Raw genomic sequence first — 57,063 nt, forward strand, 5'->3', positions numbered from 1 at the left:
CGCTGACCGCCACGCTTGGCTGCAGGGGCCCGTCACGACGGTTGGTCACGACACCGTTGTTCGCGAGTGATCGGAGAGACCTGACAGGTTCCAGCTCTGGATGGTCCGCGTTCGATTCTGAGGGCGGGTCACGAGAGCCACCCGTTGACCCGGGCCTACAGGATCGGGCACTGGTCCCTGGCCGTCGTCGGTGGCAGCCGAGGCGCCCGCCTCGATCGGCCAGTCCGACACCTCTGTGTGGATGTTGTCAGCGCCGGTGGCGGCCGCCCGCTCCCGGCGACTCTCGCCCAGCGCCAGCAGGTGCTCGGTTCACCCGTCCCGCGCCCGGCCACGCCCGCTGCCGCCACAGCGCCTCCGCCCAGGCCTGCGGCTGCTGGTGGACACTCTCACCGACGTCCGGGTCCTGGTCCTGGGGCGGTGCCTGGACGCGCTGGCCGGCAACCACCTTGCCCGGGCTCTCTCCACCGACTTCTTTGCACCACCCGCGCACCGCGCAACAGGGCCCGTCTCATTTTCGTCGACGAGCAGGTACGCACACTTCACGCGGCATCGGGGTGCACAGCGTAGCTCGAACGGCTCAGGCGGGGTGCGTGTGGCTTCCTTCAGGGGTTTCGTGGTGATCAGCTACGCGACCCTGGTGTCCCTCAGCGGAGGCGTCATGCGATCCCCTTCCAGGCTGCCTTGCATCACCATGGCGCTGCTCGTTGCCTTCGCCGCCCTGATGAGCGGCTGCACCAGCGCGTCGTCGGAGTCCGCGACGCCGTCGTCGCCGCCGCCCACACCCTCGTTCGCCGCAGGGGCTCCTCTCAGGGAGCCGGCGCAATTGGTCAGTCACAACGGGGTGTTGAGGGCGGACATTGTCGTGGAGAGACGGCGGGTGAACCTCGGCGGCCACGCGTTGTGGGGTCTGACCTACAACGGCAGCTACATGCCGCCGACGCTGCGGATCCGGCCGGGGGACAAGATGGAGCTGGCCCTGAAGAACACGCTCGACGAGGAGACCAACCTGCATGTGCACGGTCTCCATGTGTCACCGAGCGGAGCCGCCGACAACATCTTCCTCCACATCCGTCCGGGCCAGACGTTCCACTACTCCTTCCAGTTCCCCCGTACTCTGCGTGCCGGCACCTACTGGTACCACCCACACACCGACCACACCTCTGCGGCGCAGGTCGCCGGGGGCATGTCGGGCCTCCTCGTCGTCGACGGCCTGCAGCAGTACCTTCCGGCGAACCTGCGCCACATCACCGAGCACGTCATCGCGCTCAAGGACTTCCAGCTCCAGGGCGACGCGATCAAGACCCAGGGTCTGCACATCGGTGCGCCCACCCATCGCACCGTCAACGGCCAGCTGAACCCGGTCATCCACATCCGGCCGGGCGAGACCCAGTTGTGGCGGCTGGCCAACATCAGCGCCAACATCTACTACAGGGTCCACCTGCAGGGACAGAAGTTCCGTGTCATCGCCCACGACGGCACACCCGTCGACCGCATCTGGACAGCCGACTCGCTGCTCCTTGCGGCCGGGGCCCGCTTCGACGTGCTCGTACAGGGCGGTCCGGCCGGCAGTACCGAGTTGCAGACGCTCCCGTACCAGACCGGCCCCGGCGGCAACCTCTTCCCGCAGGCGACCTTGGCCACCCTGGTCTCGGCAGGGCCTTCCACGTCACCGGCGCCGCTGCCCACCTCGTCCTTCGCGCCGGCAGTGGATCTGAGCCACGCCACGATCGCCGCGCGGCGCACCGTCGTGTTCTCCGAGAACGCAGCCGGCACCAAGTTCTACATCAACGGCAAGCAGTTCGATCCGAACCGGGTGGACATCCGGGCCAAGCTGAACACGGTCGAGGAGTGGACCGTGGTCAACGAAAGCAACGAGGAACACTCTTTCCATGTGCACACCAATCACTTCCAGCTGATGAGCATCAACGGCCGCCCGCACCAGAGTCACGGCCTGCAGGACGTCGCGAGCGTTCCCGCCAAGGGCCGGTTCGTCATCCGGATGCGCTTCAAGGACTACACGGGCAAGACCGTCCTGCACTGCCACATCCTCAATCACGAGGACCGGGGCATGATGGCGGTGCTGGACATCGAGAAGTGACGCCCATGGCTCTGAGCCGGGTCAGCCGGCGGCGCCGAGCGCAGCGCTGACGCCGGCGATGACCGCCCCGCCGATCGCGATGGAGACGAACGAGCGCAGGAAGCCCGTGCCGAAGAAGCGCCAGCGGATCCAGGCCAGGGTCAGCAGTTCGAAGGTGATCGTGGCCAGCGCCACGACCAGCGCGACGCGGTACTGCGGGATCAGGAAGGGCAGGGTGTGCAGCACCCCACCGAGGAACGTGCCCAGCCCGGTGATCGCTCCGCGCTGGTAGGGGTTGCCGCGGCCGGTCAGGTCTCCCGTGTCGGACAGGCCCTCTGAGAAGGCCATGCTCACACCGGCGCCGATGGCCGTGGCCAGTCCGGCGAAGAACGCGTAGTGCGGCTGGTGCGTGGCGAACGCGACCGCGAAGATCGGTGCCAGCGTGGACAGCGAGCCGTCGATCAGGCCGTTCATGGCGGGTTGTGCCCGCTTCAGGAGAAAGGATCGCTCTATTTCGTGTTCGGGCGGACTCAGCAGCGTGGGGGCGCTCATGATGTGTCTCCTGGTGGTCGTCGCCCATCGGGCCCAACGCGGACTCCGAAAAGACGCGGAGTCCGAAAAGAGGGTGGTGGCACCGTGCGGTGCGGGGGTAAGACCTGCCGGACTCCCGGCCACGCCCTCCGTCGGGTGGCCGGACGGCCTCCCCGGTGGTGTCTTCGAAACTCGCAGAGGCCGCCCCGCTCCGGTAGCGGCCGTAGGCTTGAGGGGATACAACCCCGGCTTGCAGCTGGGAGGGCGGCTCATGGCTCTCAGTACGCACGTTCCTGACCTGGCCGCGCTGGAATTGCTGCTGGGCGTGGCGCAGGAGGGCAGCCTGAACAGCGTCGCCCGGGCGGCGGGGGTGAGCCAGCAGGCGGTGTCCGCGCGGATCAGAGCGATGGAGGCCCAGACCGGCGTCACGCTGGTGCACCGAAGTCCGCGCGGGTCCAGCCTGACCGCCGAAGGCGTCGTGATCGCGGAGTGGGCCGCCCGGCTGCTGGGTGTCGCGGCCGAGATGGATGCCGGGATCGCCGCCCTGCGCGCCGACCGGCGTGACCGACTGCGGGTCAGTGCCAGCCTGACCATCGCGGAGCAGCTCCTGCCGGGCTGGTTGTCGTCGTTCCGTGCGGCACAACGACCGGGAACCAGCGCCCCGGAGATCCTGCTGACCGCCGTCAACACCACCACAGTGATCGCCCACGTCGCCGACGGCACGGCGGACATCGGATTCACGGAGGGCCCACAGCGGCCGACCGGGCTCCACGGCCGGATCGTCGGCCACGACAGGCTCGCCGTGGTCGTCACTCCGGGCCACCCCTGGGCTCGGCGGCGCCGACCGGTCAGCGCCGCCGAGCTGGCTGCCGCGCCGTTGGTGAGCCGGGAGCGCGGTTCCGGCACCCTCGACACCCTCACCGCCGCGCTGGCCGCGGTGCTCGGTCCCGGTACTACCCAGTCCGTCCCGGCGCTGTCGCTGCCCACCACGGCAGCGGTTCGTGCCGCCGCACTGGCCGGCACCGCACCAGCCGTCATCAGCGAACTGGCCGTCAGGGACGATCTGGCCACAGGCCGGCTCGTGATGGTGCAGACACCGGAACTCGACCTCCGCAGGACTCTGCGCGTCATCTGGGACGGAGCGTCCACTCCGCCGAGCGGAGTGGCACGGGATCTGATCGCTCACATCACCCGCCGCGATCAAACCGGGCGGACGGGCGGGCCCACATCCGGCGCGGGGCCGGAAACCGGCACCCACATCCGTCGCCGTTCCGCCGCGTGACGGCGCCGGGCCCACGCAACGCGTTCTCTGCATGCACGGTCGCGTCGGCACGCCCCTCTGCTTCCGACACCACACCCTGTCGCCCGGGTGCCGTCCGGGGCGCTGCTGAGTGCTGCCGACTCCGGCATCGGCCGCCGATCGCGTTATGCCTGCCCGGTACAAGGAGGGCTTGTATCCCGGCAAGCGAAGGGCCACTACCGGCGGCTTCCCGCGGGTGTGAGCGTCGAGACAGGAGGTTCCACCCACCCGAGGAGGACGACATGCAGACGGTGACACTGGGCGCATCCGGCCTGGAGGTGACCCCCGTCGCGTACGGCAGGTGGCAGTTCGGCGGGGACTGGGGACCTGTGGGTGAGCGGGCCGCGATCGAGGCGATCGGCTACGCGAGGTCGACGGGCATCAACTTCTTCGACACCGCCCAGGCCTACGGTTTCGGCCGCTCCGAGCGGCTGCTCGGAGCGGCGCTGGCCGACGAGCTGCGCTCGGACCGCGAGTCGGTCGTGATCGCCACCAAGGGCGGGCTGCGCATGGATGGGGACCGGCTGGTCCGCGACGCCGGCCCGGCATGGCTGCGCAAGGGTGTCGAAGCCAGCCTCGAAGCGCTGGGCACCGACCACATCGACCTTTATCAGGTGCACTGGCCCGACCCGCGGACTCCCCTCCAGGACACCGCCGCCGCGCTCGCCGAACTGCGGGCGCAGGGCCTGATCCATCACGTGGGCGTCTCCAACTACACCCCCGCCCAGATGGCTGAGTTCGACACCGTGCTGCCGGTGGAAACCATCCAGCCGCCGTACCACCTCTTCCGCCGCGACGTCGAAGCCGACCTGCTGCCCTACGCCGCCGAGCACCACGTCGGCGTGCTGGCCTACGGGCCCCTGGCGCACGGGCTGCTCGGCGGGGCCCTCACCCCTGATGCCACATTCGGTCCCGACGACTGGCGTGGCCGCAGCCCGTCCTTCACCGGTCCAGGGCTCGCATGCAATCTCGAGGTGGTGGCGGCGCTGCGTGCCTTCGCAGCCCACCACGGCGCATCGGTCGCCGAACTGGCGGTGGCCTGGGTGCTGGCCCACCCTGCCGTCCAGGTCGCCATCGTCGGCGCCCGCACCCCGGCCCATCTGGCCGAGAGCCTCGGCGCCCTCGACCTCGCCCTCAGCCGGTCCGATCTGGCCGAGATCGACCACATCATGACCGCCGCGGTCCCTGTCGGCGGTCCTACCCCGGAAGGAATGTCATGACCACCACCCAGCCACCCTCGCACGACACGCCGGTCGCCCTCGGCGACCACACCGCTAAGACACCGGTGATCGCCTTCCTGGGCACCGGGCGGATGGGCAGCCCCATGGCGGAGAACCTGGCCCGCAGCGGCTTCCGGCTTCGGGTATGGAACCGAACCAGTAGCCGCGCCACCGCCCTGGCCGAGCACGGAGCGTTCGTCGCACACACCCCTGCGGAGGCGGTCCAGGGCGCCGGAATCCTCATCACCATGCTCGCCGACGGGCCCGCCACCGAGCGGGCGGCGATTGGACCGGACGGCTTTCTGTCCTGTTGCCCCGGACTGATCTGGGTGCAGATGGCCACCGTCGGAGCCCGCTGGTCGGCCCGGCTCGCCGTGACAGCTGCCCGGCACGGGGTGACGTTCGTGGACGCTCCGGTCTCGGGCAGTCAGGGACCGGCCCGAACCGGGCAGCTGATCATCCTGGCCAGCGGTCCCGACCGGGTGCACGACATGCTCACCCCGGTGTTCGGCGCGCTGGGCCGGGCCACGGTCTGGCTGGGGCCGGCCGGCGCCGGCACCAAGGCGAAGCTGGTGCTGAACACCTGGCTGGTCGACCTCGTGGAAACCACCGCGGAGGCCCTGTCCTTCGCCGGCCGGCTCGGCCTGGACCCCGCTTCGATCGTGGCACTGCTGCAGTCCACCCCGCTCGGCTCGCCGTATGCGGTGCAGAAGGCCACCACCATGCTGGCCGGCGACTTCACACCGGCCTTCGCGCTCAAACACGCCGTCAAGGACGCCGAGTTGGCGGTGCAGGCCGCGTACGGCATCGGCACCCACCTGCCGCTCACCGAAGCGCTGCTGCCTCGCTGGCGGCACACCGCCGTCGAGCACGCCGACGAGGACCTGTCCGCGGTCTACATCACGGCGTGATCAGACCGGCGCAATGAAAGGACACCCGGAAATGAGGATATTCCCCGGTCCCGCCGGTCCATCCACGCCGCACGCAGCCACGACAAAGCCCCCCGACGACACCATCACAGGAGACCACCACAACCACCAAGGCCTCGCCGGCGAGACGGGCGAGCACGGACGGCTTGAGCTCCGGCGGCTGTCGCAGAACTCTCACAGATGGTCGTTGGTGAGAGCCCGAACCGGAACTGACGCTACCGCTAACCATGGTTCCGGTGTTCCCCGAGGCCGGAACAGACCGGCGGCCGCGGAGACTCAGGCGTGTACCGCTACTCGCAAGATCTCGACGCGCGCTCATCCTGTGGTTGGTCGCCGGACCGTAGACGACCAGCCCGACGAAACCCACGAGCCCGCCACCAAGTGGCGGGCTCGTGGGTGTTCGACGTCTTATGGTCCGTTCGACCAACTGAGGGAACGGCGGCGATCGGCTGGGAACGCCCTTCGGTCGGCAGTGGTTGGAGACGTGATGATCACGGCACAGCTCACCACCCGGAGGAACACCCGATGAGCGACACCACAGTCCCCCTGAAGCGGCGAGTCGGCCGGTACGGCGCCTGGAGCGTCGAACTGCGCTCGGAGGACCCGGCCCGGCGCGGCGAACTGGACGAGGCCGCGGCCGAACTGGAGGAACTCGGGTACGGAGCCATCTGGCTCGGCAACAACAGCACCGCCGACCACGCCGCCCCGCTGATCGGGGCGACGCGCCGCATCGTCGTCGGCACCAGCGTCCTGAACATCTGGCAGCAGGAGGCCGCCACGACCGCGGTCGGTTTCGCCGAGGTGGAATCGGCGCACCCCGGCCGCTACCTGGTGGGTCTCGGCGTGAGCCACGGCCCGCTGGTGAAGGACTACAGCCGCCCGTACGCGGCGATGACCGGCTACCTCGACGAGCTGGACGAGGCCGGCGTCGCCGCCGACAGCAGGGTGCTGGCCGCGCTGGGCCCGAAGATGCTGAAGCTGTCCGGCGAGCGGGCGGCCGGCGCCATCCCCTACCTGGTCACGCCCGAACACACCGCCCAGGCCCGCGAGATCCTCGGCGAGGGCCCACTGCTCGCCCCGGAGCTGAAGGTGGTCCTGGAGACCGACCCGGCCCGGGCCCGCGCGCTGGCCCGCGACGCCCTCGCCATGTACCTCACCCTGCCGAACTACACCAACAACTTCCTGCGGCACGGCTTCACCGAGGCCGACCTGGCCGAGGGCGGCAGCGACCGCCTGATCGATGCGGTCTTCGCCTGGGGCGACGAGGACCGCATCCGCGACCGCATCGACACCTTCCACCAGGCGGGCGGGGACCACGTGGCCCTCCAGGTGCTCACCGGCACCCACGGGGACAAGCTCCCGAGGGAGGAATGGCGCAGGCTCGCTTCTCTATTGGGATAACGGCCTCGGGGAACACCGCAACCGTGGTCATCCTCGCCGAGGGCGAAAGGGTCGAGCTCCCGACCTGGCTCACTTCGGGGCCTACGCGCCTTGCTCTGCGAGTGTGACCTTCCGGCCCGCGCGCGCCGCCTCTCGGATCCGCTCCAGCATGCGGTGTCGCCGGACGGCGTGCCGGAAGTCGGGAACGCCGTCCTCATCTGGCGCAAGGTTCCCGGTGATCTGGTCGCGCAGAAGCGCGTACGCGTGTGCGACGTTGCAGGCAGGCTCAGTGGATCGCTCGGTCCATTGCGTCAGCGATCGTTGATAGCGGGCGGGAACCGGTAGCTCGGCCAACGTGCCGTCCTCTCCCCGGGCTCCGATGAGCCGCAGCCCCCCGTACCACCACTGTGCCTGGTCGGCTTTGACGACGAGATCGCCGTCTGTGCCGTTGATCTCCCAGTGAAACGCGGTGGCGCGTGAGGTCCCACCGCGGATGTGCACCGCGGCCACGGCCCCCGACTCCAGCACCCCGGTGACGGCGATCTGGTCCTCTGCAGTCTTGGCCGCGACCGCCCCGCTCGTGACGTGGGTGACCTCCGGGCGCAGGTTCTCGATGAGCGCCGACACCTCGCGGAACTCCCCGAGCACCATGGCCAGCGCGTCGACCGAGTGCCCGAAGGGGATCGACAGCAGCGTGGCGCCGCTCGTGCCGTCCAGCACGTACGCATAGTTGTCGTCGTAGGTGGCGCCGCCGATCCAGCCGGACCCGAGCATGCTGGTCGACAGCACCCGCCCCACGTAGCCGTCGGCGACCAGGTCCCGCAGGTACCGGAGCGGTGGAGCCGACCGGGCCTGCAGGCCGACGGCCGTGAGCACGCCCCTGTGGTGCGCGAGGTCGGCCAGCTCCTCGGCCTGCGCGAGGTCGGCACCGAGCGGCCACTCGCTGAACACCATCTTTCCCGCTTCCAGCGCGGGTCGGATGAGCTCCAGGTGATGAGGAACCTTCACCGTCACCACCACGAGATCGACTTCCTCGCTGTGGGCCAGCTCTTCCGCGCTGCCGAAGGCCAGCGGCACCGCGTACTTCTCGCCGGCCGCACGCGCTGACACGGCGCTACTGGCGCTCAACGCCCGCAACTCGTATCCGTCGAGTCCTGCCAGCGCCGGCACATGGGCGGTGGCCGCCCACCCGCCGCTCGCGCTCAGTCCTACGACACCGACGTGGATCGGCTCCTGATGGGGGGAAGTGGACGTCATGTGCACCCCAGCGTTCACGGTCACCTGCTCTCTCACCTCGAAACGGCCCATAGCCATGGAGGACACGGTCTGAGCAACCCGGTCAGCCACATGCCGATCGGCTTGCCGTTCGTTTGAGCGGCATCTCACTCGGCGAGTTCGCTCCGCCGCGCCCTGCCCTGCGGTTCGTCGGCGCTCCGAGCCGGCCGAGGAACAACCGAACGAACGACCGGTGCTGCTCTACTTTGCTTCCTGGGGCGTGGACAGGAGACCGGGGCCCACATGCTCCGGCACGCGATCGCCTGCTTCGCCACCGTCAGCGGGATCTGGCTACCGTCTACCGGCGCGCCCGCGACTGAGTAGCTCCGTTCCGCGTGCCGCCTCGGTTCCATCGCCACGGCGAGGCGGTTCATTGCGTCTACGGCGACGGGGTCAGCTCGATGGGAAGGTGCCGGGGGCCGCGCAGCACGGCGCTGTGCCGGTAGGGGGGAGGGTCTTCGACCAGGGTTGCGGTGGTGAGATGGGGAAGGAGTGCTCCCAGGGCGATCTGGGCTTCGACCCGGGCGAGGGGTGCGCCGTAGCAGATGTGGATGCCGCTGCCGAAGCCGAGGTGCTGGTTGTCCCGGCGGGTGGGGTCGAACCGCTCGGGGTCGCGAAACCGCTTCGGGTCACGGTTGCCGGAGGCCAGCGCGAGCACCACGGGTACGCCCTTGGGGATGGTCGTACCCGCGACGTCGATGTGGGTGAGGGGCGTGCGCTCCAGCAAATGGACCGGGGGTTCGTAGCGCAGCAGCTCCTCCACCGCGCCGGGAAGCAGGTCGGGTTCGCGGCGCAGGCGCTCCAGCTGGTCGGGGTGGCGCAGCAGGGTCAGCACGCCGTTGGTGATCAGATTGACCGTGGTCTCGTGTCCGGCGACGAGCAGCAGTACCGCGGTGGCCGCCAGTTCCTCGCGGGTGAGCCCTCCGGTCGGGTCGGGGTCGTTGACGAACGCGGACAGCATGTCGTCACCCGGGTGGCCGCGGCGCTGTTCGGCGAGGTCCACCAGGTAGCGGCCCATCTGCGCCCGGGCCTGGTTGCCGGCCTGTTCGCGCATGGTGAGGTCTTCGCCGGGCCGGATGTCGACGGAGTCGGTGATGGCGTTGGACCACTCGTGGAAGGTGGGCTCGTCTTCGCGCGGTACACCGAGGAGTCGGCAGATGACGATGACGGGCAGGGGGTAGGCGAAGTCGTCGACGATGTCGACTCGCGTACGGCCCTGGAGGGACTCGATCAGTTCGTCGGTGATCCGGCTGATTTCGTCTCGCATCGCGTCGATCCGGCCCGGACTGTGCGGGGGACCGAACGGCCGCGTGGCCAGGCTGCGCAGCCTGTGGTGTTCGGGGTCGTCGAGCCGGATGAAAGGGTGGGGCTCTTCCTCCTCCGCCAGCAGGCCGCTGTAGGTGCCGGCGAGGTTGCGGCGGTCGGAGCTGAGCCGTGGATTGTGGAAGAGGGCGACGATGTCGTAGTACCCGCCGACCAGGTAGCTGCCGTCCGTCTGCCGCGCCACGCCCGCCTCGCGGAGTTCCGCGTACAGCGGGTAGGGGTCGGGGCGGTTGGCGTAGTCGGTGATCCGCTCCAGCAGGGTGTCGACAGCCATCGACGGGCTCCTCGTGACAGGGAAGGACGGAAGGGTCAGCCAGTGGGCCGGACCACGGTCAGTCGGCGGTCCGGCAGGTGCCCGGTGAGTGCGACGGTGGGGCCGTGGGACAGTCCCTTCGGATCCGGTACGTCGGAGGGGAGTGCGAATTCGGTGATCAGGGGGTGGCCGTCGGCCGCGCCGGGCGCGGGCGGGAACGGGGCGGCGGTCTCGATCAGGGTCTGGTAGTACTCCAGCCACTTGGCCATGTTGACGGTGACGGCGGCGGTGATGCGGCCCCGGTAGCCGTAGACCGCCACCAGACGGCGTTCACTGAGTGAGCCCTGGGCAATGACCACCTGGTCGGAGTAGGTGGGGACGCCCACGGACTTGATGTTGACCCCGAACTGACTAGACCAGAAGACCGGAACCGCGAGGTGGGGGCGCCGCGGCGGCCCGGGACTGATCATGTTGTGGGCCGCCACCTCGGCCTGCGTGACCGCGTTGCCCCAGTGCTCCAAGGAGAGCATCTGGTAGTCGAAGAGCGGGTGGGGGAAGCGGGAGACGTCGCCGGCCACGAAGACGTCGTCGGTGACGATCCCGTACATGTCGAAGGCGCGGCACCCCGCATCACAGGCGACCCCGTGCGGGCCCGCCGCCAGCCCGGAATCCGCCAGCCACTCGACGTTGCGGACCGCGCCCATGGCGATGACGCACACGTCCGCGTCGATGTGGCTGCCGTCGGAGAGGTCGGCTCCGGTGAACCGCCCGCTGTCGTTCCCGCACAGCGCGGTGACCGTCACCCCGCAGCGCAGGTCCACGCCGTGGGCCCGCTGCAGGCCGGCTGCGAGCTTCGCCAGTGTGCCGCCGAGGGCGCCCACCAGCGGTGCGGTGCCGCGTTCGGCGACCGTGACCTCGATGCCCCGCTCCCGGCAGGCCGAGGCGATCTCCGAGCCGGTGAAGCCCCCGCCGATGACCAGCACCCGGCGCGGCCCGGCGGCCAGCCGCTCGGCCAGGCACCCGGCGTCGTCAAGAGTGTGCAGGGAGAAGACTCCGTCCAGGGCAGCCTGCTCCCGTTGGGGCCAGGGGCGCGCCCGGGTTCCGGTGGCGATCAGCAGCCGGTCGTAGGGCAGGGACTCGCCGTCGGCCAGCAGGACCTGACGGCCGACCGGGTCGAGCCCCGTGGCGCGCACTCCGAGCCGCCAGTCGGCGTCCGGGTCGCGGCGCATCGGCAGCCCGGTGGTGTCCGCCGCCGACATGCCGAGCAAAACCTGCTTGGACAGCGGCGGCCTGTCGTAGGGCGGGTGGGGCTCGTCCCCGACCACGGTCAGCGAGCCGGTGAAACCCTCTTCGCGCAGCGTCTCGGCAGCCCGCAACCCGGCCAGCGACGCGCCGACGATGACGATGGGGCCCTCCCGAAGGTCACCGGGCACCGGCGCTCACCGCCTCACCCACGAGGATCGCCTGGACCGGGCACGCCGCGGCGGCCTGGCGCACGCGCTCCAACTGCTCGTCCGGGACTTCCTGGCGGTACAGCAGCGCTTCCTCGCCATGCAGCTCGAACATCTCCGGTGCGAGAAACACGCACTGCGCGTAGGCCTGACAGCGGGTGAGGTCCACGACGAGCCGCATCCCAAGCCTCTCCCTTCGTCGCCTTGAGCTCCCTGTCTCTTTCTAGGCTCGGAATGCGTCAGGCGCTCGCCCGGCTACTCCATCGGGATCAGATCCAGCGGGCAAGGGGCGTTCGAGAACGCGCAGGTGGGCCGGAATGAGGCTGCGATCGGGCACACAGGAACGGAGGCGCCGTGAAAGAGATCGGTGTGGGGATACATCAACGCCAGCCCGACAGCGGGTACACGATCAGACAGAGCTCTACCATCACGTCCGCCCCGCCCGGACCGGCCCTGACCGCATGCCGAAGAGTGCAGACCGACAGTGACCGGCATGGCCACCAGATGCTTGGGCAGCGATCATCGTCCCGCCTGCTGCTGACGTAACTACACCGCGTCAACTGCTCACGTCAGGATCAGAAACACTTCTTACGGGTCGAGGCAGCCGTCGCCGAACCGAGCGCCCGGGGACCTCCGCCTCCTGCCCGAACGGGCCGCTCTCGGGCATCGAGCCGCTGCTCGTGGTGTGGGCCTCTCCCGTCAGGCATGCCGACCAGTCCATGGACATCATGGGCATGGGTGTCAGGTTTGGCATGCCCATCGCGGCCCAGCCCGGAGTCAGCCGATCGCGAGCTGTCCGCCGCGTGCCTCGAGCACCGCGCCGGTGATGTAGCTGGCGCGGGAGGAGGCAAGGAACACAACCGCTTCCGCGATTTCTTCAGGGTCTGCGACCCGCCCCAGTACGGTGGTTCGCCCGATCACCTGGAGGGTTTCACCTCCCATTTCCTCCGTCCCGGGGGTATGGACAGGGCCCGGGGCCACGGCGTTCACACGGACGCCCTGGCCGCCGAACTCGTCAGCCCATACTCGTGTGAGCAGTTCGAGTGCCGCTTTGGAGGCCCCGTAAGCGCCCGTTCCCCGCACCGGCGTGGTAGCCGCCGCTGTGCTCACACTCACGATGGCGCCACGCCCCCGTGCAGCCATTCCCGGGGCGAGGGCACCGACCAGGAGCATCGGCGCGCGTGAGTTGACGGCCATCTGCGTATCGAACATCTCGGCGGTGGTGTCCGGCGTACTGGCGAACCGGTAGATACCGGCGTTGTTGATCAGAATGTCCACCTCGCCTGCTTCGGCGGCAAGACGCAGCACATCTTCAGAGCGGCTCAGATCCGCAGCAACGAACCGGGCCTTCCCGCCTGCGGCAGCGATCTCCTTGACGGTCTCAGTACCTCGCTGCTCGTCCCGCCCGTGGACGATGACCGAGGCCCCCAACGCTGCCAGGCGAAGGGCAACGGCCCGGCCGATGCCAGCCGTGGCGCCGGTGACAAGAGCGGTGGATCCGTCCAGTTCTGCAGTCATGGAAAGCTCCTCCAAGCCGAGAGGAACGACATGCTGTCGGTTGTTCCTCGTGTAACTGATGATCCTGATGGTTCATTCCATGGCGAGGACGGACCCACGCCGGGCCGATCGTTGATCACGGTCCGGCCCGGGGCCCGTGGCCACGTGGTCTTGGGAGGCCGGTGAGCTCGCCTTCGCTGACCACGTCCGCGGGCGACCGGAGCGCGCCCCACGCTCGTGGAGAGCGACAGGTGCGCCGAGCCCAGACCGGTGACGACGGATGACAGGTCGAGCACATCGGTGAGGCCACTGTGGCGCCGTTCAGCAACCGGCTGAACCGCGGCGTCCGTCTCACCCTGTTCCCGGCTCAGCCATAGGGTGCGTCAGTCCTGGGGGCGCATCCGAGTTGGCGAGGCGGCATCTGGTGCCTGGGCTGGTGTGGACGCCGCGCACTATGTCGGCACCAACTGCGACGGAGACGCGGGTATTGCCCAATGTCAGGCCGCGTTACGGCTGAGTTTGTGGAGACCCGATAACCCGGGGGTTGCGGTCAGCATGGTTCCGAAGAGGATGTGCTTCCGCGCTCGCCGAGGAAGCGCGATCCGCCGGCGACTCACGACACGGGGCTCGAGACGAGGCGGTGGGAAGGGCAAGGGAAGTGCGAGCGGAGCTCCCAAGGAGACCTGACTACCTGTCACTGGAGTCAGCATTGGGTCAGCATCAGTCTGATTAAAGCTGACAACGCCTGGCGAAACTTGCACTTCGAGGGCGAGTCGAATGCTGACGTGAGGAGTGTTTGCTGACGCAGGTCGAGTTAACCGGACGGGGTGCGCTGATCGTCACCAGGCGGTACTCGCTCCATGAGTGGAAAGTGCCAGCTCAGCGCACTCGACCCCGCGCCTTCAGTGGCACCGGCGGCAGCTCCGGTGCCGCCAAGCGATCCCCGTCGTACCCCTTCACTTCCCCGAATCTCGACCCGCTCATCCACTCCTCCCGGGCCTGTTTGATATCGTCCTGCGTGCGTCCGACGAAGTTCCACCACATGATCAGCTCTTCCGCGAACGGCTCGCCGCCCAGCAGCATGATTCCGGCGTCCGACTCGGCGCGCAGCGGGAGTTCGGAGCGTCCGCAGCCGAGGTAGAGCAGCGAACCGGGGAGCACCGGTACGCCGTCCACGTGGACCTCGCCGGACATGGCCAGCACGCCGTACTCGAAGTCGGGCTCCAGGGGCAGCCGTACGCCGGCGCCCCGGGTGAGGGCGAGGTCGGCGCCGATGATGGGGGTGTACGTCGTACCGGGCGAGGCGGAGCCGTCGAGGTCGCCGAGGATCACCGTGGCGGTCAGGCCGGGCGCGGTGACCGTGGGCAGGTCCGGGTGGTGCTCGAACCGCGGGTCGGTGTGGCGGTGTTCGTCGGGCAGCGCGACCCACAGCTGGGCGCCGTGCAGGAAGCGGGCGTGTGGGCGCGGGCTCTCCTCGGAGTGGCTGATCCCGCGGCCCGAGGTCATCAGGCCCAGCTGTCCGGGCCGGATCGTCTGCAGGCTGCCCGTCGAGTCGCGGTGCAGCACCTCGCCCTCGTGCAGCCAGCTGACCGTCTGCAGCCCGATGTGCGGATGCGGCGGGACCTGCATGCCGGGCTCGTCGGCGATGTCGTCCGGGCCGTAATGGTCGACGAAGGCCCACGCGCCGATCATGCGACGGCCGAGGTTAGGCAGCAGCCGGCGCACCTCGGTCGACTCGCCCAGCCTCACCTGACGGGGGCTCAGCAGCTCGCGGACGGGCTCGGCCACGACGAATCCGCGGCCGCCGCAGACGCTGGGCACGGGCGCGCGGTCAAGGTTGCTCATGGCGGACAACTTAGCGGTGCGGGCGGCGTACCGGTGAGCGTGGACCCGCATTCGCCCTGGTTAAGTCGATCGACTGACGTGCATTCGGCCACGACATCGAACTGCGCATCCAAGGCGTGGTTCGGACCTGTGCGGACCTGCCGGGGACCTGTCGGGGCGGGGGTGCGTGGGATCGGTGAGGGCCTGGCGTGCCGTGGACGAGGTGGCGGGGGGCGGGGCTGGGGACGGCGCCGGACTCATGGTTGCCGCGCGCTCGGTGACGGCCCGGCCGTGGACGGAGTGGCCGTGGACGGGCTGGCCGGGCTGGGGACCGGGGACGGCGTGCCGGTTGCCGGGTGCGGTGGGCGGGCCGGTTCGGTCGGGCGGGACTGGCCGCCGCGCACCGCGAAGAACACCAGCACGGCCAGGGCGGCCAGTGCCATCGTGCCCAGCGCCGTACGGCGCGGCAGCGCCCGGCGGGGCCGCCTCGCTGCCGTCGGCACGCGCAGTGGCCGCAGGTCGGCGGGACCCACGGAATGCGCCCGCGCGGCCAGTGCGGCCCGCAGCCGCTCCTCGACCGGCGTGTACGCGGTTCCGGTACCGGACTCGTTCATCGCAGACCCTCCAGACGTCGGCCGAGGGCGTCCAGGGCCCGGCTGGCCGTGGACTTGACGGCACCTCGCGACAGGCCGAGCGTCGCCGCGATCTGGGCCTCGCTCAGATGCGACCAGTAGCGCAGCACCAGCACCTCCCGCTGCCGCCGGGTCAGCGTGCGCAGCGCCGCCAGCACCTCCCGATGGTCCTCGTGCAGCAGCACGTCCTCCTCCGGGGCAGTGAGCGTGCTGCTCGAGGGCGGGGGTGTGCGCCCGTACGGTCCTGCACCGGCGCAGCACCGAGCGGGCCGCGTTGACGACGCTGGTCCGCAGATAGGCCTCCGGGTCGTCGAGCGAGGCGAGCCCTTCGTCCTCCCGGGGACCGCGCGTGCCGACGCCCCTGCGGGACTGCACCCACTATGGCTTCGAGGGAACGCGCCCCTCCTCGCGCCCGCGGGACATCGGCAGGACCGCGCCCCGCGTGACCGCTCCTCGCTGGTGTCCGTCGAGGTCCGAGCCCGCGACCGGCCTGGGACCTCCCCCTCCTCGTAGCCCCCGCGGACCCGCGCCCTGCCGCCCTTGCGGAATCCTGACTGCCGTGGCCCTTGGGGGCGGCGCCCGCTGGTGCCCTGAAATGCAATGGCCCTGGCGCCGTTTCGAGGGGCGCCCGCTCTCGCCGCTGCAAGGGACCGCCGCTGGTGACGGGGCGGCCCGTCACACGCCGTCAGTCCGCGCAATCACCGTCCAGTCCGGCGCCAGCACCGACCAGATCTCCTCGTCGTGTCGCTCGCCCCGGTACGGGTAACTCTCCCGCAGGACCGCCTCCTTGCGCATACCCAGTCGCCGGGCGACCGCGATGCTGGGCGCGTTCCCCGCCGATACCCACCACTCCACGCGGTGGATGCCCCGCTCCCGGATCGCCCAGTCGATGAGCAGACGTGCGGCCCGGGTCACCAACCCCCGGCCCACCGCGGCCGGTTCCAGCCAGCAGCCCGCCTCCGCCGTGCCCCGAGGGACGTCCATCCGGCGCAGGATCACCGCTCCGACCAGCGTGCCGTCGAGCCGGATCCCCCGGATGAGGCCCGCGTCGGCCGCCTCCTTCCCGGCGTACGCCGTCAGGAACTCCCGGGCGGCCACCAGATCCGTGACCACGTCCGGGAGAGCGTTGAACCGTCCGATGAACTCCCGGCCCCGGTCCACATGTGCGAGGAACTCCTCGGCCTGCCAGGGCTGGAGGGGACACAGCTCGGCACCGTCGGCACCGAGGGAGGTCGCGTACATGGTCACCTTCGGATGATCGGGTGGGACATCTGTAGGCCAGCCTACGGTCGGCCCCCTCGCCGCGGGCCGTCCGGCCTCCTTGCGAGGCTCGCGCATGTCGAGGGCGGTACGGTCCGCCGGAGTCACCCGTCGAACGCCGCCACCTCCCCCTCCGCGAACGCGACCGCGTCCGCGTGCCCGAACAGGCCGGGCAGGCCGCCGGTGTGTACGAACACCGTCTTCTCGCCCGGCCGCACGTCACCGTCCCGGACGGCCGCCCGGAGCCCTGCCAGAGCCCGGCCCGTGTAGACGGGGTCGAGGACCAGGCCCTCGGTGCGGGCTGCGATCCGGAGCGCCTCTTTCACCGGCCCGGTCAGCGTCGCGTAACCGCCGCCCACCTGGTCCCGGCGCACCCGCAGCCCCTCCGGCGTGATCTCCTCGGTCGAGAGCGGTGCCGCGAACTCGGCGACGGCGGCGGCCGGGTCGGCCAGCGCGCAGGACCGAGCCGGCGCCCAGGGCCGCGACCAGGCCGGCCATGGTGCCGCCCGAGCCGAGCGCGACCACCACCGTGCGCAGCTGGGGCACCTGCTCGTCCAGTTCCTCGCCGCAGCGCACATAGCCCCGGGCGCCCGGCACCCCCGACCCGCCGAACGGGATCAGGGCGGGCCGGGCACCGCTCGCCCGCAGCCGTGCGCACACCTCGGCCGCCGCCGCGTCCAGCCCGGCCTGGTCCACCTCGCCCGCCCAGGCGATCCGCGCCCCGAACAGCCCGTCCAGCGCGAGGTTCCCGGACCGGGAGACGCCCGGCGCGCCGCGCAGCACGAGGACGGCGGACAGGCCCAGCCGGGCGGCCGCGGCGGCGGTCAGCCGGGCGTGGTTGCTCTGCGGGGCGCCCGTGGTCACGAGCGTGTCCGCGCCCTCGGCGAGCGCCGCGCCCACGGTCCACTCCAGTTTGCGGATCTTGTTTCCGCCGCCGCCCAGACCGGTCAGGTCGTCCCGTTTGATCCACAGGTCCTCGGGCCCGAGCCCCAGCGCCGCGGCGAGCCGGGGCGCCGGTTCGACGGGGGTGGGGAAGGTGCCGAGCGGAACGGGGGAGTGGCCCATGGCGTACGTCCTTCGATGCCGGTCGCGGTCGTTCGGCACCAGTCGATCACACCGGCAGCAGCCGGGCGATCAGCGCGCTGAGCTGACGGGCCGTACGGCACTCGTGCATCTCGACCAGCTCGGCGTACGCGGGCGCGGCCGAGTCGCCGGTGCCCCACCGGTCCCGCGGCTCGGGGTTCAGCCAGTACACGCGGCGGGCCCGCCCGGCGACCTCGCGTACGGCGGCCAGGTTCGGGTCGCTCATGTTCGTCCGGGCGTCCCCGAGGACGAACACGGTGGTGCGCGGGCCCACCGCGTCGCCGTATCGCGCGGCGAACTCGCCCAGTGCCACGCCGTAGTCGCTGCTGCCGTGCCAGCCGGTGAGCGTGGCCTCGGCGTGGATGCGGGCGCCGAGCCCCTCCGGGTCGGCGCGGCCGTGGTCGAGCAGACCGGTCACCTCGTCGAGCCGGTTGACGAAGGCGAACACGCGGACCTTGCTGAACTGGTCGTGCAGCGCCTGCACCAGCAGCATCGTGAAGTCGGAGAAGCCGGACACCGAGCCGGACACGTCGCACAGCAGCACCAGTTCGGGGCGCACGGGGCGGCGCCTGCGCAGCACCGGCCGCATCGGCACCCCGCCCGTGGACAGCGAGGAGCGCAGGGTGCGGCGCAGGTCGACGGTGCCGCGCGCGGCCCGGCGGCGGCGTGCGGCGAGCCGGGTGGCCAGCTTGCGCGCGAGCGGCTGAACCGCCCTGCGCAGTTCGGCCAGTTGGTTTCGGTTCGCGTACAGGAAGTCCACCCGGTCCGCGGTCGGTACGACGCCGCGCCGGGCGATCTCGTCCCGCCCACGCCGCTCGGCGACCCTGCGCCGCGCCTCCGCCCCGACCATCCGCCGGAACTCCTCGATGCGGCCCCGGATCTCGTCGTCCAGCAGCCGGTCCGCGAAACCGGAACCGCTGCCGTCCCGGCCCCGGACGTCCGCTCGCACCCGGGCCAGCAGGGTCTGCGGGCGCAGCCGGTCCAGCGTCTGGTACGCCGACCAGCCGTCCGAGCCGGGTGAACTGCCGTAGCCGCCGAGGGCGTCGACCGCGTCCACCGCCAACCGGGCCATCAGGGCACGGTCGTCCGCCGCCAGGGCTTCCGCCAGCCGGTCGCGCAGCGCCTCGCGGTCCCTGGATTCTCCGTCCGGGCCGCCCACCCCGCGCGGGAAGTACAGGTCGAAGACCGGGTCGAACACCGCGCGCTGACCGGGGCCGTGCAGCAGCGTCGCGGCCAGCCCCTCGCGCAGCCGCTCCCGGTCGGCGAGCCCCAGCGCCTCCGCGGCACGGGCCGCGTCCACGGTCTCGCCGGTGCCGGTCCGCACGCCGTGTGCGCGCAGCGCCCCGACCAGCCCGGTGATCCGCTCGGCGACCGCGGTCACAGCGCGTCCAGGTCGAGCTTCGCCGCCGCCTTCTGGATGTCGTCCTGATGCTTGAGGATCACCCCGAGGCTGTCCCGTACGAACGTCTCGTCCAGGGCGTCGGCGCCCAGGGCGAGCAGGGTGCGCGCCCAGTCGATGGTCTCCGCGACGGACGGCGCCTTGCGCAGGTCCATCGCGCGCAGCGCGCCGACCACCCGGACCACCGACTCGGCCAGCGCCGCGTCGAGGCCCGGCACCTTCAGCCGTACGATCCGCCGCTCCAGCTCCTCCTCGGGGAAGCCGATGTGCAGGAACAGACAGCGGCGGCGCAGCGCCTCGGACAGCTCCCGGCCGGCGTTGGAGGTGAGGACGACGAACGGGCGCCGGGTCGCGGTGACCGTGCCCAGCTCCGGGACCGTGATCTGGAAGTCGCTGAGCACCTCCAGCAGCAGCCCCTCCATCTCGATGTCGGCCTTGTCGGTCTCGTCGATCAGCAGCACCGTCGGCTCGTCACCGCGGATCGCGGTCAGCAGCGGGCGGGGGAGCAGGAATTCCTCGCTGAAGATGTCGGTGCGGGTCTCGTCCCAGCTCTCGTCGCGGCCCGCGCTGATCCGCAGCAGCTGCTTGGCGTGGTTCCACTCGTAGAGCGCGCGGGACTCGTCCACGCCCTCGTAGCACTGCAGCCGGACCAGCCGGGCCCCGGCCACCTGGGCGACGGCCTTGGCCAGCTCGGTCTTGCCGACCCCGGCCGGGCCCTCCACCAGCAGCGGCTTGCCGAGCCGGTCGGCGAGGAACACGGTCGTGGCGACGGCGGGCGAGGCCAGGTAGCCGGTCTCGGCGAGGCGGGCGGAGACGTCGTCGACGGACGTGAACAACGGGGCCTCCGGCGGGTCGGGAGCGGTTCGCGGACTCCTATCTAAGCGCTTGTTCAGCACCGCTGTCACGTGGATTCTGCGGAGCGGGCCGGCGCGCATGCTGTTGTCCGCTGTCCCGCGCAGCACCCCGTACGGGCCAGCCCAGCGCGCCGACCGGCTCGCCCGCCCGGTCCAATGAAACCGTGACCGCGCCCCCGGACGACTGCCTCGCGCGCAACGAATGGATCTGCGGCGCCTATCTGAGCACCCGCCGCCGGATCCTCCTCGACGCGGGCGTGCAGCACCTCCAGCTGACCGTGCTGTCGGTCCTCATCGGCCTGGCCGTCGCGCTGCCGCTCGCCGTGCTGGCGCGCCGCCGGGCCTGGACGGCCGGGCCGGTGCTCGCCGTGACCACGATCCTCTACACGATCCCGTCGCTCGCCATGTTCTCCCTGCTCCTGCCGCTGTACGGCCTCTCGGCCACGCTCGTCGTCGCCGGACTCGTGCTGTACTCGCTGACCCTGCTCGTCCGGAACATCCTCGCGGGCCTGCGCGCCGTCCCCGAGGAGATCCGGCAGGCCGCGCGCGGCCTCGGCTACGGCCCGATCCGGCTGCTGCTCACCGTTGAACTGCCCCTCGCCCTGCCCGCCGCGATGGCCGGCCTGCGCATCGCCACCGTCTCGGCGGTCTCCCTGGTCACGGTCGGCGCGATCGTCGGCTTCGGCGGGCTCGGCAACCTGATCTATGCGGGCATGAACACCTACTTCAAGGCCCAGGTGCTCACCGCCTCCGTGCTCTGCGTGCTGATCGCCGTCGCTGCCGACCTGCTTCTGCTGGGTGTGCAGTGGCTGATCACGCCGTGGACCAGGGCGGCCCGCGCAGGGGTGCCCGCTGGACGAGGCGGGCCGCGCACGAGGGTCCTCGGGGTGAAGGCGGGCCGCGCATGAGCACACTCACCGCGACCTGGCAGTGGCTCACCGACCCCGCGCACTGGTCGGGCGACGACGGCGTCCGGCACCGGCTGCTCCAGCATCTGGTGCTCACCGCCGTCTGCCTTTTCCTCAGCTGTCTGCTCGCGCTGCCCGTCGCCCTGGTCCTCGGCCATCTCGGCAAGGGCGGCGCGCTCGCCGTGAACATCTCCAACGTCGGCCGGGCCGTGCCCACGTTCGCCGTCCTGGTCCTGCTGCTTCTCACCCCGGTCGGCCAGTGGGGCGAGGGTCCCACGGTGGTGGCCCTGGTGCTGTTCGCCGTACCGCCGCTGCTCACCAACGCCTACGTCGGCATGCGCGAGATCGACCGCGGCGTCGTACAGGCGGCCCGTGGCATGGGGATGACCGGAGGGCAGATGCTGCTGCGGGTGGAGCTGCCCCTCGCGCTGCCGATGGTCCTGAACGGGGTGCGGATCGCCGCGGTCCAGCTCGTCGCCACCGCCACCATCGCCGCGCTCGCCGGCGGCGGCGGGCTCGGCCGGATCATCACCGCCGGCTTCAACCTCGCCAGTACGCCCCAGGTGGTCGCGGGCGCCCTGCTCGTCGCCGGGTTCGCGCTCGTCGTCGAGGGTGTCTTCGAGATCGCCGAGCGACTGGCACCGGGGTGGGCGAGGAGCGGCCGATGAGAAGAAGAGCGCTCACAGCCGTCACGCTCCTCACGCTCACGGCCTGCACCACCGGCCCCTCCCTGGAGAACCGCGGCCAGGTCACCGCATCGCCCGGCGACAGCCACCACCTCACCATCGGCTCGGCCGGCTTCACCGAGAGCGATCTGCTCGCCCAGCTGTACGCCCAGTTGCTGGACCGGGCCGGCTACAAGACCTCCCTGCTCACCGTCAACAACCGGGAGCTGTACGAACCGGCCCTGGAATCCGGCCAGATCGACGTCGTCCCCGAGTACGCGGCCACCTTCGCCGACTGGCTGAACGCCAAGACACACGGCGCCGACGCCGAGCCCGTCGGCTCACCCGGCCTCGGCAGGACGATGACCGCCCTGCGCCGGCTCGCCGCGCCTCGCGGCCTCACCGTCCTCCCGCCCGGCCGCGCGGTCGACCAGAACGCCTTCGCCGTGCACGCGGACTACGCCCGCCGGCATGGCCTCAAGTCCCTCAGCGACCTCGGCGCGGCGAAGCTGAGGGTGCGCCTCGCGGCTGGCGACGAGTGCGTCCAACGGCCTTACTGCGCACCCGGGTTGAGGAAGGTGTACGGCATCGACGTCACCGGCGTCGACCCCAAGGGCGTCGGCACCACGCAGGCCAAGCGGGCCGTGCAGGAGGACCGGGACCAGATGGTGCTGACCACCACCACGGACGCCACCCTCGACTCCTTCGGCCTGGTCCTGCTGGCCGACGACAGACATCTGCAGAACGCCGACTACGTGGTCCCGGTGGTCAACCGCTCCCGGGCGGGCAGCGCGGGCGTGGCCAAGGCGCTGGGCAGGCTCAACGACGTCCTCACCACACAGGACCTGGCCGACATGAACCAGCAGGTGGACAGCTGGCGCCGGCTGCCCGCCGACGTCGCCCGCGCCTACCTGGAAAACAAGGGCCTGCTGAAGTGACCGGGTTCAGGCATCCGCCACCGAGTCGAACGGCACCTGCCCCCGCGCCACGCCCCGCGCGTCCGCGTCCACCGAGCGGCGCAGGGCCTCGTGCAGCTTCGCAGGGGTGAGCACGCCGAGGAAGCGCGCGCCGTCCAGCACCGCGACCCACCCGGCGTCGTACTGGAGCATCATCCCGAACGCCTGCTTGAGCGGTGCGCCGACCGGCACCCACGCGGTCATCCGGCGGGTGTGGTCCCCGACCGTGCCGCCCCGCACCAGCTCGTCGATGCCGGCCCAGCCGTGCAGATCGCCGTGCGCGTCGAGGACGACGGCCCACCGGGCACCCCCGGCCCGTAGCCGCTCGACGGCACGTTCGGCCGGCTCGTCCACGCGGGCCACGGGCAGCTGCTGAAGATCGTCCGGCTCGATCGCGGTGACCGACAGCCGCTTCAGCCCCCGGTCGGCGCCCACGAAGGAGGCGACGTACGGGGTCGCGGGCGCCCCCAGCACCGCGCCGGGCGTGTCGAACTGCTCGATCCGGCCCTGCCCGTACACGGCGATCCGGTCACCGAGCCGCACCGCCTCCTCGATGTCGTGCGTGACCAGCAGCACGGTCTTGCGCACCGCGGCCTGCATCCGCAGGAACTCGTCCTGCAACTGCTCGCGCACCACCGGGTCGACCGCGCCGAACGGCTCGTCCATCAGCAGCACCGGGGGATCCGCCGCGAGCGCCCGCGCCACACCGACGCGCTGCCGCTGTCCGCCGGACAGCTGCTCCGGATAGCGCGGCCCGTACGTCTTCGGGTCGAGCCCCACCAGGTCCAGCAGCTCGGCGGCCCGCGCCCGCGCCTTCGCCCGCTTCCAGCCGAGCAGCGCGGGCACGGCCGCGGTGTTGTCCAGGACGGTGCGATGCGGAAAGAGGCCCACCTGCTGGATGACGTACCCGATGCGGCGGCGCAGCCGCACCGGGTCGACCGAGGCGATGTCCTCGCCGTCGACGAAGATCCGGCCGGAGGTCGGCTCGATGAGCCGGTTGACCATCATCATGGTCGTCGTCTTGCCGCAGCCGGAAGGCCCGACGAGCGTGACGAGTTCGCCCTCGGGCACCTCGAAGGAGAGGTCGTCCACCGCCGTCGTGCCGTCCGGATACCGCTTGGTGACCTGCTCGAACCGGATCATGTCCGCACGCTAGCGGGGCCGGGCGCGCGGCGCGCGGCGGTGGGGTCCACCAGGTGGCGCAGGCCGGACCCGTTCGGGGGCTGCGGCTCCCCGATCGGACCACACCGGCGCGCCGCCCGCCGAAGCAGGTGATCAGCTGAATCGCGGCACACCTGTCATCGGCACCGGGGGACGGGCGACGGACAGCCCGATCGCCCCCGCCCCCGGCGTGGGGTGCGGCGGCGGCATCGGCAACCAGGACACGCTGGCGAACGCCGATGACCAGCCGAAGTGACGCCCCGTCAGCTCAGCAGGATCACTTCCAGTGTGCGCGGACCGTGCACGCCTTCCACCCGGTCCAGTTCGATGTCGCTGGTGGCCGAGGGGCCGGAGATCCAGGTCAACGGGCGGGCCGGATCGAGGCGTTCGAGGGCCTGCGGGACCGAGGAAACCACCTGTTCCGGGACTCGGACGACACAGACGTGGTGGTCGGGGACGAGCGAGATACGGCGCCGGCCCTGGTCGGGGGAGCCGTCCAGGACGATCGTGCCGGTCTCGGCGATCGCCACCGCACACCCCGTCACCACACTGCCCACCCGGTCCAGCCGCTGCGGCGTGCTCACCGCCCGGTCGTGGATCCGCACCGGGTCCGCGGCGGACAGCCACGCCGGTGGCAGCCCCGGCGGTACCAGCACCTCCTGCGAGCCGCGCCGGGCCAGCAGCCGCATCACGAGATGCGGCATCTCCTCGTCGGTGGCCCGGTGGACGACCGCCCGGTAGTCCGCCAGGTTCTCGGCCAGCAGTTCCACCGTCCGCTCGGTCGTGCGCGTCCCGTGCTCCCGCAGATAGTCCCGGCTCACGGCCTGCTCGTACGGCCTCTCGTCCGGTGTCACATCGGCGAGCGCCCGCCGCACCCGGCCCAGGATCCTGTCCCTGCTGCTCACTTGGCCCCGTCCTTTCTGCCCTGCGTGCGCTGCCACCAGTCCCGGAAGGGTTCCGCCGGTACGGCGGGCAGGTCCCGGGTGCCGCTCCACGCCCTGCCCGGGCCCGGCAGGGTACGGGGGTGCAGCCGGCGGGTGCGGCAGGCGAGGCGCTGGCCGGAGCGCAGGGCCCCGGGGTGGGTGAACGCCCAGCGAGCCGCCCGCATGGCCGCCCGCTCGGCCGCATGCCCCTTGGCCGGCTTCAGCACCACCTTGTTGCCCTGCCGTACCGCCGGACCGCCCTCCACGACCCGCTCCCGCAGATGCACCAGCACCTCGGGGATGTCGATGGCGACCGGGCACACCTCGTAGCAGGCCCCGCACAGACTCGACGCGTACGGCAGTGAGGCGTCGATCTCGCTCGCCGTGCCGCGGAGTTGGGGACTGAGGATCGCGCCGATGGGGCCCGGATACACCGAGCCGTACGCGTGGCCGCCCGCCCGCTCGTACACCGGGCACACATTCAGGCAGGCCGAGCAGCGGATGCAGCGCAGGGCCTGGCGGCCGACCTGGTCGGCGAGGGTGTCGGTGCGGCCGTTGTCGAGCAGGACGAGGTGGAAGGTGCGCGGGCCGTCGCTGTCCGTGGTGCCGGTCCACATCGACGTGTACGGGTTCATGCGCTCGGCGGTGGAGGAGCGGGGGAGGGTCTGCAGGAAGACCTCCAGGTCCCGCCAGGTCGGCACGATCTTCTCGATGCCGACGACCGAGATCAGCGTCTCCGGCAGGGTCAGGCACATCCGGCCGTTGCCCTCGGACTCGACGACGACCAGGGTGCCGGTCTCGGCGACCATGAAGTTGGCGCCGGAGATGCCGACCTTCGCGCGCAGGAACTTCTCCCGCAGGTGCAGCCGGGCGGCCTCGGCGAGTTCGGCCGGGGTGTCGGTCAGACCCTCGGGAGCGGGCCGGCCCCACTCGCCCATCTCCGAGCGGAAGATGTCCCTGATCTCCCCCCGGTTGCGGTGGATGGCGGGCACGAGGATGTGCGAGGGCCGGTCCTTGCCCAACTGCACGATGAGTTCGGCGAGATCGGTCTCATAGGCGTGGATACCCTCTTCGAGGAGCGCCTCGTTGAGTCCGATCTCCTGCGTGGCCATCGACTTGACCTTGACGACCTCCGATTCGCCGGTCTCCTTGACGAGTTCGGCGACGATCCGGTTGGCCTCGTCCGCGTCGGCGGCCCAGTGGACCGTACCGCCCGCCGCCGTGACCGACTCCTCCAACTGCACCAGATAGCGGTCGAGATGACGCAGCGTGTGGTCCTTGATCCGGCGGCCCGCCTCTCGCAGCGCCGCCCAGTCCTCCAACTCGGCCACCGCACGGGCCCGTTTGGCGCGGATGGTGTGGGTCGCGTGCCGCAGATTGCCGCGCAGAGTGGGGTTGTGCACGGCATCGTGCGCGGCCTTCGGAAAGGCCGGCATGCCGACGAACGTTCCGCTCATACCGCCGGTTCCTCCTCCGTGCTCGCCAGGATCTCCGCGATGTGGACGGGCCGCATGCCGACCCGCAGTCGGCTCATGGTGCCGCCGATGTGCATCAGACAGGAGTTGTCGGCCGCGCACAGCACCTCCGCGCCCGTCGACTCGGCGTTGCGGACCTTGTCCGTGCCCATGGCCGCCGAGACCTCGGCGTTCTTCAGCGCGAACGTGCCGCCGAACCCGCAGCACTCGTCGGCACCCGGCAGCTCGACCAGCTCGAGGCCCTTGACCGCCCGGAGCAGCCGGAGCGGCCGGTCACCGAGCCCGAGGGAGCGCAGGCCATGACAGGTGGGGTGGTAGGTGACCGTGTGCGGGTAGTAGGCGCCGACGTCCGTCACCCCGAGCACGTCCACCAGGAACTCGGTCAGCTCGTACGTCTTCGGCACCACCGGCGTCAGCGTCCGCGCCAGCGAGTCCCCCCGCCCCTCGGCACGCGCCCGCTCGCCCATCCGCGGATACAGCTCCCGCACCATCGCCCCGCAGGAACCGGAGGGAGTGACGACCGCCTCGTACTCGCGGAAGACATCGGAGAAGTGCCGGGCCAGCGGCTCGGCCTCGTGCCGGTAACCGGTGTTGTAGTGCGCCTGCCCGCAGCAGCCCTGACTCATCGGGAAGTCCACGTCGACACCCAGCCTGGTCAGCAGTTTCACCACGGCACGGCCGGTGTCCGGATAGAGCGTGTCGTTGACACAGGTCAGGAACAGGGCGACACGCATCGCGGCTCCTCGGGATCGGTCATCGGACGAGTGCAGGGTAGTAGGCGAACAACGCCGAAGGGAGACCGCCGCTCACCGTGCGGCGAGCCGCGCCTCGGCCTCCCGCCAGCGCACGCCGTCGCCACGCGGCGCGTACCGGGTCAGCGGCTGGGTACGGCTGAGCAGCCGGCGCATCGCGGCCAGGTCGCCGACCAGCCCCTGGGCACGGGCCTGGACCAGGACGTTGCCGAGGGCCGCCGCCTCCGTCGCACCGGCGACCACGGGCAGCCCGCAGGCGTCGGCGGTCAGCTGGCACAGCAGCGCGTTGCGGGTGCCGCCGCCGACGAGGTACACCACGTCCACCGGATGGTCGGCCAGCCGCTGCGCGTCCGCGACGGCCCGCCGGTGGGCGAGGGCCAGTGAGTCAAGGATGCACCGGGTGACCTCGGCCCGGGTGACCGGCACCGGCTGCCCCGACGCCCGGCAGCCCTCGGCGATCCGCTCCGGCATCCGCCCCGGCGCCAGGAACGTCTCGTCGCCGGCGTCCACCACCGAGCGCAGCGCCGGCACGACGCCGGCCTCGCGCAACAACACACCCAAGTCGGGCTCGCCCCAAGTGCGTTGGCATTCCTGGAGCAGCCACAGTCCCATGATGTTGCGCAGATACCGGACCGTGCCGTCGAGCCCCAGCTCGTTGGTGAAGTTCGCGGCCCGGCTCTCCTCGGTGAGTACCGGAGCGGTCAGCTCCAGTCCGGCCAGGGACCAGGTGCCGGTGCAGATGTAGGCGAAGGGCTCGCCGGTGGCGGGGACGGCGGCCACCGCGGAGGCGGTGTCGTGCGAGCCGACGGCCGTCACCGGCACGGGACCGGTCAGCCTCGTGTCCTCCAGCACCTCCGGCCGCAGCAGCCCGGCCGGATCGCTGGGTTGCCGCAGCGGTGCGAACAGGCCGAGGTCGATTCCGAGCCGCTCGGCGATGCCGTACGACCACGTCCGCGTCCGGGGATCGACGAGCTGGGTGGTGGAGGCGTTGGTCAGCTCGGTGCCCTGCTCGCCGGTCAGCCAGTACGACACCAGGTCCGGGATGAGCAACAGCCGCTGGGCATACGTGAGTTGACGTTTCTCGCGGGCGGCCGTCAGCTGGTACAGGGTGTTGAAGGGGGCGTACTGGATGCCCGTCGCGGCGTACAGCTCCCCGGCCGGCACGGTCGCCCACACCTTCTCCGCGACGCCCTCGGTGCGGGCGTCGCGATAGTGCACCGGGTTGCCCAGCAGGGCTCCGTCGGCGTCCAGCAGGCCGTAGTCCACGGCCCAGCTGTCGATGCCGACCGAGTCCACCGGGCCGGCCGCCCGCAGCCCGTCCAGGACACCGCCGTACAGCGCGAGGATGTCCCAGCGCAGGCCCTCGGGGGTGCGCACCGGGCGGTTGGGAAACCGGTGTGCCTCGCTCAGCTCCAGCGAGTCCGCGCTCACCCGGCCGACCATCACCCGCCCGCTGGAGGCGCCCAGGTCGACCGCGGCGTACGACTTCACGAGCCCGCTCATCGCAGGAACGCGGCCGCCACACCCGCGTCGACCGGGACATGCAGCCCGGTGGTGTGGGTCAGCTCGCCGCCGGTCAGCGCGAAGACGGCGTTGGCGACGTGCTCCGGCAGCACCTCCCGCTTGAGGATGGTCCGCCCCGCGTAGAACTCGCCCAGCTTCTCCTCCGGCACCCCGTACATCGCGGCCCGCTGCGCACCCCAGCCGCCCGCGAAGATCCCGGAGCCGCGCACCACACCGTCCGGATTGACCCCGTTGACCCGGATGCCGTGCTCACCCAACTCGGCGGCCAGGAGCCGCACCTGGTGGGCCTGGTCGGCCTTGGTGGCGGAGTAGGCGATGTTGTTCGGCCCGGCGAAGACCGCGTTCTTCGAGGCGATGTAGACGATGTCACCGCCCATCCCCTGCGCGATCATCACCCGCGCCGCCTCCCGTGAGACGAGAAAGGAACCGCGGGCCATGATGTTGTGCTGCAGGTCCCAGTCGCGTGCCGAAGTCTCCAGCAGCGGCTTGGAGATGGAGATCCCGGCATTGTTGACGACCAGGTCGACTCCGCCGAAGGCGAGCACCGCCGCCTTGAAGGCGTCCGCGATCTGCTCCTCGGACGTGACGTCGACGGTGGCGGCGACCGCCTTGTCCGGCCCGCCCAGCTCCTCCGCCACGGCCTGGGCGCTCTCGTCGTTCAGATCGGCGACGACGACACACGCGCCCTCGGCCACCAGCCGGTGCGCGATGGCCCTGCCGATCCCGCTGCCCGCGCCGGTCACCAGCGCCACCCGGGTCGCCAGCGGCTTCGGCCGCGGCATCCGCTGGAGCTTGGCCTCCTCCAGCGCCCAGTACTCGATGCGGAACTTCTCCGACTCCTCGATCGGCGCGTACGTCGACACCGCTTCCGCGCCGCGCATCACGTTGATGGCGTTGACGTAGAACTCGCCGGTCACGCGAGCGGTCTGCTTGTCCTTGCCGAAGCTGAACATGCCGACGCCGGGCACGAGCACGATCGCCGGGTCGGCGCCGCGCATCGCGGGGGAGTCGGGCATGGCGTGCCGCTCGTAGTAGGCGGCGTACTCCTCCCGGTACGCGGAGTGCAGCTCCTTGAGCCGGGCCACGGCCTCCTCCAGCGGCGCGGACGGCGGCACGTCCAGAACCAGGGGGCGCACCTTGGTCCGCAGGAAGTGGTCCGGGCACGACGTGCCCAGGGCCGCGAGCCGTGGATGCTCGGCGCGGGCGAGGAACTCCAGCACGACGCCGGAGTCGTCGAAGTGCACGACCTGCGCCTTGTCCCGCGAGGCGACGGTCCGGACGTACGGCGCCAGCGCCGCCGCCCGCTCCCGCCGCGCGGCCTCGGGGAGGGCCTCGTACCCCTCGATCACCGGCCCGAAAGGCTCCGGCTTCCCGCGCTCGGCGAGAAACGCCTCCGCGGTGCGGATGATGTGCAGCGAGTTGCGCTCGCACTCCTCGGACGTCTCACCCCACGCCGTGATCCCGTGCCCGCCCAGAATGCAGCCGATCGCCTGCGGGTTGGCCTCCTTGACCGCCGCGATGTCCAGCCCGAGCTGGAACCCGGGCCGTCGCCACGGCACCCACACCACCATGTCCCCGAAGCACTCGGTGGTCAGCTTCTCCCCGTCGGCGGCGCAGGCGAGCGCGATCCCCGAGTCCGGATGCAGATGATCGACGTGCGCGGCTTCGACGAGCCCGTGCATGGCGGTGTCGATGGAGGGAGCCGCCCCGCCCTTGCCGTGCAGACAGAAGTCGAAGGCGCCGACCATCTCGTCCTCGCGCTCGACGCCCGGGTACACCCCCTTCAGTGCCCGCAGCCGGTCGATCCGCAGCACGGCGAGCCCGGCCTCGGTGAGCGTCCCGAGGTCACCACCGGACCCCTTGACCCACATCAGCTCGACATCACCGCCGGTCACGGGATCGGTGGCGGTGCCCTTGGCGGACGCGTTTCCGCCGGCGTAGTTGGTGGTGCGGGGATCGGAGCCGAGCCGATGGGAGCGTGCCAGAAGGGCGGCGGCTTCGGGGTGGGGTGCCATGATCGGTTCTCTTTCCTGCGTCGTCGGAGCGGGGCGGCGCTGCGGTCGCGTGTTGTTTGAATCGTTTCAGGAAATTAGTCACATGGGTGCGCGGCGTCAAGATGTCGGCGCAGTCGGCCCCGGCGGGTGCACGGGGCGCGGGAATTCATTCTGCTCCTTGGCATCGCGGGTATGTGAAACGTTTCATGACATTTCAAGGTCGACGGCACGTATGGGCGCGGTGGCGTTCGCCTGCGAGTTGGTCACGCGGGGCGCGAGGTGGGTTGGCGGAGCGAGGACGGGACGCTCGTGGTCGACGTCCTCGTCCCGCCGCACCTTCCGGCGGCCGTACCGCGCGCCCGCCCGGCCGTCGGCCGCGATCCGGCATCCGTTCGCCGGCCTCGAATGCGCGCGGGGGTTGCTCAGGCCAGGAAGGCGGGCCTGAGCACCTCCTCGCACCACTGGCGGAAGCCGGTGGGGCCGGGCGATGTGGTGCGGTGCTCCTCGTCGTAGGCGCCGTTGTTCTGGGCCACGGCCATGTCGGCCAGACCCTGCGCCCAGGCCTCGCTCGCCCCGTGCTCCAGCATCGTCGCGCGGTAGGCCTCGACCGGCACCTGCTGGAAGCGGACGGGCCGCTCCAGCACCTCGGAGACGATCCGGGCCACGCCGGCGGGGGACAGGGAGTCGGGGCTGACCACGGGCACGGCGCCCTGACCGGTCCACGAGTCGTCGAGCAGGAGCGCGGCGGCCTTCGCGGCGATGTCGCGGGTGGCGACGAGAGCGAAGGTGTGATCCGCGGGGTGGGGCCAGAAGAAGGCGCCCTGGTTCCTGATCGTGTCGAGCTGCCAGAGCAGGTTCTCCATGAAGCCCGGGGGACGCAGCGCCCGGAACTTCACGCCCGTGCCCGCGAGCAGTTCCTCGCCGGCCCGGGCCGCCGAGAGGTGGCCGGCGTTCCGCTCGATCCCGGTGCCCATGGTCGAGACGGCGACGACCCGCTGGACGCCGTGGCTGCCGATCGCCTCGCACGCCGACCGGGTGGGGTCCAGGACATGGTCCTCCACGCTCTCGGCGCGCGGGTCCGGGGGTACCAGCCAGAACACGGCATCCGCGCCGGTGAACGCCTTCATGACCACATCGCGGTCACGGTGTGAGCCCTGCACGACTTCGACCCGCTCGCGCACATCCGGGGCGAGCCGGCCGGGATCGCGCACGATCACACGGACCGGCTCCTCTGTGCCGAGGACACGGTCGACGACCTGCCGGCCGATCTGGCCGGTGGGAGTGGTGACGACAAGCATCAGGAAGCTCCAAGAGAGTTCGTGGGAAAGGCGGTTGACGCCACGCGGCACGAGCCGGCGTACCGGGAGACCGCCTGCGCCGATCCTGCGCCGAAGCCGCACTGCACGGAAGGACCGGTCGGATCCCGCTTGTTACCCTCAGGGACATACCGAACGGAGGTGCCAGATCGTGGAGTCCCGGTCACTGCGCTACTTCGTCGCCGTCGCGGAGGAACTCAACTTCTCCCGAGCCGCCGAACGGCTGGGCATCTCCGCCCCGCCCCTGTCCCGTGCCATCCGCCGACTGGAGACGGACCTCGGCGTCCCCCTCTTCGAGCGCACCACCCACAGCGTCACCCTCACCCCGCCCGGCCGTGTCCTGCTGGCCGAGGCCCGGATCGCCCTCGACGCGCTGCACGCCGCCGGCCGCCGGGCCCAGCGCGCCGCCGACCCCGAGCCCAAGCTGGTCCTGGCCGTGAAGGCCGACGGCGACGCGGGCCTGCTGGAGCCCATCCTGGCCCGCTACGCAACCGAGCCCGGAGCCCGGCCCGTCACCGTCCGGCTCTCCGGCTGGCGCGAGCAGGTACGGCTGCTGCGCGAGGGCGAGGCCGACGCGGCCCTGATCTACGAGCCGTTCGACCGGACCGGTCTGGACGCCGAGCCGCTGGCCGTCGAGGCCCGCCTCGCCGCTCTCCCGGCCGCCCATGCCCTGGCCGCCCGCGACCACCTCACCCTCGCCGACCTGGCCCTCCCGGGCGTCGAGCCCGGCCGCCTCGACGGCCTGGACCGCTACCTGGACACCGTTGTCGAGCGCCACAGGATCGCCGACCTGCCGCAACTGCTCACCCTCGTCGAACTGGGGGAGGTGGTGACGCTCCTGCCCGAGTCGGTCACGACCCGCTACCCGCGCCCGGGCGTCGTCTACCGCGAGCTGCCGGACACACCCCCGGTCACCCTGTCCATCGCCTGGCCCCAGCAGTCCCGCTCGACGGCCACGGCGGCACTGATCCGCGCGGCCACCGCGGTGGCCCCCGTCGGCGTGGCTCCCTGATACCGCTGTCAGGCCACGAGGCGAAGAGGCGGCCGGCCCGGGTGGGGCCGGCGGTCGCACGGGATGGTGTGGAGGACGTTGACGCGTCGTCGAGCCAGGCCGATCCGGGGACCGCTCCGCGATGTACGACCCGACCAGCCGCCGGAGTTGCGGACCACTGGAGCCCGCCGAGCGGGCCGCCCGACCGCAGCCGCGGGACGAAGACCCGGCGCGGATTGATCACGGTCACCGTGATGTCGTCACGCTTCGTCATACGATCGGCCGCCATCACGCCGGCGTATCCGCCGCGGCCTGATCGGGCCGCCCCCCGCCTCAGGCCCCCCACCCCGCCTGCTGCCCTCCGACGCGCTCCGCGACGATGCTCTCGGCCCAGCCGGAGCGGCGGTAGGCGGCCATCGGGTCGGGGTCCAGCCCCAGCTCCTGCCGCACCTCGGCCAGCAGCGGCCGTACATCGGTGTTGTACGCGTCCATGAGCACGGCGTTCGCCCCGAGCACATCACCCTCGCGCTGGGCGGGCGCGAGCGCTTCCCGGTCGACCAGCAGGGCCTTGGCGGTGGCTTCCTGGACGTTCATGACCGAGCGGATGATCGCCGGGATCTTGGGCTCGATGTTGTGGCACTGATCGAGCATGAACGCGACGTCCGGCCCGAGCCCGCCCCCACGCACCACCTCGTACATGATGCGGAAGAGCTGGAAGGGGTCGGCGGCGCCCACCATCAGGTCGTCGTCGGCGTAGAAGCGGGAGTTGAAGTCGAACCCGCCCAGCTTCCCCTCACGCAGCAGCGTGGCGACGATGAACTCGATGTTGGTGCCGGGCGCGTGGTGGCCGGTGTCGACGACGACCTGGGCCCTGTCGCCGAGCTTGAGACAGTGGGCGTAGGCGGTGCCCCAGTCCGGGACGTCGGTGGCGTAGAAGGCCGGCTCGAAGAACTTGTACTCCAGCAGCAGGCGCTGTCCGTCCCCGAGTCGCTCATACACCTCGGCCAGCCCCTCGGCCAGCCGCTCCTGCCGCGCCCGGATGTCGTCCTGGCCGGGGTAGTTCGTGCCGTCGGCGAACCACAGCTTCAGGTCCCTGGACCCCGTGGCGTCCATGATGTCGACGCACTCCAGCAGATGGTCGAGCGCCTTGCGCCGTACTGCCGGGTCCGCGTGGCAGATGCTGCCGAGCTTGTAGTCGTCGTCCTGGAAGGTGTTGGAGTTGATCGCCCCCAGTGCCAGCCCGCGGTGCTCGGCGTACTTGGCCAGCGCCGCGTAGTCCTCGACCTTGTCCCACGGGATGTGCAGGGCGACGGTGGGGGCCACGCCGGTGAACTCGTGCACCTTCGCCGCGTCCTGCAGCTTCTCCCAGGGGTCGCGCGGCACGCCCGGTTGGGCGAACACCTTGAAACGGGTTCCCGAGTTCCCGTACGCCCACGACGGCGTCTCGACGGCCTGGGTCTTGAGCGCGGCCTTCACCGCGGCGAGGTCGGTCACTGCGCGACTCCTGGTGATTTCGATCGTACGACGAAGCTGGGTGAAACGATTCAGACCCGCAAGCTAGGACCCCTTCGGAAAGGTGTCAAGCGCTCCGACCAACCCTGTTGTCTGTGATCCGGCCGTGAACTTGGGCTATTGAAACTTTTTCGACCCTGACCATTGACGCGCCCCGGCCGCCGTGCCTACGGTCCCGGCAATCCAGTTGAAACCTTTCACGACCAGGTGGAGGCCCTCGGGTTCTCCGGCCGGTGTCGTCGAGGAGCCTCACATGACCCACCCGCCTGACACGGGGCCGACGCCGGTGCTGGCGCTGAAGGGCGTCTCCAAGTCCTTCGGCGCCGTACGCGCTCTCAGGGGCGTCTCCCTGGAGCTGTTGCCCGGCGAGGTGCACGCCCTTGCCGGCGAGAACGGCGCGGGCAAGTCGACGCTGATCAAAACCCTCGCCGGGGTGCACCGGCCGGACGCCGGCCAGGTGCTGTTCGACGGTCGGCCCGTCGTGTTCCACGGCCCCGGCGACGCCCGCGACGCCGGCATCGCCGTTATCTACCAGGAACCCACCCTCTTTCCCGACCTGCCGATCGCCGAGAACATCTTCATGGGCCGCCGGCCGAAGCGGTCCCTCGGCCGGATCGACCACAAGGCCACGCATGCGGCGACCCTGGCCCTGATGAAGCGTCTCGGCGTCGAACTCGACCCGGACCGGCCGGCCCGTGGTCTGTCCGTCGCCGACCAGCAGATCGTCGAGATCGCCAAGGCGCTCTCCTTCGAGGCGCGGGTACTGATCATGGACGAGCCGACGGCCTCCCTGACCGGCAGTGAGGTGGCGCGGCTCTTCGGGGTCGTGCGCACCCTGCGGGAACAGGGTGCGGCGGTGCTGTTCATCTCGCACCGGCTGGAGGAGATCTTCGAGATCTGCCAGAAGGTCACCACATTGCGCGACGGCGCCTGGATCTCCAGCGAGCCGATCGACGGCATGACCGAGGACGACCTCGTACGGCGCATGGTCGGCCGCGAGCTCGACGCGCTGTATCCCAAGCAGGACGTGGCGCCGGGCGAGGTGGCGTTGAGCGTGCGGCGCCTGACCCGCGAGGGCGTGTTCACCGACGTCTCCTTCGAGGTGCGGCGCGGCGAGATCGTCGGCCTCGCCGGACTCGTCGGCGCCGGCCGGACCGAGGTCGCGCGGGCCGTCTTCGGCGTCGACCGCTGGGACGCCGGCGAGGTCGAGGTCGCCGGGCGCAGGCTCACCAACGGCGCCCCGTCCACGGCGATGGCGGCAGGGCTGGCCCTCGTCCCGGAGGACCGGCGCGCCCAGGGCCTGGTGATGGGCATGTCCATCGAGCGCAACATCGGCCTCACCGGTCTCCGTACGACCGTCAGGGCGGGGCTGCTGGACCGCGGCGCGGAACGCAGCCGCTCCCTCGACTGGGCCGTCAGGCTCAAGGTGAAGTACGCCAGGATCGCCGACGCCGTCTCCACCCTGTCCGGCGGCAACCAGCAGAAGGTGGTCCTCGCCAAGTGGCTGGCCACCGACCCGAAGGTGCTGATCGTCGACGAGCCGACGCGCGGGATCGACGTCGGTACGAAGGCGGAGGTGCACCGGCTGCTGTCCCAGCTCGCCGCCGACGGGGTGGCGGTGCTGATGATCTCCTCCGACCTGCCCGAGATCCTCGGCATGGCCGACCGCGTGCTCGTCATGCACGAGGGTCGGCTCACCGCCGAGATTCCCCGCGCCGAAGCCACCGAGGAAGCCGTGATGGCCGCAGCCACCGGGAGGGCCGCCGCATGACGGTGACCACCCAGGATCAGTCCCCCGCCGCCGAGGTGCCCCACTCCGCCGGCACCCGGCTGGTCGACCGCGTCTTCAAGATGCGCGAACTCGCCATCCTGGCCGTCCTCCTGGTGATGATCGCCGTCACCCAGGCGGGCAACAGCGAGTTCCTGTCCGAGCAGGGCATCAAGGACCTGCTGCTCAACGCGACCATCCTGGTGCTGGTCGCCACCGGCCAGTCCCTGGTGGTGATCACGAGGAACGTCGATCTGTCGGTCGGCTCGACCCTCGGCATCAGCGCCTTCGCGGCCGGCACCTGTCTGCACGGCGGCGGCGACGGCGTCGTCGCGATCCTCCTCGCCGTCCTGCTGGGAGTCGGTTTCGGCCTGCTCAACGGCCTGCTGGTCAGCCTCGGCCAGGTGCCCGCCCTCGTCGTCACCCTGGGCACGCTGTACATCATCCGCGGCGTCGACTCCATCTGGGTCGGCTCCCGCCAGATCACCGCGGCCGACCTCCCGGGCGGTTTCGTGGACTTCGGCTCCGGGGGCGTCTCGGCGGTGCCATGGCTGGCCCTGATCGCGCTGGTGGTCCTGGTGGCGACGGCGTACTACCTCAAACACTTCGGCAGCGGGCGGGAGCTGTACGCCCTCGGCTCCAACCCCGATGCCGCGCGCCTGGCCGGTATTCCGGTCCGCAGGCGGATCCTGGCCGCCTACACCTTCTGCGGCGGCCTCACCGGGCTCGCGGGCGCGATGTATCTGGCCCGCTTCGGAAACGTCGACTCCGGCACCGGAAACGGTTACGAACTCACCGTCGTCAGCGCCGTCGTGGTCGGCGGCGTCGTCTTCACCGGCGGCTCGGGAAGCGTGTACGGAGCCGCTCTCGGCGCCCTGTTGCTCACCTCGATCAACAGCGTGCTGCCCGCTCTCGGCGTCAGCTCCGTCTGGGTGCTCGCCATCAACGGCGTCCTGCTGCTGCTCGCCATCGCCGTCGACCGGATCGTCGCGCTGCGCGTCGCCGCCGCCCTGAAGAAGAAGTCGGACCGGAGGAACACCCCCATGGCGAAGGAGAACACCGGTGCCTGATTCGCTGACCCGCGCCGTTCGCTGGGACACGGTCGTCGGCGCGCTCCTGGTGGTCCTGCTGCTGGTCTCCTTCGGCACGGTCGACGGCTTCGGCAACGCCCTCAACCTGTCCTTCCTGATCGGCAACTCCCTGCCGATCGCCCTGATCGCCCTGCCGATGACCCTCCTCGTCGTCTCCGGGGAGATCGATCTGTCCGTCGCCTCGACCGCCGGCCTGTCCGGTGCGGTGATGGGCAAGCTGTGGAACGACGGTATGGCCATCGAGACGATCATCCCGCTGTGCCTGCTGCTGGGCGTGGTGTGCGGGCTGGTCAACGGGCTCCTCGTGACCCGCCTCGGGCTGCCCTCCCTCGCCGTCACCATCGGCACCCTCGCCGCCTACCGGGGCATCGCCCAGATCGTGCTCGGCTCCGACGCGGTGACCGACTTCCCCACGCAGTACCTGGACTTCGCGGCCGGCCGGGTCGGGAACTCCTTCCTGCCCCAGGCGTTCCTGCCCTTCCTGGTGCTGCTCGCCATCGCCGTGGTCGTCCTGCACGCCACCCCGTTCGGCCGGTCGCTGTTCGCGATCGGCGCGAGCCAGGAGGCCGCGCGGTTCGCCGGCATCCGGGTGAAGCGGACCAAGCTGCTGCTCTTCGTGGCCACCGGGTTCATGTCGGCGCTCACGGGTGTGTTCTGGGCGCTGCACTACGCCAGCGCGCGGTACGACAACGCCACGGGTCTCGAACTCTCCGTCGTGGCGGCCGTACTGCTCGGCGGCATCGACTTCGACGGCGGCAAGGGGACGCTGGGCGGCGCCGTCGCCGGGGTGTTCCTGCTCGGGGCGCTGCAGAACGTGATGAGTCTGCTGAACGTCTCCGCGCAGTCGCAGATCGTCGTCACCGGTGTGCTGCTCGTCGTCTCCGTGTTGGGCCCGCGAGTCGCCCGGCAGATCTCGATGGCCCGGGCGGCCGGTTCCGCCGGTTAGGCCGTTCCTCGGCCGCGGACCCGTCGTGGCCGGTCGCTCCCCCGAGTACTCGGCTCCGCTCGAACCCGGGGGGACCCCCATCGCGGCGGTATCCGTACATCAAACACAGCCCCGCGCCCCTGTCGGGGCACTACACCACTCCTCCTTGCAAAGGACCGACCCCTATGCGCAAGCCCTCGCTCCGCCGCACCTGCGCCGCCCTCGCCGTCGGTACGTCCCTCGCCCTGGCGCTCACCGCCTGCGGCGGCACCACCAAGAAGGACGTCAAGGCCGACAACGCCTCCGCCGCCTCCGGTGGCACGGCCGACCCGAACGCCGCCACCAAGAAGGGCCTGACCGTCGGCTTCCTGCCCAAGCAGGTCAACAACCCCTACTTCACCACCGCCGACAAGGGCGGGGAGAAGGCGCTCACCGAACTCGGCTCGAAGTACAAGGAGGTGGGCCCCTCCAGCGCCACGGACACCTCGGGGCAGGTCAGTTACGTCAACACACTCACCCAGCAGCAGGTGAACGCGATGGCGGTCTCCGCGCAGGACCCGGGTGCCCTGTGCACCGCCCTCAAGCAGGCCATGAGCAACGGCATCAAGGTCGTCACCTACGACTCCGACACCACCCCCGGCTGCCGCAACGCCTTCGTCTCGCAGGCGTCCGCCGAGGACCTCGGCCGTACCGAGGTGCAGTTGCTCGCGCAGCAGATCGGGTACAAGGGCGAGATCGCCGTCCTGTCCGCCGCCCAGACCGCCACGAACCAGAACACCTGGATCGGGTACATGAAGGACGAGCTGAAGGACCCGAAGTACAAGGACATCAAGCTGGTCAAGATCGCGTACGGCAACGACGACGCCCAGCAGTCCTTCCAGCAGACCCAGGGCCTGCTCCAGCAGTACCCGGACCTGAAGGGGATCATCTCCCCGACCACCGTCGGCATCAAGGCCGCCGCCCAGTACCTGTCGGGCTCGAAGTACAAGGGCAAGGTCAAGCTGACCGGCCTCGGCACCCCGAACGACATGCGCAAGTACGTCAAGAACGGCACCGTGGACGCCTTCGAGCTGTGGGACCCGGCCGAGCTCGGCGACCTGGCCGCCCGCACCGCCGTCGCGCTGGCCTCGGGGCAGATCAGCGGCAAGGAGGGCGAGACGTTCAAGGCCGGCGGTACGACGTACACCATCGGCAAGGACGGCGTGATCACGCTGGGCAAGCCGACCGTGTTCGACGCCAAGAACATCGACCAGTTCAACTTCTGAGTTCGCGGAGGCCAGTTGATGCAGCGCGTGTGTTTCCTGCTGAAGGTCAGGGCGGACCGTCTCGACGAGTACCGTGAGCGGCACGCCGCCGTGTGGCCGGAGATGCTCGACGCCCTGAAGGCGACCGGCTGGCACAACTACTCGCTGTTCCTGCGCGAGGACGGCCTGCTCGTCGGCTATCTGGAGACCGAGGACTTCGCCGCCGCCCGGGCCGGCATGGAGGCGGCCGAGGTCAACGCGCGCTGGCAGGCGGAGATGGCGCCGTTCTTCGAGTCGCTGGACGGCGCCCGGCCCGACGAGGCCATGAAACCGCTCACCGAGGTGTTCCACCTGTCATGACCGCCGCCGGAAGCGGGCTCGCGGCCAGCCGGCGCACCAAGCTCGTCCTCGACCGGTACGACAACGCTTACGCGGTTTTCCCGTTCGGCCGGATCACCGCCGCGTCGAAGGCCGCCGGGCACACCGACTGGACACTGCTGTACGACGGTGGTGACCGGAACGCCTTCGGCGAGGTGGTGATCGACGAGACGCGGATCCGGGCGGACAGCGTCCTGTCCTTCATGTACCAGGAGAAGTCCACCGGTACGACGCCCTCGCCCCTGTACGTGGCCGACTTCGCGCTGCCGGCATGACGGTAATGTGAAGGTCGTCCCGCCGCCCCTAGTCTCCCCTGGAGGTCTTCGCCCGATGACCCAGTCGGTGGGTATCAAGGACGTCGCCCGTGTCGCCGGAGTATCGGTCGGCACGGTGTCGAACGTCATCAACCGCCCGGACACCGTCGCGAGCGAGACCCGGGCGCGGGTGCTGTCCGCGATCGACCGGCTCGGCTATGTCCGCAGCGAGTCCGCGCGGCAGCTGCGCGCGGGCCGCAGCCGGATCATGGGCCTGCTCGTGCTCGACATGGGCAACCCGTTCTTCGTGGACGTGGCGCGGGGCGCCGAGCGGGCGGCCCGCGAGGCCGGGCTCGGCGTGATGGTGTGCAACAGCGCCCAGAACGCCGCCGAGGAGGCCGACTACCTGGGGCTCTTCGCCGAGCAGCGGGTGCGGGGCGTGCTGCTGACCCCGGCCGACGCCACCGGCCGGAACATCGAGACCTTCCGCCGGCACGGCATCCCGTTCGTGCTGGTCGACCGGGTCGCCGAGGGCACCACCGAGTGCTCGGTGTCCGTGGACGACGTGGCCGGCGGCGCGCTCGCGGTGCGGCACCTGGTGGATGCGGGCCACCGCTCCATCGCCTACGTCAGCGGACCCCCCGGCCTCAACCAGGTCCGCGACCGCCGTACCGGCGCCCTGCACGCTCTCGCGGAGGCCGGGCTCGGCCCCGAGGCGCTGCGCGAGCTGCCCACCGAACGCCTCGACGTGGCCGCCGGCCGCGACGCCGGCGCCCGTCTGCTGGGCCTCGCCGACCGCCCCACCGCCGTCTTCTGCGCCAACGACCTGCTCGCCCTCGGCGTCCTGCAGGCCATGTACGCCGCCGGTGTCACCGTCCCCGACGACCTGGCCATCGTGGGCTACGACGACATCGAGTTCGCGGCGGCCGCCGCCGTACCGCTGACCTCCGTACGGCAGCCCGCCGTCACCATGGGCGCCCTCGCCGCCGAGCTGCTGCTGGAGGAGACCGAACAGGCCGAGGGCACGCGCACGCACGAGCACCGCCGGGTGGTGCTCCAGCCGGAGCTGGTGGTGCGCCGTTCCAGCCTCGTGGCCCGCTGAGCCGGGCGCTGACCGGAAGTTCAGTAAGAATCCATGATCCGCGGGCTCCGTGCGGGCCCGGTCATGTGCTGAACTGGGACCCGTCCATACCGTCCGTCCCGGGAGACCCGTTGAGCCTCAGCTACCGCCAGCCCGGCGTCATCCTCACCGACCGCCGCTTCACCGTGCCCCTCGACCACGCCGCCCCGGACGGCGAGACGATCGAGCTGTACGCCCGTGAGGCGGTCGCGAGCGACAAGGCCGGGCAGGAGCTGCCGTGGCTGCTGTATCTCCAGGGCGGCCCCGGCTTCGGGGCGAATCGTTTCGTCGGACGTCAGGCCTGGCTCGACCGGGCTCTGAAGGACTACCGCGTCCTGCTGCTCGACCAGCGCGGCACCGGCAGCTCCACCCCGGCCACCCGGCAGACCCTTCCGCTCCGCGGCGGCCCCGCCGAGCAGGCCGACTACCTCACCCGTTTCCGCGCCGACGCCATCGTCCGGGACTGCGAGGCCATCCGCGCCGAGGTCACCGGCGGCGCCCCCTGGACCGTGCTCGGCCAGAGCTTCGGAGGCTTCTGCGCGGTGGCGTACCTCTCCCTCGCCCCCGAGGGCCTGGAAACCGCCGTGATCACCGGTGGCCTGCCCTCGCTGCACGCCCACGCCGACGACGTCTACCGTGCGGCCTACCCGCGCATCGAACGCAAGGTCGGTGCGCACTACGCCCGCTACCCCCAGGACGTCGAGCGGGCCCGCCGGATCGCCGACCACCTCCTCACCCATGACGTGACCCTCCCGAACGGGTACCGCTTCACGGTCGAGGCTTTCCAGTCCCTCGGACTGATGCTCGGCGCGAGCGACGGCAGCCACCGGCTGCACCACCTCCTGGAGGACGCCTTCGTCCGCACACCGTTCGGCCTGGAGCTGTCCGACGCCTTCCAGGAACAGGCCCAGTCCCTGCTGTCGTACGCCGCCCACCCCCTCTACGCGCTCGTCCACGAGTCGATCTACGGCCAGGACGCCCGCCCCACCGCCTGGGCCGCCGAACGGATCCGCGCCGAGTTCCCGCAGTTCGACGCGGCCAAGGCGCTCGCCGGTGACACCCCGGTCCTGTTCACCGGCGAGACGGTCCACCCCTGGATGTTCGAGGCGGACCCCGCCCTGCGCCCGCTGCGCGAGACGGCCGACCTGCTCGCCGCCCGCACCGACTGGCAGCCCCTCTACGACCCCGCCCGCCTCGCCGCCAACGAGGTCCCGGTCGTGGCGGCCGTCTACCATGACGACATGTACGTCGACACCGCCCACTCCCTGGAGACCGCCCGTGCCATCCGCGGCCTGCGCACCTGGGTCACCGACGAGTTCGAACACGACGGCCTGCGCGCGGGAGCGCCGCGCGTACTGGACCGGCTGCTGGCGATGGCGAGTGACGCGGTGTGAAGCGCCCCCGAAGGGGCGCGGGGCTGTATCGACATGCGGCTCCGCCGCGTGGGCGCGAGAAGCCACGACGGGCCCGCACCCGCCAGATGGCAGACGTGGGCGGACGATTGGTGTGCAGCCCATGACCGAGCCGAAGACCACTCAACTCCAGCCCATGCCCGAGGACTGGCAGCGCGCCCTGGCGGTGGTGGCGCACCCCGACGACCTGGAATACGGGTGCTCCGCGGCGGTCGCCGTCTGGACCGACGCCGGCCGCGAGGTCGCCTACGTCCTGGCGACCCGCGGCGAGGCCGGCATCGACACCCTCGACCCCGCCGCGTGCGGCCCGCTGCGCGAGCGCGAGCAGCGGGCCGGCGCGGCCGTCGTGGGCGTCACCTCGGTCGAGTTCCTCGACCACCGGGACGGGGTGATCGAGTACGGGCTCGCGCTGCGCCGCGACATCGCCGCCGCGATCCGCCGCCACCGCCCCGAACTGGTCGTCACCCTCAACCACCGGGACACCTGGGGCGAGGTCGCCTGGAACACCCCCGACCACGTCGCCGTGGGCCGCGCCACCCTGGACGCGGCCGCCGACGCCGGGAACCGCTGGATCTTCCCGGAACTCACCGAGCAGGGACTCGAACCCTGGAACGGCGTCCGCTGGGTCGCCATCGCCGGCTCCAGCCGACCCACCCACGCGGTGGACGCGGGGCCCGGGCTGGAGCGGGCGGTGCGCTCGCTGCTCGAACACCGCACCTACATCGAGGCGTTGACCGACCAGGACCCCGAGACGTACGTCCGCGAATTCCTGACCACGCAAACCACCGCCGTCGCCGAGCGCTTCGGCGGCATACCGGCGGTGGCCTTCGAGGTGTTCGGCCGCTGAAGGCGCCCGGCACAGGGCGGTTGTGCAGGTCAGTAGGCTGGAGGGCATGCCGGAACAGACTGCGGACCCCTCCGACCTGCGGGGCGCGTGCGCCCAGTGCTTCGGGCTGTGCTGTGTCGCCCTGCCCTTCGCCGCGTCCGCCGACTTCGCGCTGGACAAGCCCGCCGGGAAGCCGTGCCCGAACCTCCAGGGCGACCACCGCTGCGGCATCCACGCCGACCTGCGGAAGAAGGGTTTCACCGGCTGCACGGTCTACGACTGCTTCGGCGCCGGACAGAAGGTCTCCCAGGTCACCTTCGGGGGCCAGGACTGGCGGACGGGGTCCAAGGAGCGCGCACGGCAGATGTTCGACGTGTTCCCGGTCGTACGGCAGTTGCACGAGCTGCTGTGGTACCTCACCGAGGCGCTCGGACTGCCCGCCGCCCGTCCGGTCCACCCGGAGCTGCGGCGGGCGCTGGCGGAGACCGAGCGGCTCACCCGGCAGACCCCGCAGGAACTGGCCGCGCTGGACGTGGCCGCGCACCGGCAGCAGGTCAATGTGCTGCTGCTGCGGACCAGCGAGCTGGCCCGTTCCGGTGCCGCCGGCGGGAAGGGAGGCAAGAAGGGCAAGGGCAAGGGGAAGGACCGGCGGGGCGCGGATCTCATCGGGGCCCGGCTCCGGGGTGCCGACCTGCGCGGGGCGAGCCTGCGCGGCGCGTATCTCATCGCCGCCGACCTCACCGGCGCCGATCTGCGGGACGCGGACATGATCGGCGCCGATCTGCGCGACGCCGACCTGACCGATGCGGACCTCACCGGCGCGTTCTTCCTCACCCAGCCCCAACTCAACGCGGCCCGCGGCAGCACCGGCACCAGACTCCCGGAGTCGGTGACGCGCCCCACGCACTGGACAGCGGCCGGCTGATCCGCGGCGCCGACCGGCCAAGGCCGGCTCGGTGTGAGGTGGGGACCGCGACGGTGCGCCGGGGCCGGGCGGTGCCGAGGGGATGGGTCCGGCGTGCTGTTCGGGTTCAGTGTGCGGGCTGGTGCGTGGGAGGGCCGCGGATTGGGATGGTGAGGGCGGCGGTGGGTCGGGCGGGGCGTCCCGGTCGGGCGGTGTCGAGCGGGTGGGTCCGGTGTGCGGGCTGGTGCATGGGAGGGCCGCCGGTCGGGGTGGTGAGGGCGGCGGTGTCCTGGGCGGCGGCCGGGTCTGGTCGTGCCGAGCGGAAGGCCCGGGTGCTGTTCGGGCTGGTGACCTCGGTGGTGCCCCGGGCCGGGGGCCGAGTCGGGCGACGGCCCCAGGGTGCCTTCCGGCGTCGGCGCGCCGACTGGTGTGCCGGATAGCCGTCGGTCGGGCCGGTGACCCCGGCGGTGTTCTGACTGGGCCCGGCGGGCTGTTGGGCTTCAGTGCGTCGACTGGTGTGCCGGACAGCCGCCGGTCGGGCCGGTGACCGGTGGGCCCTCGGTGGGCCTGTCCGTCGCATGGGCGGCGTTCGGCTCCGCGGCGCTTCCCGGCGCGCTCACCCCGTGCGCCGGGCACGCCTGTGGCGCGCTCGGCCCCGGTGTCGGGTCGGCCTCCGGTGCCCGTACCGGCGCCGGCCGGCGTACCAGGCTCAGCCGCAACCCCTCCGGCATCACCGTCAGCCGCTCGGTCACGGTCAGCCGGTACGCCGGGTCGGGCAGCAGGTCGTAGCGGCGCAGCAGGAGGCCGAGGACCAGCGTCGCCTCGTGCAGGGCGAACTGGCGGCCGATGCAGGCCCGCGCGCCGGTGCCGAACGGTTTGAAGGTGTGCGGGGGACGAGACCGTACGGCCACCGCCTCGAAGCGGTCCGGGTCGAAGCGCTCGGCGTCCTCGCCCCAGACCTCCGGGTCGCGGTGCAGCATCGGTGTCAGCACCAGGGCCCACGCGCCCCGCAGCATCGGGTGGTCGTCGGCGAGCACGGTGTCCTGCCGGGCCTCCCGGGCGAAGGCCGGGGCGGTCGGCCACAGCCGCAGGGACTCGTCCAGCACCCGGCGGACATGGCGCAGCTTGGCCACCTGGTCGTAGCCGGGCTGTGCGGTGTCGCCCCAGACGCGGTCCACCTCGGCGCGCGCCCGGGCGGCGATCTCGGGGTGCCGGGCGAGGTAGTACAGGGCGAAGGAGAGCGCGCCCGAGGTGGTCTCGTGGCCCGCGACCAGGAAGGTGATCACCTGCCTGCGGACGTTCTCCGCCGACAGCTTCTCGCCGGTCTCCGGGTGCGCCGTCTCCAGCATCCGGTCCAGCAGGTCGCCCTCCCCGCGGCCCGTCCGGCGCCGCTCCGCGACCAGGTCGTCGACCGTCCTGTCCAGATACGCCATGTCGGCTGCGTTGCGCCGGGCGGCGGTGCGCAGCAGCAGCGGGGCCAGCGGCCCGGGCACGCTGTTCAGGCGCTGGGCGTAGGTGAGCGTGCCGACCATCGCGGTGACGAAGGGGTGCGGGCGGTCCCGCTCGAAGGAGCCGAAATCGTGCCCGAAGCCGGTCCGTGCGATCGTCTCCAGGGTCAGCTTGGTCATGTCCCCGGGCACGTCCACCGTGCGCCCGGCCGCCGCCTCCCGGTCCCAGTGATCGGTCAGGCGTCCCGCGACCGACAGCATCATCCCGTGGTAGGCCTCCATGGCCTCCCGGCTGAAGCCGGGGGCCAGGACGTCGTGCGCGAGCTGCCAGTTGGGCTCGTGGTTGTAGGCGGTGAACAGGCCGTCCCCGGCGACCGGCCGCAGATTGGCCACGCCGAGACCGACGTGTTTGGCGAACCGGGACTCGTCGGCCAGGTCCGCGGCCGGCCGGGCGCCCCACACGAACACGAACTCCTTGCCGAAGGCCCGCCGCCGGAAGATCGGCCCCAGCTCGCGCGCGAAGCGCATGGAGTCCTGGATCGGCTTGCGCCGGTCGACGCCGAGCACATCGCCGAGCAGCGGCACCCGGCGCGGCGGATGCGGGATGCGATGCAGCTCCGGCCAGCCCAGTTCGGCGCTGCGGAATCCCTTCGGCAGCTCCGTCTCCGTCGTCTGCGTCCTGCGCGTCGTCTCCGCCATGACGCCGATCTCCCTTGATCCAGCGGACCGTTGAACCCGCGAGGTGCAGCTGTGGCGCGCCGTGTTGTACGTGGGTTCAATAACCGGCTTCAGTCTGGTCCGCTTGTTGAACCCGCGTCAAGTAAAGTGACGTCATGCCCGCGAACCAGGGGGAGCGCGCCCGGCGCAGACTCAGCACCGCGGAACGCCGTGAGCAGCTGCTGTCGGTCGGCGCGAAGCTGTTCTCGGAGAGCCCCTACGACGACGTGTGGATCGAGCAGGTCGCCGAGATCGCCGGGGTCTCCCGCGGGCTGCTGTACCACTACTTCCCGACCAAGCGGGACTTCTTCGCGGCGGTCGTCGAGCGCGAGAGCGAGCGGATGCTGCGCATGACGGCGGCCGTGCCCGGTGTGCCGGTGCGCGAGCAGCTCACCGCCGGGCTCGACACCTACCTCGGTTACGTCCAGGCCCACGCCCACGGCTTCCGCGCCTTCCATCGCGCCGACGCGGCCGGCGACCAGGCCGTACGCCGCGTCTACCAGCGGGCGCTGGCCGCCCAGGAGCAGCAGATCCTCGCCGCGCTCGCCGCCGACCCCGAGTTCGGGCCCGTCTTCGAGAACGCCCCGCATGTCCGCCTGGCCGTGCGCGGCTGGCTCGCCTTCACCACCGCCGTGTGCCTGGAATGGCTGCGCGACGGCGAGTTGACCCGCGAGCAGGTGCGCGACCTGTGCGCGCGGGCGCTGTTGGGTGTCATCGCCTGACCACCGCGCACCGCCGTCTCCCCCCTGCCTCATCCTTTCCGTCGGTGGGGTGTGGTTGGCGTGCACCCCGATCTCCGATAGGTTAGGCAAGGCTTACCTAAGGAGGGCGAGGATGGGTGACACGCAGGACTGGACGGCCGCACCCGGCGCGGCGGAGCGGGCACGGTCGGTGCTGGCCGCCGCCTGGTCGTGCGCGGTGACCGCGGACGGCGCCCGCGAGGAGTACGTCGGCGCGCACACCGTGACCGATGGCGGCGCCGTGCGGCTGGCGGTGCCCGAGGACAGCGCCCTGCTGACCGCGGCCATCTGCGCACCGCGCCAGGAGCCCTCCGCCGTACTGGAGTTCGCCGACGTGGCCCCCGTACCGATGCGGGGCCGGATCCGGGCGCTGCTCCACCTCGCCGGCTGGTTCGCCCCGGACCGCGGCACCCTGCTGTTCCGGCCCACGCGGGTGGTGCTGCGGCGGTCCTCCGGGGCCGTGGTGGTCGACCTCGACGAATACGCCGCCGCCCGGCCCGACCCGCTCGCCCAGGCCGAGGCCCGGCTCCTGACCCACCTCGCCGACGCCCACCCGGACGCCGTCGAGCGGCTGACCCGCCTGGTGCGGCCGGAGAGCCTGCACGCCGCGACCCGCGTGCTGCCCCTCGCCGTGGACCGGCACGGACTGACCCTGCGCATCGAGCGCACCCGCGCCCACGGAGACGTACGGCTGCCCTTCCACACGCCCGCCGACGACGTCGCCCAGCTCACCGAGCGCATGCACGCCCTGCTGGCCCAGGCCGCTGCCGCCGCCTGCCCGCGCGCGCTACAGCGGCAGCGCGCAGACGGCGACGGGTGAGGCGAACGGCTCGCCGGCCGACCGGAGTTCACCGCTGCCCGCGTCGACGTGGAAGACGGTGACCGTCCCCGAGCGCTGGTTCGCCGCGAACAGCAGCCCGCCGTCCGGCGAGAGAGCGATCTGCCGCGGGAAGTCCCCGCCCACCGGAACCGTGCCGAGCAGCCGCAGTCGGGCGCCGTCGGCCTCGATCGCGTACCGCGCGAGGCTGTTGTGGCCCCGGTTGGCCAGGAACGCGTACCCGCCGTCCGCCGTCACCACGAACTGCGCCGGGTAGTTGGCGCCGCCGCCCGAGCCCGTGGGCTGCGGCGCGCCGATCGTCAGCCGGCCGGAGGCCGGGTCATAGCCGCAGACGGCGACCGTGTCGTCCACCTCGTCGGCCAGATAGGCGTACCGGCCGCCCGGATGGAAGGTCAGATGGCGCGGTCCGGCCCCGGGCCGGGTGTGCGCCTGCGCCACCTCCGTCAGCGTGCCGTTCGTCTGGTCCAGGCGGTAGGTGTAGACGGTCTCGGTGCCGAGGTCGACCGCGAGGACGTGGCCACCGTCGGGGCTGGTGATGAACTGATGTGCGTGCGGCCCCTGTTGACCCGGGCCGGGAGGCGGGGTGGTGTGCGTGACGACGTCGGTGCGCTCGCCGAGGGCGCCCGAGTCGTCGATGGGATGCACGGCGACACCGCCCGAACCGTAGTCGGCGCTCAGCAGCCAGCGTCCGGAGGGATGCACCGACAGATGACACGGGCCCGCGCCGCCCGCTGCGCGAGTGCCGAGGACCCGCCGGTCGGCGAGGCGTACGGCCGTCACACCGCCGTCCTGGCGCTCGTCCACCGCGTACAGCGTGCGGCCGTCCGGATGTGCGGCGAGGTACGACGGGTCGGGGACGCCGGTGAGCGTGCCGGAGCCGGTGATCCGGCCGGTCGCCGGGTCGTAGGAGGCCAGTCCGATGCCGGTGCCGCCGCCGTCGGCCGAGGTGTAGGTGCCCACGTACAGCGGACGCGGACCGGAGGGCTTGCGGTCTGGTGCGGCGGCCCTGGGCTTGTCGGCCGCGGCAGGGGTGCCCGCCTGCGGGGCGGCGGCCGGGGAGGGCGCCGCCACCACGGCCGCCGTCCCCGCCACGGCTCCGACGAACCGGCGCCGGCTCCAGCCTCCGTTCACCGGCTCGTCGTCCGTGTCCATGCAGCACCTCAGGTCGTCGGTGGGCCCGGTCGTGACAGCCACCTTGGCCTCTGCCGCCCGCGAAGGGCAAGTACGGCAACGGGCGTTGCACTTTACGCAACGGCGCTTACCAGTCGCCGTCCTCCACCGGCTTGCCCGGCGCGTCCTTCAGCGGGGCCACCTGGCCGGCGGACGGCGCCTGCCACGGGTCCAGGTCGTCCCCGAGCCACTCGCCGACCGGTTTGACGGCGCCCAGGGTGTCCGTCGGGGCCAGATCCTGGGCATCGGCGTCGTAGTAGTCGTACCAGGGCAGGCCGGCCCGGGTGTACGCCGTCCGGTCCACCGGCGACGGCGGGGGTGCCTCACCGGTGATGCGCCGCCACTCCGGCGGCGTGACCAGGTGCACGAACACGCGCCCTGCGGGCTCCTCGGACCAGTCGGTCAGCGGCCGGTCGTCCCGGTACACCTCCTGGTGCATCGAGCCGCCGACGCCGAGACCCATCGCGGCGCCGCGGGGTGCCCCACCCGGGGCCGCGGGAGGCGGCATCGCCCCGGGCGCGGAGGCCGTCATCGGCATCGCCGCGCCGTACCCACCCGTCGGCCCGGCCGCCAGGGCCCTGCGCCGCGCCTCCTCCCGCTCCCGCTCGCGGCGCCGCCACTCGGTCAGGAGCGGCTCCCGCAGCGGGAACGACTGGAGCTGCACGCCGCCCCACACCTCCTCACCGGTGACCTGTCCCTCCACCGTCGCCCCCAGGCCCAGGGGCACGGCGACGAACTGGCGGACGGTCCCCTTGCCGGAGTTGATGCCGTCCAGCCAGGGCTGGCGGGGCAGCGCCACGTAGTTCTGCGGATCCCGGGCGAGCCGGTCGCTCCAGGGTCGGCCGGACACCGCGCACACCTTGCCGACCCCGACCTGGAGCGCCGCCGGCTCCCGCGTACCGGAGAAGCTCAGCCACGTCGCCTCGCGCAGATACACCGGCAGCATCACGCCACCGCGCGCCCGCCACTCGGCCGGGACCGTGTCCGGGTAGTCCGAGACGCGCCGGACCGGGAACTCGCCCAGGCCCGGCGGAAGCGGATGCGTGCCCGTCTCCGGCAGCCGCAGCGTGCGAATGAACCGCACCGCCACCTCGCCGGGCAACCGCAGTGTGTTCCCGTCGATCCGCACCCCGGAACCGGCCATCCCCTCGCCCCTCGCATCCGTGCCGGTCGCCCGGCAGCCCTCGCACTCCGTGCCGGCCGTCCCGGCACCCTGCGCGCCGAGCCCTGCCCGGCGCCTTCCTCACCAAAAACGCTCACCGAACCCCGCACGGTTCCGCCACAGCTCCTCCTGCACCCCGAGCCGTTCACGCAGCCGGGTGATCCGGGGCAGCTTCGTCCGCTGCCTGCTGGAGACCCGGTCCAGCTCCTCGAACAGGCGCCGGGTGCGGTGCTCGGTGTTCAGCTCGTCGATGATCCGGGTCGTCTCGGTCAGCACGGCCCCGTACAGCTGCCAGTTCGCCGAGTCCTTGCCGATCTCCTCCTGGAGCAGCTCGGCCAGCCGGTCCCGGGTGCCGGCCGCCGTGTGCAGCTCGGCGGACAGCCGGGCCTCCGCCGACTCGGCGTTCTCGCTCAGATGCGTGGTGACCAGGACCGCGAAACTGACCACCGCGTCGGCGATCTCCGACAGCAGCTGTTCCACGGTCGCCCCGACCCGGGCCGGGAACAACTCCTCGGCCCCCCGGGCCTTGGCCAGGTCCGTGAAAGTACGGGCCAGCACCCGCAGGACCACCGTGCAGATCTCCAGCGCGTCCAGACCGGTGCGCAGCACCACCCGGTGCAGCAGCCCCTCCTTGACCCGCGGATTGAGCCGCAGGCTGTCCTCGGCCTGCCGGAGCGAGGCGTCCACCCGGGAGATGTGCTGGTCCAGCCCCCGCGCCTCGTGCAGCCGCTCGGCCGCCCGCTCCCAGGAGATCCGGCCGGCGGCCTCCTCACCCATCCGCAGCATCAGCTGCCGCACCCGGCGGGCCTGGTCCTCGATCGAGCGCCCCGCCTCGTCCACCCACACCGGGGGCGGCAGCAGCAGATTGCAGGCCGTGCCGACGACCGCGCCGATCAGCGTCTCCACGATTCGCGCCCAGGCGGTGAAACCGACGGTGGTGACCCCGAGGACCAGCATGGCGCTGATCGCCACCTCGGCCACGTACTCGTCGACCCGCACCAGGTGCCCGACGGCCAGCGAGGCCACGATCAGCAGGGCGAGGCTCCACCAGGTCAGCCCCACCAGCACGCTGAAGGCGATCGCGACCAGCACCCCGGCGACCACCGAGTTCACCCGGCGGATGCCGTTGGTGAGGGTGGCGTAGAAGGTCACCTGGACGACCAGCAGCGCGGTCAGCGGCGCGGTGAGCGGGGCCGGCTCGGGGCTCAGCCGGAGGGCGATGACGTAGGCGATCGTGGCAGCCGTCGCCGACCGCAGCGTCTGGACGACCACCGGCTCCCGGCGTCGCTCCACCAGGCGCCGCAGTCCCGTGGCCCACTTCCGTACGTCGTGCATCCCTTGGCCTGTTCCCGTTCCTGGGGTGGGTCGAACGTCCCGCGACGGCGGACCGTTCCTGCCGCGAGGGTCCGTACGGTGATCCCGGCGGTTGAGCGGCTCGACCAGCAGGCCTACGGCCTCGCGCCCATCGCCGGCCGCTGGTGCAGGCGCCCTGGACGCCGCCGTGCACGCCCTGGACATCGCCGTGCACGCCCCGGACATCGCCGTCGTCACCGATCAGAATCGGCCACTCGCACCGACGCCGGCAGCGGCCCTGCGCGGCTTTCGGGGTCGTCAGACGTACAGCTTGTCGATGAACGCGGACAGATTGCCCGTCGTACGGGCGATCTGCTCCTCCGTCGTCAGGGTCTCCTCGAACCGGGCGCCGGACTCCGGCACCTTCCTGCCCCGCACATACAGCGAGCACGCCAGGTCGGTGCACATGTAGAGACCGACCGAGTTGCCCTCGCGGCCCGCCGCCCCCGCCTTTCGTGCGGCCATCAGCGTCACCCCTCCGCCGGGATGTGTGGTCAGACACACCGAGCACATGCTGCGGTGCAGAAACCCGCGCTGCGAGGCCTGGAAGCGCAGCGCCACGCCGACGAGCCGGTCGTCCCGTTCGGTCACCAGATAGCTGCGGTCGGGCGCCCCCGGATCCCGCCAGCCGAGGAAGTCCAGGTCGTCCCACGGGCGTTCGGCGAGATCGCGTGGCACCGTCAGTCGCTTGGCCTCCCCCTTGGAGCAGTTGACAAATGAGTTGCGGATGTCCTGCTCGGTGAGCGATCTCATGGGGGGAGTCCTTCCGGATTCGTCGCCGTGAATCTCTTGGGCCATGAACCTAATGGGTCTAGGTTCGCGGCTAGCCTAAGTAGCCAAGGGGAGGGTGGGCCAATGGATTTCCGGCGGGGGCAGCCGCCGCGCGCCCGACGGGCGCTGGACCATGTCGCCGCCGGGTGAGCGGCCCACCGCTCGACACCGCATCCTGACTTGGTCTCCGGCGGGCTGCGGAGCCTGGCCCGGCCGAGCGCCCGCTGTGTGGCGGGCTGAACTTCCGGCGCCAGGTCGTCGGCGCGCCCCGCGCTTGGGCTCCTCGCATCTCAGGCTGGCCGCAGCGGTGCTGGACCGGGCCACTTCTGCTGCCCGGACAGCGCGGCCGAGCCCGCAGACTTCGGCGTGGCCTCGGTGATGCCGCTGATGGCGCTCGCGGACGCGGACGAGCAGGACTCCCTCGACGACTAGATCGAGAGCCATGTGCACGCAGGCGTGTTGGCACTCGACGCGAGCTACCGGTGGAAGCGGCGGCCCGGAACCTGCCCTTCCCGCTGGAGTGGCTGACCCCGCGCGTCATCGGCGACGCGGCCCGCACCGGCCGGTATGAGCTGCAGGGCCTGAAGATGGGCTGGCGCACCCCGATACGGCTCCCGACCCGGCACCGTCGGCTGCGGCGGTCTCTCCCCGGCCGGGCGTAGACGGCCCCGCAGCCCGGATCAGGTCCCCGTCCTGGACGCCCCCGTCCGCTCCGGAAGGGGCCGCTACCGGTGTACAGGCTCCGGCCACCTCGCGATCCTCAGGCCCGGCGACACCCTGTACGCCCGCCTCCAGCCCTGCCGTGAGGCCTTCCGGACCGACGGCTCGACACCGGGCTCGCCCCGTTCCGCGGGCCGTCGCCGACCGTGCCGCGGCCCGCGCGGCAGGCGACCGAACTCCCGCCCGCGCCGCTGTACTTCGGCTGCGACACCCCCGACGCCGACTCCTGCACGCCGGGGAGCTACGGGCCGCCGAGGAGGCCGGCGCGGTCTCGCTGCGCCCGGCCTTCAGCGCGGCCCCGAGAACGGCGCGATGTTCGTCCAGCACCGCATCGCCACCGAGGCCGACGAGGTCTGGCAACTACTGGCATCCGGTGCGAGGGTGGACGTCTTACGTCGAGGACGTGTACACGGCGGGGTGAGCCGCGCCCCGAACGGACGCTTCCCGCACCTCCCGCTTAGCTCAGACCGTGAACTAAGGGTTGGCAGAATCTCGCCTTCCGCCTGTCCGAAGGGGTATGTTGCAGGTCGGGCAGGGTTTGTGAAGGGAGCGGCATGGCGGGGCGTAACGGGCGCACGGTGCGCGACCTCAGGCGCGGCAACCGTACGGCGGTGCTGCAGAAGCTGTACTTCGACGGCCCCCTCAGCCGTTTCGAACTGGGGCCGGCCACCGGCCTGAGCTCCGGCTCGGTCAGCAACGTGGTCGCCGATCTGATCGCGGACGGTCTGGTCGAGGAGGCGGGCAGCGTCGACTCCGACGGCGGCCGGCCCCGCACCCTGCTCCGCGTCGCCCCGGACAGCGGGCAGATGATCGGCGTCGACGTCGGCGAGACCCGGGTCCGTGTCGAGCTGTTCGACCTGGCCCTGACCGAACTCGCCCGCACCGAACGCCGGTTGGCCCCGCAGGGCTATGACGTCGAGGTGATCGCCGGCCACATCCGGGACGGCATCGCCGAGGTCCTGAGCGCCGAACAGGCCGTGCCCGAGCGGCTGCTCGGCGTCGGGGTCGGCGTCCCCGGCATCGTCGAGCACACCCCGGAGCAGGGCGCCGTCGTCCACGGGCAGACCATCGGCTGGGACGCCGTCCCGCTGGAGCAGTTGCTCCGCTCGGCCTCCCGACTCCCGGACGAAATCCCGTACTTCATCGACAACGGCGCCAAGACGCTGGGCCAGGCGGAGATGTGGTTCGGCGCGGGACAGGGCGCCCGCAACGCCGTGGTGGTGCTCTTCGGCTCCGGCGTCGGCGCCTGCGTGGTCACCCCCGAGGTGGAGCACGGGCGGGCGGTGGAGTGGGGGCACCTGACCGTGCGGGTGCGCGGACGCCGCTGCCGCTGCGGTGCGCCCGGCTGCCTGGAGGCCTACGCGGGCGCCGAGTCGCTGCTGGCCCGCTGGCGCGAGGAGGGCGGACGGCCGCCCGAGGACACCGACGAGGAGACCGCGCTCACCGCGATGCTCGCCGCCGCGTATCCGGCCGAGGGCGCGCAGCCCGACGCGGTCGCGCTGGCCGTGCTGGAGGAGACCGCGGAGTACCTCGGGGCCGGCCTGTCCGACCTGATCAACCTCTTCCAGCCCGAGCGGATCCTCATCGGCGGCTGGGCCGGACTCCAACTGGGTGCCCGCTTCCTGCCGGCGGTACGGCGGCACGCGACGACTTACGCGCTGCGTCATCCGGCCGACAAGGTAACCATCGACCTCGGCCGGCTCGGCCCGGACGCGGTCACCGTCGGCGCGGCGATCCTGCCCCTGGCCGAGTTCTTCGCCAGCGGCGGCCGCCGCCCGGAACCGGTCACCGAGGACCGCCTGCCGGCATGGCGAGCCGCGCTGCGACAGAGGGCCCCTCGCTGACCGACCGCCGCCCGAGCAGGCGCGGACAGTGTGCGACATGCGGCTACCGTCGTGTGGGCCCCAGCCGCGCCGCACACCACCTACGGCCTCCGCCGGCACGGCGCCACCCGCCGCTCAGGCCGGCGGTTCGTCCGCGTCCGGCGCGTCGTCCGCCGGAGTCACTTCGTGCTCGCGCGGCTTGGCCGGTGGGACCTCCCACCGGTCCTCGCCGGCGCCCGCCTGCTGGTCGGGTATGTCCCTCGGGACCGGGCCCGCGTCGCGGCCCTGCTCCGGCTCTCGATGTGCGCCCATGGCGTTCTCCCCTCGGCCCGGGCGCGCGGCGGGTCAGCCCACCTTGCGCCCGCGCATCGGCTCGGTGTCCATCCCCGCTCCCTTGTGCAGGCCGTCGAGGAACTCCTGCACCACCTCGGTCGCCGTGCGCCGCGGCTGCCAGCCCAGCTCGGTGCGGGCGAGGCCGCAGTCCATCAGCGGCAACCGCAGCACGGCGTCGAACAGGTGCGGTGAGGCCGGCAGCAGATGCAGCCCCCAGGCTGCGGCAATCGCCGACCGGGCCGCCGTACGCGGCAGCCGTACCGGGCGGCTGCCCAGCAGTTCGCCGAGCACGCCGGCGTCGAGCGGCGGGTCCGCGGCGAGGTTGAAGGCGCCCCGCGCGCCGTCCGGGTGCACGGCGAGCCGGTAGGCCTCGGCGGCGTCGTCCGTGTGCAGCGCCTGCACCCTGAGCCCCGGGACGTCCGGCAGGATCGGCAGCAGCTCCGGCCGGGCCAGCGGACCGGGCAGGAAACGCCCGCCGAAGATCCGCCGCTGCTCGCTCGCCGACTGCCACTTGAACAGGAACGCCGGGCGCATCCGCACCACCCGCACCTCGGGATGGTCCCGCTCGAACACGTCCAGCGTGCGCTCCAGATAGGCCTTCTCCCGGCAGTAGGCGGCGTCCGGCCAGCCGTGCGTCGGCCAGGACTCGTCCACCGGGCGGTCCTTCGGGCCCGGTGAGTACGCGCCCACCGACGAGGCGTGCACCAGCACCGGCACCCGCGCCGCGGCGACCGCCTCGAACACCCGGATGCCGCCGAGCACATTGGTCCGCCAGGTGACCGCCGGATCGTGCGTCGGCTGGAACGCCCAGGCCAGATGGACCACCGCGTCGGCGCCCTCGAACCGCTCGGCGAGGTTCGCCTCTTCGGAGCCGATGTCGACCGCGGACCACTCGGTCTTCGGCGGCGACCACCCCGGCGTACGGCGGGCCAGTCCGCGCACCGATTTGATCCCCGGGTCCGCCGAGAGCAACCGCACCACACTCGTGCCGACATTGCCGGTGGCACCCGTGACGACGACCCTGATGCCCGCTGCGCTGCTCACCTTCGGCTCCTCTCCGCCCACCCTCCGGGGGACCGGCCGGGTACCCGGGCCCGGGCGCGCGCACACCCGGCCATGACCTGCCAGGTAATCGACCGGTGCCCGGGTGCCCGGAAGCATCGGGGCGTCGGTGCGGCCGAGCAGCGTCGCACCTGGTCCACACCGCCCGAGGAGGCACCGCATGCCGTACTACGACAGCCCGGTCGACGGCACCCGACTGCACTACGTCGACCACGGCCCGGCCACCGGCCCCGTGGCCGTGTTCGTCGCGAGCGCCTACATCGGCCACGAGATGTGGGAGTACCAGATGCTGCCCCTCGCCGAGGCCGGCTTGCGCTGTGTGGCGCTGGACCGGCGGGGCCACGGGCGTTCCGACGACGCCTGGAACGGTTACGACCTCGACACCCTCGCAGACGACCTGCACGGTCTGCTCGACTACCTGGACCTGCGCGAGGCCACCCTGATCGGGCACTCCGTCGGGGCCGGCGAGGCGGTGCGCTGCCTGACCCGCCACGGCTCCGCCCGCATCTCCCGGCTCGCGCTCGTCGCCTCGATCAGCC

48 protein-coding genes and 4 pseudogenes (1 of these 52 only partly in view) are annotated in these 57,063 nt (G+C 71.7%); 24 read left to right on the forward strand and 28 right to left on the reverse strand.

Features of this window, described 5'->3' with window-relative positions; all coding sequences use genetic code 11:
* Positions 1-862 precede the first annotated feature (862 nt).
* A complete protein-coding gene (locus ACFYOH_RS13865; protein ID WP_388625111.1) occupies positions 863-2,098 on the forward strand; it encodes a multicopper oxidase family protein in 1,236 nt (411 codons plus the stop codon).
* 21 nt (positions 2,099-2,119) lie between these two features.
* On the opposite strand, the gene ACFYOH_RS13870 is transcribed toward ACFYOH_RS13865, so the two are convergent.
* A complete protein-coding gene (locus tag ACFYOH_RS13870; RefSeq protein WP_388625113.1) occupies positions 2,120-2,629 on the reverse strand; it encodes a hypothetical protein in 510 nt (169 codons plus the stop codon).
* Between the two features lie 250 nt (positions 2,630-2,879).
* Between ACFYOH_RS13870 and ACFYOH_RS13875 the strand changes: the two genes are divergently transcribed.
* From ACFYOH_RS13875 to ACFYOH_RS13890, 4 genes are all read left to right on the forward strand, one after another.
* Positions 2,880-3,890 carry a LysR family transcriptional regulator gene (locus ACFYOH_RS13875; RefSeq protein ID WP_388625116.1) on the forward strand — a complete coding sequence of 337 codons (1,011 nt, stop codon included), beginning with the start codon at positions 2,880-2,882 and terminating at the stop codon, positions 3,888-3,890.
* A 260-nt stretch (positions 3,891-4,150) separates the two neighbouring features.
* Entirely contained in the window at positions 4,151-5,128 is a 978-nt protein-coding gene (locus tag ACFYOH_RS13880) for an aldo/keto reductase (RefSeq protein ID WP_388625118.1), read from the forward strand.
* Complete coding sequence (locus ACFYOH_RS13885) at positions 5,125-6,039, forward strand: NAD(P)-dependent oxidoreductase (RefSeq protein ID WP_388625120.1); 915 nt, start codon at positions 5,125-5,127, stop codon at positions 6,037-6,039. The genes ACFYOH_RS13880 and ACFYOH_RS13885 overlap by 4 nt, the downstream gene beginning before the upstream one ends.
* Positions 6,040-6,582: 543 nt before the next feature.
* Complete coding sequence (locus ACFYOH_RS13890) at positions 6,583-7,458, forward strand: LLM class F420-dependent oxidoreductase (protein ID WP_388625123.1); 876 nt, start codon at positions 6,583-6,585, stop codon at positions 7,456-7,458.
* 81 nt (positions 7,459-7,539) lie between these two features.
* On the opposite strand, the gene ACFYOH_RS13895 is transcribed toward ACFYOH_RS13890, so the two are convergent.
* The 12 genes and pseudogenes from ACFYOH_RS13895 to ACFYOH_RS13950 form a co-directional block, all read right to left on the reverse strand.
* Positions 7,540-8,751 carry a Gfo/Idh/MocA family oxidoreductase gene (locus tag ACFYOH_RS13895; protein ID WP_388625126.1) on the reverse strand — a complete coding sequence of 404 codons (1,212 nt, stop codon included), beginning with the start codon at positions 8,749-8,751 and terminating at the stop codon, positions 7,540-7,542.
* Positions 8,752-9,091: 340 nt separating this feature from the next.
* Positions 9,092-10,309, reverse strand: a complete 1,218-nt coding sequence (locus ACFYOH_RS13900) for a cytochrome P450 (RefSeq protein WP_388625128.1) — start codon at positions 10,307-10,309, stop codon at positions 9,092-9,094.
* Positions 10,310-10,344: 35 nt separating this feature from the next.
* On the reverse strand, positions 10,345-11,721 hold the full coding sequence (locus ACFYOH_RS13905) for an NAD(P)/FAD-dependent oxidoreductase (RefSeq protein WP_388625131.1): 1,377 nt from the start codon (positions 11,719-11,721) through the stop codon (positions 10,345-10,347).
* Entirely contained in the window at positions 11,711-11,920 is a 210-nt protein-coding gene (locus ACFYOH_RS13910) for a ferredoxin (protein ID WP_388625133.1), read from the reverse strand. Before ACFYOH_RS13910 ends, ACFYOH_RS13905 begins: the two co-directional genes overlap by 11 nt.
* Positions 11,921-12,516: 596 nt before the next feature.
* A complete protein-coding gene (locus ACFYOH_RS13915; protein ID WP_388625136.1) occupies positions 12,517-13,257 on the reverse strand; it encodes an SDR family NAD(P)-dependent oxidoreductase in 741 nt (246 codons plus the stop codon).
* 858 nt (positions 13,258-14,115) lie between these two features.
* Positions 14,116-15,081, reverse strand: a complete 966-nt coding sequence (locus ACFYOH_RS13920; protein WP_388625138.1) for a pirin family protein — start codon at positions 15,079-15,081, stop codon at positions 14,116-14,118.
* A 236-nt stretch (positions 15,082-15,317) separates the two neighbouring features.
* On the reverse strand, positions 15,318-15,674 hold the full coding sequence (locus tag ACFYOH_RS13925; protein WP_388625140.1) for a hypothetical protein: 357 nt from the start codon (positions 15,672-15,674) through the stop codon (positions 15,318-15,320).
* A pseudogene (locus ACFYOH_RS13930) lies at positions 15,671-16,016 on the reverse strand (sigma-70 family RNA polymerase sigma factor); the annotation flags it as partial. The pseudogene ACFYOH_RS13930 and the gene ACFYOH_RS13925, both read right to left, overlap by 4 nt.
* Before the next feature lie 351 nt (positions 16,017-16,367).
* Positions 16,368-16,934, reverse strand: coding sequence for a GNAT family N-acetyltransferase (locus ACFYOH_RS13935; RefSeq protein ID WP_388625948.1), 567 nt, complete (start codon positions 16,932-16,934; stop codon positions 16,368-16,370).
* Positions 16,935-17,056: 122 nt separating this feature from the next.
* A pseudogene (locus ACFYOH_RS13940) lies at positions 17,057-18,017 on the reverse strand (pyridoxal-phosphate dependent enzyme).
* Positions 18,018-18,063: 46 nt separating this feature from the next.
* Complete coding sequence (locus ACFYOH_RS13945; RefSeq protein WP_388625142.1) at positions 18,064-19,416, reverse strand: VWA domain-containing protein; 1,353 nt, start codon at positions 19,414-19,416, stop codon at positions 18,064-18,066.
* The gene (locus tag ACFYOH_RS13950; protein ID WP_388625144.1) at positions 19,413-20,270 is read right to left on the reverse strand and encodes an AAA family ATPase; all 858 of its coding nucleotides are present in this window, start codon (positions 20,268-20,270) and stop codon (positions 19,413-19,415) included. Before ACFYOH_RS13950 ends, ACFYOH_RS13945 begins: the two co-directional genes overlap by 4 nt.
* Before the next feature lie 182 nt (positions 20,271-20,452).
* Between ACFYOH_RS13950 and ACFYOH_RS13955 the strand changes: the two genes are divergently transcribed.
* The 3 genes from ACFYOH_RS13955 to ACFYOH_RS13965 are packed head-to-tail and all read left to right on the forward strand — an operon-like array spanning position 20,453 to position 22,799.
* Complete coding sequence (locus ACFYOH_RS13955; protein ID WP_388625147.1) at positions 20,453-21,196, forward strand: ABC transporter permease; 744 nt, start codon at positions 20,453-20,455, stop codon at positions 21,194-21,196.
* Positions 21,193-21,864, forward strand: coding sequence for an ABC transporter permease (locus tag ACFYOH_RS13960; RefSeq protein ID WP_388625150.1), 672 nt, complete (start codon positions 21,193-21,195; stop codon positions 21,862-21,864). The genes ACFYOH_RS13955 and ACFYOH_RS13960 overlap by 4 nt, the downstream gene beginning before the upstream one ends.
* Positions 21,861-22,799 carry an ABC transporter substrate-binding protein gene (locus ACFYOH_RS13965; protein WP_388625153.1) on the forward strand — a complete coding sequence of 313 codons (939 nt, stop codon included), beginning with the start codon at positions 21,861-21,863 and terminating at the stop codon, positions 22,797-22,799. Before ACFYOH_RS13960 ends, ACFYOH_RS13965 begins: the two co-directional genes overlap by 4 nt.
* 6 nt (positions 22,800-22,805) lie before the next feature.
* On the opposite strand, the gene ACFYOH_RS13970 is transcribed toward ACFYOH_RS13965, so the two are convergent.
* From ACFYOH_RS13970 to ACFYOH_RS14000, 7 genes are all read right to left on the reverse strand, one after another.
* Positions 22,806-23,960, reverse strand: coding sequence for an ABC transporter ATP-binding protein (locus ACFYOH_RS13970; protein ID WP_388625156.1), 1,155 nt, complete (start codon positions 23,958-23,960; stop codon positions 22,806-22,808).
* A gap of 281 nt (positions 23,961-24,241) precedes the next feature.
* Positions 24,242-24,883, reverse strand: coding sequence for a lactate utilization protein C (locus tag ACFYOH_RS13975; RefSeq protein WP_388625159.1), 642 nt, complete (start codon positions 24,881-24,883; stop codon positions 24,242-24,244).
* Positions 24,880-26,358, reverse strand: a complete 1,479-nt coding sequence (locus tag ACFYOH_RS13980) for a LutB/LldF family L-lactate oxidation iron-sulfur protein (RefSeq protein WP_388625162.1) — start codon at positions 26,356-26,358, stop codon at positions 24,880-24,882. The genes ACFYOH_RS13975 and ACFYOH_RS13980 overlap by 4 nt, the downstream gene beginning before the upstream one ends.
* Positions 26,355-27,110 (reverse strand): (Fe-S)-binding protein, encoded by a 756-nt coding sequence (locus tag ACFYOH_RS13985; RefSeq protein WP_388625164.1) that lies wholly within the window; start codon positions 27,108-27,110, stop codon positions 26,355-26,357. Before ACFYOH_RS13985 ends, ACFYOH_RS13980 begins: the two co-directional genes overlap by 4 nt.
* Before the next feature lie 72 nt (positions 27,111-27,182).
* Positions 27,183-28,631, reverse strand: coding sequence for a rhamnulokinase family protein (locus ACFYOH_RS13990; RefSeq protein WP_388625167.1), 1,449 nt, complete (start codon positions 28,629-28,631; stop codon positions 27,183-27,185).
* Positions 28,628-30,667 carry a bifunctional aldolase/short-chain dehydrogenase gene (locus ACFYOH_RS13995; protein WP_388625170.1) on the reverse strand — a complete coding sequence of 680 codons (2,040 nt, stop codon included), beginning with the start codon at positions 30,665-30,667 and terminating at the stop codon, positions 28,628-28,630. Before ACFYOH_RS13995 ends, ACFYOH_RS13990 begins: the two co-directional genes overlap by 4 nt.
* A 401-nt stretch (positions 30,668-31,068) precedes the next feature.
* The gene (locus tag ACFYOH_RS14000; protein WP_388625172.1) at positions 31,069-31,944 is read right to left on the reverse strand and encodes an NAD(P)H-binding protein; all 876 of its coding nucleotides are present in this window, start codon (positions 31,942-31,944) and stop codon (positions 31,069-31,071) included.
* Between the two features lie 169 nt (positions 31,945-32,113).
* Here ACFYOH_RS14000 and ACFYOH_RS14005 point away from each other — a divergent pair, with 169 nt between their 5' ends.
* The gene (locus ACFYOH_RS14005) at positions 32,114-32,974 is read left to right on the forward strand and encodes a LysR family transcriptional regulator (RefSeq protein ID WP_388625175.1); all 861 of its coding nucleotides are present in this window, start codon (positions 32,114-32,116) and stop codon (positions 32,972-32,974) included.
* 312 nt (positions 32,975-33,286) lie between these two features.
* On the opposite strand, the gene rhaI is transcribed toward ACFYOH_RS14005, so the two are convergent.
* Positions 33,287-34,447: an L-rhamnose isomerase gene (gene rhaI / locus ACFYOH_RS14010; RefSeq protein WP_388625178.1), complete on the reverse strand. Its 1,161-nt coding sequence runs from the start codon at positions 34,445-34,447 to the stop codon at positions 33,287-33,289.
* 271 nt (positions 34,448-34,718) lie between these two features.
* On the opposite strand from rhaI, the gene ACFYOH_RS14015 reads away from it, so the two are divergent.
* From ACFYOH_RS14015 to ACFYOH_RS14060, 10 genes and pseudogenes are all read left to right on the forward strand, one after another.
* Positions 34,719-36,236 carry a sugar ABC transporter ATP-binding protein gene (locus ACFYOH_RS14015; protein ID WP_388625181.1) on the forward strand — a complete coding sequence of 506 codons (1,518 nt, stop codon included), beginning with the start codon at positions 34,719-34,721 and terminating at the stop codon, positions 36,234-36,236.
* Positions 36,233-37,303: an ABC transporter permease gene (locus ACFYOH_RS14020; protein ID WP_388625183.1), complete on the forward strand. Its 1,071-nt coding sequence runs from the start codon at positions 36,233-36,235 to the stop codon at positions 37,301-37,303. The genes ACFYOH_RS14015 and ACFYOH_RS14020 overlap by 4 nt, the downstream gene beginning before the upstream one ends.
* Positions 37,296-38,270 (forward strand): ABC transporter permease, encoded by a 975-nt coding sequence (locus ACFYOH_RS14025; protein ID WP_388625186.1) that lies wholly within the window; start codon positions 37,296-37,298, stop codon positions 38,268-38,270. The genes ACFYOH_RS14020 and ACFYOH_RS14025 overlap by 8 nt, the downstream gene beginning before the upstream one ends.
* A 164-nt stretch (positions 38,271-38,434) precedes the next feature.
* The gene (gene rhaS / locus ACFYOH_RS14030) at positions 38,435-39,514 is read left to right on the forward strand and encodes a rhamnose ABC transporter substrate-binding protein (protein ID WP_388625188.1); all 1,080 of its coding nucleotides are present in this window, start codon (positions 38,435-38,437) and stop codon (positions 39,512-39,514) included.
* 18 nt (positions 39,515-39,532) lie between these two features.
* Positions 39,533-39,853, forward strand: coding sequence for an L-rhamnose mutarotase (locus ACFYOH_RS14035; protein ID WP_388625190.1), 321 nt, complete (start codon positions 39,533-39,535; stop codon positions 39,851-39,853).
* A 17-nt stretch (positions 39,854-39,870) separates the two neighbouring features.
* Positions 39,871-40,146: pseudogene (locus ACFYOH_RS14040) on the forward strand (Tat pathway signal sequence domain protein); the annotation flags it as partial.
* 55 nt (positions 40,147-40,201) lie between these two features.
* Entirely contained in the window at positions 40,202-41,227 is a 1,026-nt protein-coding gene (locus ACFYOH_RS14045; protein WP_388625193.1) for a LacI family DNA-binding transcriptional regulator, read from the forward strand.
* A gap of 110 nt (positions 41,228-41,337) precedes the next feature.
* The gene (locus ACFYOH_RS14050) at positions 41,338-42,639 is read left to right on the forward strand and encodes an alpha/beta fold hydrolase (protein ID WP_388625196.1); all 1,302 of its coding nucleotides are present in this window, start codon (positions 41,338-41,340) and stop codon (positions 42,637-42,639) included.
* Positions 42,640-42,760: 121 nt separating this feature from the next.
* Positions 42,761-43,504, forward strand: a complete 744-nt coding sequence (locus tag ACFYOH_RS14055) for a PIG-L deacetylase family protein (RefSeq protein ID WP_388625199.1) — start codon at positions 42,761-42,763, stop codon at positions 43,502-43,504.
* Positions 43,505-43,550: 46 nt separating this feature from the next.
* Positions 43,551-44,408 carry a pentapeptide repeat-containing protein gene (locus ACFYOH_RS14060; protein WP_388625202.1) on the forward strand — a complete coding sequence of 286 codons (858 nt, stop codon included), beginning with the start codon at positions 43,551-43,553 and terminating at the stop codon, positions 44,406-44,408.
* Positions 44,409-44,887: 479 nt separating this feature from the next.
* Here the strand turns inward: ACFYOH_RS14060 and ACFYOH_RS14065 are convergent, their stop codons facing one another.
* Positions 44,888-46,534, reverse strand: a complete 1,647-nt coding sequence (locus ACFYOH_RS14065; protein WP_388625205.1) for a cytochrome P450 — start codon at positions 46,532-46,534, stop codon at positions 44,888-44,890.
* A 134-nt stretch (positions 46,535-46,668) separates the two neighbouring features.
* On the opposite strand from ACFYOH_RS14065, the gene ACFYOH_RS14070 reads away from it, so the two are divergent.
* Together ACFYOH_RS14070 and ACFYOH_RS14075 are read left to right on the forward strand one after the other, a co-directional pair.
* Entirely contained in the window at positions 46,669-47,274 is a 606-nt protein-coding gene (locus ACFYOH_RS14070; RefSeq protein ID WP_388625208.1) for a TetR/AcrR family transcriptional regulator, read from the forward strand.
* Between the two features lie 112 nt (positions 47,275-47,386).
* Positions 47,387-48,112 carry a DUF2470 domain-containing protein gene (locus tag ACFYOH_RS14075; protein WP_388625210.1) on the forward strand — a complete coding sequence of 242 codons (726 nt, stop codon included), beginning with the start codon at positions 47,387-47,389 and terminating at the stop codon, positions 48,110-48,112.
* On the opposite strand, the gene ACFYOH_RS14080 is transcribed toward ACFYOH_RS14075, so the two are convergent.
* The 4 genes from ACFYOH_RS14080 to ACFYOH_RS14095 form a co-directional block, all read right to left on the reverse strand.
* Complete coding sequence (locus ACFYOH_RS14080; protein WP_388625213.1) at positions 48,080-49,282, reverse strand: lactonase family protein; 1,203 nt, start codon at positions 49,280-49,282, stop codon at positions 48,080-48,082. The two genes, ACFYOH_RS14075 and ACFYOH_RS14080, sit on opposite strands and share 33 nt — an antisense overlap.
* Positions 49,283-49,388: 106 nt before the next feature.
* On the reverse strand, positions 49,389-50,444 hold the full coding sequence (locus ACFYOH_RS14085) for a hypothetical protein (RefSeq protein ID WP_388625216.1): 1,056 nt from the start codon (positions 50,442-50,444) through the stop codon (positions 49,389-49,391).
* 99 nt (positions 50,445-50,543) lie between these two features.
* The gene (locus ACFYOH_RS14090; RefSeq protein ID WP_388625218.1) at positions 50,544-51,797 is read right to left on the reverse strand and encodes an aromatic acid exporter family protein; all 1,254 of its coding nucleotides are present in this window, start codon (positions 51,795-51,797) and stop codon (positions 50,544-50,546) included.
* Between the two features lie 276 nt (positions 51,798-52,073).
* Positions 52,074-52,568: an FBP domain-containing protein gene (locus ACFYOH_RS14095; protein ID WP_388625221.1), complete on the reverse strand. Its 495-nt coding sequence runs from the start codon at positions 52,566-52,568 to the stop codon at positions 52,074-52,076.
* A gap of 230 nt (positions 52,569-52,798) precedes the next feature.
* On the opposite strand from ACFYOH_RS14095, the pseudogene ACFYOH_RS14100 reads away from it, so the two are divergent.
* Positions 52,799-53,248: pseudogene (locus tag ACFYOH_RS14100) on the forward strand (DUF3626 domain-containing protein); the annotation flags it as partial.
* 612 nt (positions 53,249-53,860) lie between these two features.
* Positions 53,861-55,150 carry an ROK family protein gene (locus tag ACFYOH_RS14105; RefSeq protein ID WP_388625223.1) on the forward strand — a complete coding sequence of 430 codons (1,290 nt, stop codon included), beginning with the start codon at positions 53,861-53,863 and terminating at the stop codon, positions 55,148-55,150.
* Between the two features lie 114 nt (positions 55,151-55,264).
* Here the strand turns inward: ACFYOH_RS14105 and ACFYOH_RS14110 are convergent, their stop codons facing one another.
* Both ACFYOH_RS14110 and ACFYOH_RS14115 read right to left on the reverse strand, forming a co-directional pair.
* Entirely contained in the window at positions 55,265-55,441 is a 177-nt protein-coding gene (locus ACFYOH_RS14110) for a hypothetical protein (RefSeq protein ID WP_388625226.1), read from the reverse strand.
* Between the two features lie 33 nt (positions 55,442-55,474).
* Positions 55,475-56,506: an SDR family oxidoreductase gene (locus tag ACFYOH_RS14115; RefSeq protein ID WP_388625229.1), complete on the reverse strand. Its 1,032-nt coding sequence runs from the start codon at positions 56,504-56,506 to the stop codon at positions 55,475-55,477.
* Positions 56,507-56,684: 178 nt separating this feature from the next.
* Between ACFYOH_RS14115 and ACFYOH_RS14120 the strand changes: the two genes are divergently transcribed.
* Positions 56,685-57,063, forward strand: the 5' portion of a protein-coding gene (locus ACFYOH_RS14120) for an alpha/beta fold hydrolase (protein WP_388625232.1). 473 nt of this gene lie beyond the right edge of the window; only the first 379 of its 852 coding nucleotides appear in the window; the start codon lies at positions 56,685-56,687; the stop codon falls past the right edge of the window.

The sequence above is a fragment of the Streptomyces sp. NPDC007856 genome (genome assembly GCF_042868225.1).
In the GTDB taxonomy this organism is placed as follows: domain Bacteria; phylum Actinomycetota; class Actinomycetes; order Streptomycetales; family Streptomycetaceae; genus Streptomyces.

Bases quoted from the DNA above. Each gene is read 5' to 3' on its own strand.
- ACFYOH_RS13870 (WP_388625113.1), bottom strand. From the start codon at position 2,629: ATGAGCGCCCCCACGCTGCTGAGTCCGCCCGAACACGAAATAGAGCGA.
- ACFYOH_RS13875 (WP_388625116.1), top strand. From the start codon at position 2,880: ATGGCTCTCAGTACGCACGTTCCTGACCTGGCCGCGCTGGAATTGCTG.
- ACFYOH_RS13880 (WP_388625118.1), top strand. From the start codon at position 4,151: ATGCAGACGGTGACACTGGGCGCATCCGGCCTGGAGGTGACCCCCGTC.
- ACFYOH_RS13885 (WP_388625120.1), top strand. From the start codon at position 5,125: ATGACCACCACCCAGCCACCCTCGCACGACACGCCGGTCGCCCTCGGC.
- ACFYOH_RS13890 (WP_388625123.1), top strand. From the start codon at position 6,583: ATGAGCGACACCACAGTCCCCCTGAAGCGGCGAGTCGGCCGGTACGGC.
- ACFYOH_RS13895 (WP_388625126.1), bottom strand. From the start codon at position 8,751: ATGGCTATGGGCCGTTTCGAGGTGAGAGAGCAGGTGACCGTGAACGCT.
- ACFYOH_RS13900 (WP_388625128.1), bottom strand. From the start codon at position 10,309: ATGGCTGTCGACACCCTGCTGGAGCGGATCACCGACTACGCCAACCGC.
- ACFYOH_RS13910 (WP_388625133.1), bottom strand. From the start codon at position 11,920: ATGCGGCTCGTCGTGGACCTCACCCGCTGTCAGGCCTACGCGCAGTGC.
- ACFYOH_RS13915 (WP_388625136.1), bottom strand. From the start codon at position 13,257: ATGACTGCAGAACTGGACGGATCCACCGCTCTTGTCACCGGCGCCACG.
- ACFYOH_RS13920 (WP_388625138.1), bottom strand. From the start codon at position 15,081: ATGAGCAACCTTGACCGCGCGCCCGTGCCCAGCGTCTGCGGCGGCCGC.
- ACFYOH_RS13925 (WP_388625140.1), bottom strand. From the start codon at position 15,674: ATGAACGAGTCCGGTACCGGAACCGCGTACACGCCGGTCGAGGAGCGG.
- ACFYOH_RS13935 (WP_388625948.1), bottom strand. From the start codon at position 16,934: ATGTACGCGACCTCCCTCGGTGCCGACGGTGCCGAGCTGTGTCCCCTC.
- ACFYOH_RS13960 (WP_388625150.1), top strand. From the start codon at position 21,193: ATGAGCACACTCACCGCGACCTGGCAGTGGCTCACCGACCCCGCGCAC.
- ACFYOH_RS13965 (WP_388625153.1), top strand. From the start codon at position 21,861: ATGAGAAGAAGAGCGCTCACAGCCGTCACGCTCCTCACGCTCACGGCC.
- ACFYOH_RS13970 (WP_388625156.1), bottom strand. From the start codon at position 23,960: ATGATCCGGTTCGAGCAGGTCACCAAGCGGTATCCGGACGGCACGACG.
- ACFYOH_RS13980 (WP_388625162.1), bottom strand. From the start codon at position 26,358: ATGAGCGGAACGTTCGTCGGCATGCCGGCCTTTCCGAAGGCCGCGCAC.
- ACFYOH_RS13985 (WP_388625164.1), bottom strand. From the start codon at position 27,110: ATGCGTGTCGCCCTGTTCCTGACCTGTGTCAACGACACGCTCTATCCG.
- ACFYOH_RS13990 (WP_388625167.1), bottom strand. From the start codon at position 28,631: ATGAGCGGGCTCGTGAAGTCGTACGCCGCGGTCGACCTGGGCGCCTCC.
- ACFYOH_RS13995 (WP_388625170.1), bottom strand. From the start codon at position 30,667: ATGGCACCCCACCCCGAAGCCGCCGCCCTTCTGGCACGCTCCCATCGG.
- ACFYOH_RS14000 (WP_388625172.1), bottom strand. From the start codon at position 31,944: ATGCTTGTCGTCACCACTCCCACCGGCCAGATCGGCCGGCAGGTCGTC.
- ACFYOH_RS14015 (WP_388625181.1), top strand. From the start codon at position 34,719: ATGACCCACCCGCCTGACACGGGGCCGACGCCGGTGCTGGCGCTGAAG.
- ACFYOH_RS14020 (WP_388625183.1), top strand. From the start codon at position 36,233: ATGACGGTGACCACCCAGGATCAGTCCCCCGCCGCCGAGGTGCCCCAC.
- rhaS (WP_388625188.1), top strand. From the start codon at position 38,435: ATGCGCAAGCCCTCGCTCCGCCGCACCTGCGCCGCCCTCGCCGTCGGT.
- ACFYOH_RS14035 (WP_388625190.1), top strand. From the start codon at position 39,533: ATGCAGCGCGTGTGTTTCCTGCTGAAGGTCAGGGCGGACCGTCTCGAC.
- ACFYOH_RS14045 (WP_388625193.1), top strand. From the start codon at position 40,202: ATGACCCAGTCGGTGGGTATCAAGGACGTCGCCCGTGTCGCCGGAGTA.
- ACFYOH_RS14055 (WP_388625199.1), top strand. From the start codon at position 42,761: ATGACCGAGCCGAAGACCACTCAACTCCAGCCCATGCCCGAGGACTGG.
- ACFYOH_RS14060 (WP_388625202.1), top strand. From the start codon at position 43,551: ATGCCGGAACAGACTGCGGACCCCTCCGACCTGCGGGGCGCGTGCGCC.
- ACFYOH_RS14065 (WP_388625205.1), bottom strand. From the start codon at position 46,534: ATGGCGGAGACGACGCGCAGGACGCAGACGACGGAGACGGAGCTGCCG.
- ACFYOH_RS14070 (WP_388625208.1), top strand. From the start codon at position 46,669: ATGCCCGCGAACCAGGGGGAGCGCGCCCGGCGCAGACTCAGCACCGCG.
- ACFYOH_RS14075 (WP_388625210.1), top strand. From the start codon at position 47,387: ATGGGTGACACGCAGGACTGGACGGCCGCACCCGGCGCGGCGGAGCGG.
- ACFYOH_RS14080 (WP_388625213.1), bottom strand. From the start codon at position 49,282: ATGGACACGGACGACGAGCCGGTGAACGGAGGCTGGAGCCGGCGCCGG.
- ACFYOH_RS14085 (WP_388625216.1), bottom strand. From the start codon at position 50,444: ATGGCCGGTTCCGGGGTGCGGATCGACGGGAACACACTGCGGTTGCCC.
- ACFYOH_RS14090 (WP_388625218.1), bottom strand. From the start codon at position 51,797: ATGCACGACGTACGGAAGTGGGCCACGGGACTGCGGCGCCTGGTGGAG.
- ACFYOH_RS14095 (WP_388625221.1), bottom strand. From the start codon at position 52,568: ATGAGATCGCTCACCGAGCAGGACATCCGCAACTCATTTGTCAACTGC.
- ACFYOH_RS14105 (WP_388625223.1), top strand. From the start codon at position 53,861: ATGGCGGGGCGTAACGGGCGCACGGTGCGCGACCTCAGGCGCGGCAAC.
- ACFYOH_RS14110 (WP_388625226.1), bottom strand. From the start codon at position 55,441: ATGGGCGCACATCGAGAGCCGGAGCAGGGCCGCGACGCGGGCCCGGTC.